General features: G+C 68.0%; 46 protein-coding genes and 1 pseudogene. 25 read left to right on the forward strand and 22 right to left on the reverse strand.

The window, feature by feature from the left end; all coding sequences use genetic code 11:
* Together ACYQ2W_RS09585 and ACYQ2W_RS09590 are read right to left on the reverse strand one after the other, a co-directional pair.
* Nucleotides 1-408 (reverse strand): nucleotidyltransferase domain-containing protein (locus ACYQ2W_RS09585; RefSeq protein WP_459865670.1); only part of this gene is annotated, 408 nt, incomplete at its 3' end.
* A complete protein-coding gene (locus ACYQ2W_RS09590) occupies nucleotides 408-635 on the reverse strand; it encodes a hypothetical protein (protein ID WP_459865672.1) in 228 nt (75 codons plus the stop codon). The genes ACYQ2W_RS09590 and ACYQ2W_RS09585, both read right to left, overlap by 1 nt.
* 193 nt (nucleotides 636-828) lie before the next feature.
* Here ACYQ2W_RS09590 and ACYQ2W_RS09595 point away from each other — a divergent pair, with 193 nt between their 5' ends.
* The 3 genes from ACYQ2W_RS09595 (at nucleotide 829) to ACYQ2W_RS09605 (ending at nucleotide 2,095) form a co-directional block, all read left to right on the forward strand.
* A complete protein-coding gene (locus ACYQ2W_RS09595; RefSeq protein ID WP_459865673.1) occupies nucleotides 829-1,140 on the forward strand; it encodes a HigA family addiction module antitoxin in 312 nt (103 codons plus the stop codon).
* 149 nt (nucleotides 1,141-1,289) lie between these two features.
* Entirely contained in the window at nucleotides 1,290-1,469 is a 180-nt protein-coding gene (locus tag ACYQ2W_RS09600; RefSeq protein ID WP_459865675.1) for a hypothetical protein, read from the forward strand.
* Between the two features lie 2 nt (nucleotides 1,470-1,471).
* A complete protein-coding gene (locus ACYQ2W_RS09605; protein ID WP_459865677.1) occupies nucleotides 1,472-2,095 on the forward strand; it encodes a hypothetical protein in 624 nt (207 codons plus the stop codon).
* A 10-nt stretch (nucleotides 2,096-2,105) separates the two neighbouring features.
* Here ACYQ2W_RS09605 and ACYQ2W_RS09610 read toward each other — a convergent pair whose 3' ends face one another.
* The gene (locus ACYQ2W_RS09610) at nucleotides 2,106-2,816 is read right to left on the reverse strand and encodes a hypothetical protein (RefSeq protein ID WP_459865679.1); all 711 of its coding nucleotides are present in this window, start codon (nucleotides 2,814-2,816) and stop codon (nucleotides 2,106-2,108) included.
* Between the two features lie 467 nt (nucleotides 2,817-3,283).
* On the opposite strand from ACYQ2W_RS09610, the gene ACYQ2W_RS09615 reads away from it, so the two are divergent.
* From ACYQ2W_RS09615 to ACYQ2W_RS09635, 5 genes are all read left to right on the forward strand, one after another.
* Nucleotides 3,284-5,173, forward strand: coding sequence for an ATP-binding cassette domain-containing protein (locus ACYQ2W_RS09615; protein ID WP_459865681.1), 1,890 nt, complete (start codon nucleotides 3,284-3,286; stop codon nucleotides 5,171-5,173).
* A 139-nt stretch (nucleotides 5,174-5,312) separates the two neighbouring features.
* Nucleotides 5,313-6,155 (forward strand): hypothetical protein, encoded by an 843-nt coding sequence (locus tag ACYQ2W_RS09620; RefSeq protein WP_459865683.1) that lies wholly within the window; start codon nucleotides 5,313-5,315, stop codon nucleotides 6,153-6,155.
* Nucleotides 6,156-6,233: 78 nt separating this feature from the next.
* Nucleotides 6,234-6,815 (forward strand): Uma2 family endonuclease, encoded by a 582-nt coding sequence (locus ACYQ2W_RS09625; RefSeq protein ID WP_459865685.1) that lies wholly within the window; start codon nucleotides 6,234-6,236, stop codon nucleotides 6,813-6,815.
* Between the two features lie 446 nt (nucleotides 6,816-7,261).
* A complete protein-coding gene (locus ACYQ2W_RS09630) occupies nucleotides 7,262-7,561 on the forward strand; it encodes a hypothetical protein (RefSeq protein WP_459865687.1) in 300 nt (99 codons plus the stop codon).
* On the forward strand, nucleotides 7,562-8,566 hold the full coding sequence (locus tag ACYQ2W_RS09635) for an SAM-dependent methyltransferase (protein WP_459865689.1): 1,005 nt from the start codon (nucleotides 7,562-7,564) through the stop codon (nucleotides 8,564-8,566).
* 54 nt (nucleotides 8,567-8,620) lie between these two features.
* Here ACYQ2W_RS09635 and ACYQ2W_RS09640 read toward each other — a convergent pair whose 3' ends face one another.
* The 3 genes from ACYQ2W_RS09640 to ACYQ2W_RS09650 all read right to left on the reverse strand — a co-directional run bounded on the left by ACYQ2W_RS09640 (nucleotide 8,621) and on the right by ACYQ2W_RS09650 (nucleotide 13,133).
* A complete protein-coding gene (locus ACYQ2W_RS09640) occupies nucleotides 8,621-8,965 on the reverse strand; it encodes a histidine triad nucleotide-binding protein (protein WP_459865691.1) in 345 nt (114 codons plus the stop codon).
* 340 nt (nucleotides 8,966-9,305) lie between these two features.
* On the reverse strand, nucleotides 9,306-11,615 hold the full coding sequence (locus tag ACYQ2W_RS09645; RefSeq protein WP_459865693.1) for a Tex family protein: 2,310 nt from the start codon (nucleotides 11,613-11,615) through the stop codon (nucleotides 9,306-9,308).
* 159 nt (nucleotides 11,616-11,774) lie between these two features.
* Nucleotides 11,775-13,133 (reverse strand): PilZ domain-containing protein, encoded by a 1,359-nt coding sequence (locus tag ACYQ2W_RS09650; RefSeq protein WP_459865695.1) that lies wholly within the window; start codon nucleotides 13,131-13,133, stop codon nucleotides 11,775-11,777.
* Nucleotides 13,134-13,444: 311 nt separating this feature from the next.
* Here ACYQ2W_RS09650 and ACYQ2W_RS09655 point away from each other — a divergent pair, with 311 nt between their 5' ends.
* From ACYQ2W_RS09655 to vapC, 3 genes are all read left to right on the forward strand, one after another.
* Nucleotides 13,445-13,933, forward strand: coding sequence for a chemotaxis protein CheX (locus tag ACYQ2W_RS09655; RefSeq protein WP_459865697.1), 489 nt, complete (start codon nucleotides 13,445-13,447; stop codon nucleotides 13,931-13,933).
* Nucleotides 13,934-14,073: 140 nt separating this feature from the next.
* Nucleotides 14,074-14,277 carry a type II toxin-antitoxin system VapB family antitoxin gene (locus ACYQ2W_RS09660; protein WP_459865699.1) on the forward strand — a complete coding sequence of 68 codons (204 nt, stop codon included), beginning with the start codon at nucleotides 14,074-14,076 and terminating at the stop codon, nucleotides 14,275-14,277.
* Nucleotides 14,274-14,684, forward strand: a complete 411-nt coding sequence (gene vapC / locus ACYQ2W_RS09665; RefSeq protein ID WP_459865701.1) for a type II toxin-antitoxin system VapC family toxin — start codon at nucleotides 14,274-14,276, stop codon at nucleotides 14,682-14,684. The genes ACYQ2W_RS09660 and vapC overlap by 4 nt, the downstream gene beginning before the upstream one ends.
* 86 nt (nucleotides 14,685-14,770) lie before the next feature.
* Here the strand turns inward: vapC and ACYQ2W_RS09670 are convergent, their stop codons facing one another.
* From ACYQ2W_RS09670 to ACYQ2W_RS09700, 7 genes are all read right to left on the reverse strand, one after another.
* Entirely contained in the window at nucleotides 14,771-15,943 is a 1,173-nt protein-coding gene (locus ACYQ2W_RS09670) for an ABC transporter permease (RefSeq protein WP_459865703.1), read from the reverse strand.
* Nucleotides 15,934-16,680, reverse strand: coding sequence for an ABC transporter ATP-binding protein (locus tag ACYQ2W_RS09675; protein WP_459865705.1), 747 nt, complete (start codon nucleotides 16,678-16,680; stop codon nucleotides 15,934-15,936). The genes ACYQ2W_RS09670 and ACYQ2W_RS09675 overlap by 10 nt, the downstream gene beginning before the upstream one ends.
* 16 nt (nucleotides 16,681-16,696) lie before the next feature.
* Entirely contained in the window at nucleotides 16,697-18,655 is a 1,959-nt protein-coding gene (locus ACYQ2W_RS09680; RefSeq protein ID WP_459865707.1) for an efflux RND transporter periplasmic adaptor subunit, read from the reverse strand.
* Nucleotides 18,652-20,067 carry a TolC family protein gene (locus ACYQ2W_RS09685; protein WP_459865709.1) on the reverse strand — a complete coding sequence of 472 codons (1,416 nt, stop codon included), beginning with the start codon at nucleotides 20,065-20,067 and terminating at the stop codon, nucleotides 18,652-18,654. The genes ACYQ2W_RS09680 and ACYQ2W_RS09685 overlap by 4 nt, the downstream gene beginning before the upstream one ends.
* Nucleotides 20,068-20,327: 260 nt before the next feature.
* Nucleotides 20,328-20,615 carry a hypothetical protein gene (locus ACYQ2W_RS09690; protein ID WP_459865711.1) on the reverse strand — a complete coding sequence of 96 codons (288 nt, stop codon included), beginning with the start codon at nucleotides 20,613-20,615 and terminating at the stop codon, nucleotides 20,328-20,330.
* Nucleotides 20,616-20,823: 208 nt separating this feature from the next.
* Nucleotides 20,824-23,019 (reverse strand): ATP-binding protein, encoded by a 2,196-nt coding sequence (locus tag ACYQ2W_RS09695; RefSeq protein WP_459865713.1) that lies wholly within the window; start codon nucleotides 23,017-23,019, stop codon nucleotides 20,824-20,826.
* Between the two features lie 545 nt (nucleotides 23,020-23,564).
* Entirely contained in the window at nucleotides 23,565-24,773 is a 1,209-nt protein-coding gene (locus ACYQ2W_RS09700) for a YeeE/YedE family protein (RefSeq protein WP_459865715.1), read from the reverse strand.
* Nucleotides 24,774-25,081: 308 nt separating this feature from the next.
* Between ACYQ2W_RS09700 and ACYQ2W_RS09705 the strand changes: the two genes are divergently transcribed.
* Both ACYQ2W_RS09705 and ACYQ2W_RS09710 read left to right on the forward strand, forming a co-directional pair.
* On the forward strand, nucleotides 25,082-27,430 hold the full coding sequence (locus tag ACYQ2W_RS09705; protein ID WP_459865717.1) for a sensor histidine kinase: 2,349 nt from the start codon (nucleotides 25,082-25,084) through the stop codon (nucleotides 27,428-27,430).
* 236 nt (nucleotides 27,431-27,666) lie between these two features.
* A complete protein-coding gene (locus ACYQ2W_RS09710) occupies nucleotides 27,667-28,281 on the forward strand; it encodes a response regulator transcription factor (RefSeq protein ID WP_459865718.1) in 615 nt (204 codons plus the stop codon).
* 436 nt (nucleotides 28,282-28,717) lie between these two features.
* On the opposite strand, the gene ACYQ2W_RS09715 is transcribed toward ACYQ2W_RS09710, so the two are convergent.
* Complete coding sequence (locus tag ACYQ2W_RS09715; protein WP_459865720.1) at nucleotides 28,718-29,302, reverse strand: Uma2 family endonuclease; 585 nt, start codon at nucleotides 29,300-29,302, stop codon at nucleotides 28,718-28,720.
* A gap of 241 nt (nucleotides 29,303-29,543) precedes the next feature.
* Between ACYQ2W_RS09715 and ACYQ2W_RS09720 the strand changes: the two genes are divergently transcribed.
* The 6 genes from ACYQ2W_RS09720 to ACYQ2W_RS09745 all read left to right on the forward strand — a co-directional run bounded on the left by ACYQ2W_RS09720 (nucleotide 29,544) and on the right by ACYQ2W_RS09745 (nucleotide 40,625).
* Nucleotides 29,544-31,778 (forward strand): response regulator, encoded by a 2,235-nt coding sequence (locus ACYQ2W_RS09720; RefSeq protein WP_459865722.1) that lies wholly within the window; start codon nucleotides 29,544-29,546, stop codon nucleotides 31,776-31,778.
* A 258-nt stretch (nucleotides 31,779-32,036) separates the two neighbouring features.
* The gene (locus ACYQ2W_RS09725; RefSeq protein ID WP_459865724.1) at nucleotides 32,037-33,068 is read left to right on the forward strand and encodes a hypothetical protein; all 1,032 of its coding nucleotides are present in this window, start codon (nucleotides 32,037-32,039) and stop codon (nucleotides 33,066-33,068) included.
* Nucleotides 33,069-33,096: 28 nt separating this feature from the next.
* Nucleotides 33,097-37,248 carry a response regulator gene (locus ACYQ2W_RS09730; protein WP_459865726.1) on the forward strand — a complete coding sequence of 1,384 codons (4,152 nt, stop codon included), beginning with the start codon at nucleotides 33,097-33,099 and terminating at the stop codon, nucleotides 37,246-37,248.
* Between the two features lie 66 nt (nucleotides 37,249-37,314).
* A complete protein-coding gene (locus tag ACYQ2W_RS09735) occupies nucleotides 37,315-37,716 on the forward strand; it encodes a GxxExxY protein (protein WP_459865728.1) in 402 nt (133 codons plus the stop codon).
* A gap of 19 nt (nucleotides 37,717-37,735) precedes the next feature.
* Nucleotides 37,736-39,415, forward strand: a complete 1,680-nt coding sequence (locus ACYQ2W_RS09740) for a CheR family methyltransferase (protein WP_459865730.1) — start codon at nucleotides 37,736-37,738, stop codon at nucleotides 39,413-39,415.
* Nucleotides 39,416-39,452: 37 nt separating this feature from the next.
* Nucleotides 39,453-40,625: a sensor histidine kinase gene (locus tag ACYQ2W_RS09745; RefSeq protein WP_459865732.1), complete on the forward strand. Its 1,173-nt coding sequence runs from the start codon at nucleotides 39,453-39,455 to the stop codon at nucleotides 40,623-40,625.
* A gap of 347 nt (nucleotides 40,626-40,972) precedes the next feature.
* On the opposite strand, the gene ACYQ2W_RS09750 is transcribed toward ACYQ2W_RS09745, so the two are convergent.
* A complete protein-coding gene (locus ACYQ2W_RS09750; RefSeq protein WP_459865734.1) occupies nucleotides 40,973-41,356 on the reverse strand; it encodes a response regulator in 384 nt (127 codons plus the stop codon).
* A gap of 473 nt (nucleotides 41,357-41,829) precedes the next feature.
* On the opposite strand from ACYQ2W_RS09750, the gene ilvB reads away from it, so the two are divergent.
* Both ilvB and ilvN read left to right on the forward strand, forming a co-directional pair.
* On the forward strand, nucleotides 41,830-43,500 hold the full coding sequence (ilvB, locus tag ACYQ2W_RS09755; protein WP_459865736.1) for an acetolactate synthase large subunit: 1,671 nt from the start codon (nucleotides 41,830-41,832) through the stop codon (nucleotides 43,498-43,500).
* Complete coding sequence (ilvN, locus tag ACYQ2W_RS09760) at nucleotides 43,497-43,796, forward strand: acetolactate synthase small subunit (RefSeq protein WP_459865738.1); 300 nt, start codon at nucleotides 43,497-43,499, stop codon at nucleotides 43,794-43,796. Before ilvB ends, ilvN begins: the two co-directional genes overlap by 4 nt.
* A gap of 13 nt (nucleotides 43,797-43,809) precedes the next feature.
* Here ilvN and ACYQ2W_RS09765 read toward each other — a convergent pair whose 3' ends face one another.
* From ACYQ2W_RS09765 to ACYQ2W_RS09780, 4 genes and pseudogenes are all read right to left on the reverse strand, one after another.
* Nucleotides 43,810-44,007: a hypothetical protein gene (locus tag ACYQ2W_RS09765; protein WP_459865758.1), complete on the reverse strand. Its 198-nt coding sequence runs from the start codon at nucleotides 44,005-44,007 to the stop codon at nucleotides 43,810-43,812.
* A gap of 89 nt (nucleotides 44,008-44,096) precedes the next feature.
* Nucleotides 44,097-44,420: pseudogene (locus tag ACYQ2W_RS09770) on the reverse strand (extracellular solute-binding protein); the annotation flags it as partial.
* Nucleotides 44,417-44,638, reverse strand: coding sequence for a hypothetical protein (locus ACYQ2W_RS09775; RefSeq protein WP_459865740.1), 222 nt, complete (start codon nucleotides 44,636-44,638; stop codon nucleotides 44,417-44,419). The pseudogene ACYQ2W_RS09770 and the gene ACYQ2W_RS09775, both read right to left, overlap by 4 nt.
* Nucleotides 44,639-44,679: 41 nt before the next feature.
* Nucleotides 44,680-45,111 (reverse strand): TonB-dependent receptor domain-containing protein, encoded by a 432-nt coding sequence (locus tag ACYQ2W_RS09780; RefSeq protein WP_459865742.1) that lies wholly within the window; start codon nucleotides 45,109-45,111, stop codon nucleotides 44,680-44,682.
* Between the two features lie 188 nt (nucleotides 45,112-45,299).
* Here ACYQ2W_RS09780 and ACYQ2W_RS09785 point away from each other — a divergent pair, with 188 nt between their 5' ends.
* Entirely contained in the window at nucleotides 45,300-45,932 is a 633-nt protein-coding gene (locus ACYQ2W_RS09785; protein WP_459865744.1) for a hypothetical protein, read from the forward strand.
* A 262-nt stretch (nucleotides 45,933-46,194) separates the two neighbouring features.
* Here the strand turns inward: ACYQ2W_RS09785 and ACYQ2W_RS09790 are convergent, their stop codons facing one another.
* Nucleotides 46,195-46,623 carry a TOBE domain-containing protein gene (locus ACYQ2W_RS09790; RefSeq protein ID WP_459865746.1) on the reverse strand — a complete coding sequence of 143 codons (429 nt, stop codon included), beginning with the start codon at nucleotides 46,621-46,623 and terminating at the stop codon, nucleotides 46,195-46,197.
* Between the two features lie 189 nt (nucleotides 46,624-46,812).
* Between ACYQ2W_RS09790 and ACYQ2W_RS09795 the strand changes: the two genes are divergently transcribed.
* Entirely contained in the window at nucleotides 46,813-47,640 is an 828-nt protein-coding gene (locus ACYQ2W_RS09795) for a TOBE domain-containing protein (RefSeq protein ID WP_459865748.1), read from the forward strand.
* Nucleotides 47,641-47,677: 37 nt separating this feature from the next.
* Entirely contained in the window at nucleotides 47,678-48,523 is an 846-nt protein-coding gene (gene modD, locus ACYQ2W_RS09800; protein ID WP_459865750.1) for a ModD protein, read from the forward strand.
* On the opposite strand, the gene ACYQ2W_RS09805 is transcribed toward modD, so the two are convergent.
* Both ACYQ2W_RS09805 and ACYQ2W_RS09810 read right to left on the reverse strand, forming a co-directional pair.
* Nucleotides 48,520-48,945 carry a TOBE domain-containing protein gene (locus tag ACYQ2W_RS09805; RefSeq protein ID WP_459865756.1) on the reverse strand — a complete coding sequence of 142 codons (426 nt, stop codon included), beginning with the start codon at nucleotides 48,943-48,945 and terminating at the stop codon, nucleotides 48,520-48,522. The two genes, modD and ACYQ2W_RS09805, sit on opposite strands and share 4 nt — an antisense overlap.
* A 14-nt stretch (nucleotides 48,946-48,959) precedes the next feature.
* Nucleotides 48,960-49,784 (reverse strand): TOBE domain-containing protein, encoded by an 825-nt coding sequence (locus ACYQ2W_RS09810; RefSeq protein ID WP_459865752.1) that lies wholly within the window; start codon nucleotides 49,782-49,784, stop codon nucleotides 48,960-48,962.
* A gap of 263 nt (nucleotides 49,785-50,047) precedes the next feature.
* On the opposite strand from ACYQ2W_RS09810, the gene ACYQ2W_RS09815 reads away from it, so the two are divergent.
* Complete coding sequence (locus ACYQ2W_RS09815) at nucleotides 50,048-51,169, forward strand: 6-phosphofructokinase (protein ID WP_459865754.1); 1,122 nt, start codon at nucleotides 50,048-50,050, stop codon at nucleotides 51,167-51,169.
* Nucleotides 51,170-51,268: the final 99 nt, after the last annotated feature.

Consider the following 51,268-nt stretch of genomic DNA (forward strand, 5'->3'; position numbering starts at 1 on the left):
GCCCTGGGCCAGCCGCTCTTCGGGGTTCATCGCCTTGGGCGTGGCGAGGATGGTGTGGCCCGAGTCGTAGAGGGAGATCCCCTCCTCGACGATGTCGGCGAAGAAGTAGTGGCCGTGGCGGATCTCGGCGTTGACCTCCTTCAGGGTGTGGGTCAGCAGGGTGACCGGGATGCGGCCGGCGATGCGGTCCAGCTCCTGTTCGAGCCGGGTCCACAGGTAGCCGTAGGCGCGGCCGAGGAAGTGGCCCTCGTCGACCACCACCAGCAGGTCGTAGTCGGAGAAGTAGAGATTGATCGGGTCCTCGACCCAGTCGCCGCGGGCTCGGGAGCCTGTCGGGCTATGGATGAATCGGCCGCGAAAGCGGGATGACGGCCCCGGTTTTCCGAAAATCCTCGTCAAATAGCTCACTATTCTCCTCCCATTTTCGAAAAACCGGGGCCGCCCTCCCGCTCCCGCGACTCGATCCCCCATTGCCCGGCAGGCTCCTGGCTGCCGAAGAGCACCAGGCGGTCGAGGGGCACGCTCTGGCAGATGCACTCGGTGATCCGGCGCAACTGGTGGCGCTTGGCCTCGGGGAGATGGTCGAGGGAGGTCTTGAGGTGGAGATGGCTGGGGTCGCGGTCCGGTTGGGTCATCGCGGCGGCCTCCGCGCCGGGGGGCGCTGGCGGGGTGGAGGGCATGTTGTTATATACATTGTCGGTACGATAACATAGGCGGTGACGGGTGGGTAGGTTGCGAGTGGGGGCGATGAAGGCCCCGCCGACTTGATTTTCAACCGCAGATTTACGCAGATGAACCCAGATTTGCACAGGCTTTTGAGAGACGATCATGATCCTCACCAAGCACAAACCGGTCAGCGTCGGTCAAATGCTCACCGAGGAGTTCCTCACGCCCCTCTCCCTCACCCGGGGAAAACTCGCCGAAGCGATGGGGGCGAGCCGCCGCACGGTCAACGAGCTCTGTACCGGCAAGCGGATGATCACCGCCGACACCGCCCTGATGCTTGCCCGGGCATTCGGCAACAGCGCCGAGTTCTGGCTCATTCTCCAACGCCGCAACGACCTGTGGGAGGCGATGCACGACCCGAAACGACGCGCGCGCATCGAGCGGGCGAAGCCCGTTCCGGGAAGGGCCGCTTGAAACCACGATCGACGCGGCCTTTTCCGCTGGGCTACCGCTGCCCACGCGGTCACTACCCCCCTTCTACGTAGGCTGTCGTCGATGCGCGTGTCGACACCGCCCCGCACATTCTGGACCACCGTCCTTCCTACCTTCTTTGAGCCATCCCCGTGACCAAGACCCAACGCACCGACAAGAAACTGAACAACTACCTCGCCGGCTTCGACAAGGAGGGGTTGACCGCGCTGATCCTGGAACTGGCCAAGGAGCTGCCGGAGGTCCGGCAGGCGCTGAACGACCGCCTGCTGTTCACGGACGGGGGATCGCCCGGCGTTTGCTGGAGCAGTTGATCGTGATCCGGGGAAGTGCCGGCGATTGGGCACAGGTAGCCGCCCTTCAGGCAGATGAGTTCTTCCGGCATCCTTCGCTCCAGGGCTACCAGGAGATGAAGCGGGTGGCCGGGAAGGCGGGAGTCGTGGAGCCGGTTCGTGTCGCACTGCTCGACCATCTGGCGAAGGGCCACGACACCCGCGATGAGGAGCGATGGCCCCTGCCAGCCCCGCTGGTAAGCCTCGGCGACGTGTCGCTGACGCCGGCACGGGCGCCGGCTGCGGAGATCCTGATCGATATCGCCATTGCCGAACGACGGGTAGACGACGTGCTGCACTGGCACCGGGTTTGGAAGAACTCCAACGCCTATCGTTCCCGGCGTTCGCCGGAGGTCGACGGGGCGGTTGCCAACGCCGTGGAGAATCACTACCCCGACGAGGCGATCACCATCTGGAAGGGGATCGCCGCCAGCCTGATCGCGGAGACCAAACCGACCTCGTATCGCTCGGCCCGCGCCTATCTGGAGCGTATCAAGGCGCGGTTGAGCGGGTTGAAACGGGAGCAGGAGTGGTCGAGCTACCTGGCGGCGCTGAAGCGCGAACACCAGCGGAAACGGCGCTTGATGGAGGAGTTGCGGGGGCTTTGAGCAGGGCACCCTACTCCTCTTCCCGGCGGCCGTTGGTCGCCGAGGCGACGAACAGCAGGATCAGCACGAAGCCGACGGCGATCAGCGCGAAGGCGGCCCAGCCGAGCGTTTGGTAGCGGGCGCGGGAGTCGGCCTCGATGCGGGCGTGGATGACGCCGGCCTCCTGGCGCAGCCGGTCGGCGAGGCCGTCGATCTCCACCAGCAGCGAGCGGTCGACGCCGCGCACATGGTCGTCCACCCGGTGGTGGCTGCGCGGGTCGGCGGGATCGAGCAGCTTCAGTCCCTCGCGGTAGATCCGGCCCAGCTCGCGGTGATGTTCGAGCAGCCGGTCGATGTCGCCGTTGCCGACGCCGAGGGCTGCGGACAGCCGCTGCGCCTCCTTGAGGCTCTGGTCGGTGCGCCGCTCCTGCTCCTCGAAGGAAGCGAAGTAGTGGTCGTAGTCGGCCGGTTCGTCGCCGCGCAGCAGCACGTTCTTCCACTCCTGAACCTGGGTCTTGAAGTGGATCTGGGCGAGCCGGGTGGCGTCGAGGGCCTGGCGCAGGGTCTCCAGGGTACGCAGGTCGTCGAAGTGGGCGGCGTTGGTGTAGTAGTGGGAGAAGACGCCGAGCACGCCGTTGGCGACCAGCACCGCCAGCAGCAGGCCCGCCTCGGCGAGCAGCCGGCGCCGCTTCGGCGAGTCGCCGAGGACCCGCATCCGGTTGATCCCAATGCCCCTAACCATCGATTTTTTCCTCCCTGAATCCTGCGGTGCCGGGCCTGCGTCCGCGCACCGCAGGATTCAGGGAGGAAAAAATCGACATTGGGGAAGGCATGCTGGGGGTACTCCTCGGCTTGGGTGCAAACGTCATAAAGTTGTAATAGACCTGAAATGCTTCAATTTCGTTACACCCCCCCCTGTGGGAGGGGCGCTCGATAATCGAAACTACCCCTGGTTACCACGCTCCGCGTGGTAACCTCGGCCTCAGCATTCGCTATCGACGCTCCGCGTCGGCGCCGTTGGATTCACTGCCGTGCCCTCACAAGGACGCAGAGCGTCCAAGGTGGCGGGTTACCACGCGGAGCGTGGTAACCAGGAGGGACAGCGGTAACAAGGCCTCACGATCGAATTTTCCCCGCCCGCAGAATGGCTTGGGCCACAGGCCCCAAGCCATTCTGCGGGCGGGGAAAATTCGATAGACTGCGCGCCCTATGATCCACTTCAGCGACGCCGCCCTGCACCGGGGCACCAAGACCCTCTTCGAAGAGGTGACCCTGACCCTCCACGCCGGCCAGAAGGTGGCCGTGGTCGGCGCCAACGGCGTCGGCAAGTCGAGCCTCTTCTCGCTGCTGCGCGGCGAGCTCTCCGTCGACCGCGGCGAGTGCACCCTTCCCCCCAACACGGTGATCGCCCACGTCGCCCAGGAGACCCCGGGGGTGGAGCGGCCGGCGATCGACTACGTGATGGACGGCGACAGCGAGCTGCGCGAGGTGGAACGGCAACTGGCCGCGACCGACGACGGCACCCGCCAAGCGGAACTGCACGGCCGCCTGGAGGCGATCGGCGGCTACACCGCCCGCTCCCGCGCCGCCCGTCTGATGCACGGCCTCGGCTTCGTTCCGGGCAGCGAGGAGCGGCCGGTGGCTTCCTTCTCCGGCGGCTGGCGGATGCGTCTCAACCTGGCCCAGGCGCTGATGTGCCGCTCCGACCTGCTGCTCCTCGACGAGCCCACCAACCACCTCGACCTCGATGCGGTGCTGTGGCTGGAGGAGTGGCTGCGCGGCTACCCCGGCACCCTGCTCTTGATCTCCCACGACCGCGACTTCATCGACCGGGTGGCCCACCACATCGCCCACCTGGAGCGCCGGCGGCTCACCCTCTACGCCGGCAACTACTCCGACTTCGAGGTCCGCCGCGCCGAGCTGCTCGCCCAGCAGCAGTCGGCCTTCGAACGCCAGCAGCGCGAGGTGGCACACATCCGCTCCTACGTCGACCGCTTCCGCGCCAAGGCGACCAAGGCGCGCCAGGCGCAGAGCCGGTTGAAGGCGCTGGCGCGGATGGAGCTGATCGCCCCGGCGCACGTCGACTCGCCGTTCCACTTCGCCTTCCGTTCGCCGGAGAAGAGCCCCCACCCACTGCTCCAGTTGGAAAAGGCCGACGGCGGCTACGGCGAGACGGTGATCTTCCGCGGCGCCGAACTCAACCTCGCCCCCGGCGACCGGGTCGGCCTGCTCGGCCCCAACGGCGCCGGCAAGTCGACCCTGATCAAGTTGCTCGCCGGTGAGTTGCAACCGCTGGCGGGCCGCTGCGCCCCCTCCCCCGACCTGAAGATCGGCTACTTCGCCCAGCACCAGTTGGAGCAGCTCGACCCCGCGGCCAGCCCGCTCCTTCACCTGCAACGGCTCGACCCCAAGGCGAGCGAGCAGGCGCTGCGCGACTTCATCGGCGGTTTCGGCTTCCGCGGCGACGACGCGCTGGCCGCGGTGGCCCCCTTCTCCGGCGGCGAGAAGTCGCGCCTCGCCCTGGCACTGATCGTCTACCAGCGCCCCAACCTGCTGCTCCTCGACGAGCCCACCAACCACCTCGACCTGGAGATGCGCCACGCGCTCACCGTGGCGTTGCAGGGGTACGAAGGGGCGATGGTGGTGGTCTCCCACGACCGGGCGCTGCTGCGCACGGTGGCCGACCGGCTGGTGCTGGTCGGCGACGGCGCGGTCGCCCCCTTCGACGGCGACCTGGAGGAGTACCGCCAGTGGCTGGAGGGGCGGCGCCGGCAGGAGGACGCGCCGCCCGCCGGCGAGGAGATCAACGCCGAACACAGCGCTGCCGCGCGCAAGGAGCGCAAACGGGCGGAGGCGGAGCGGCGCAAACAGCTGGCGCCGCTGCGCCGGGAGTTCGAGCGGCTGGAGAAGCGGATGGAGAAGCTGGCCGCCGAGAAGGCGGCGATGGACGAGCGGCTGGCCGACCCCGCGCTCTACGAGGCGGCCAACAAGGAGACCCTCAAGGGGCTGCTGTTGGAGCAGGCACGCCTCGACGGCGAACTGGCCGAGACCGAGGAGGCGTGGCTCGCCGCCGGCGAGGAGTTGGAAGCGGCGGATTGACTTGGCTGCTGAGGGGGTAACGGCGTAGGCCGAACTTCGCGTCATTCGATGGGGTAGAATCCCTTCGCAACGGAAGAGTCGCGGTACGACGGTTGCGCCCCCTCGCACACCATTTTCCAAAGCTGAACAGGAGATGACGATGCGGTGGATTCCCATTTTCTTTTTGTTGGTACTCGGCGGCTGCGTTGCCGAACCGACTTCCTACTCCTCGACCACGCCGCTTGAAAACTCCCAGCGCGCCACTCAGCGTGGCGACATGACGGCCGCCTATCGACTGCTGGAAGGCGATCTGATTCATTCCAACGCGGGTCGGGTACGCTCCGCCACGCGGTGGATACAGGACCATCCACAGATCTACGCCGCGGCGAAGGAGACGTTCTCGCCGGAGGCATTGGCGAGTTCGATGCGCGTTCTCGGGCCGCGAACTGCTCTGGAGAGGCAAGAGCACCGCCTGTCGATGTTCCATGTGGTGGCCACCGACGACGACTACTCCCAAGCGAGAAACAACGTCTCCTCGATCTTGAAACCGGCCGCCGCTGCGGAAGAGCAGCGTTTGGCCAAGCTGCTGACCAAGATGGAAGAAGCAGAGAGGCACCGTGTCGAAAACGCTGAGGCCGGCCGTATTATCGACGCACAGGTGCAAAACCTGTCGACCTCCGCTACCCACGGCGGTGCGGCACTGGGCCAAGCCATAGGATCCGCTGCGTATGTGGACAATGCGTATTCCGGGAACTGGCGCACCTGGAATTACAGCGCAAAAAATCATCTCGCCACGGCGGTGGTCGGCGGCGTCATCGGATCGATGGCCGACTCCCCGGCCACCACCCTCTGGCGCGTGCAATACACGATTCGGATGAACAGCGGCGAAACACGCACGGTGGTCAACACGGGGAGCACCTCGTTCCACCAATCCGTTGGCGTATGTGTTGCGGTGATTGGAGACGACCTCGAGACCGTCAACGAATCTCGGTGCGGAAAATAGGGAAATCCCGGACCTCGACACACCCACCCGGATTCATTCGTCCACCGGTTGCTATACTGCCGACAGAGCATCGCTGGAGTGATCGAACGCCGCTGGACCTACGCCGACTACCTTCGTTGGCCCGACGATGAGCGCTGGGAGCTGATCGAGGGGGTCGCCTATGCCATGAGCCCGGCACCGACCCGCACCCATCAGCGGCTCTCCATGGAACTCTCCGCCCAGATCCACGCCCGTGTGAGCGGTAGCAACTGCGAGGTCTATGCCGCCCCCTTCGACGTCCGCCTCGCCCCGCGGGAGGCGAGCGACGAGGAGATCACCACCGTCGTCCAACCGGACCTCAGCATCTACTGCGACGCGTCGATCCTCGACGAACGGGGTGCCAAGGGCTCGCCCACGCTGGTCATCGAGATCCTCTCTCCCTCCAACAGCCCCCACGACACCATCCTCAAGCGCCGCCTCTACGAAACCAACGGGGTGCCGGAGTATTGGATCGTCGACCCGCCGAACGACCGCATCTACGTCTTCGTGCTGAAAGAGGGCCGCTACCTCGAAGGCGAGCCCTACGACCGCGACCGCACCCTGCGCGCCAGCGCCGTCCCGGCGATCGAAATCGATCTCGCCCGTCTCTTCCCGGAACGCCCTCCGGTCCCCCACCCCTGACCGCTCCCCCCGTAGGGGGCAGGAGCCTGTCCGAAACCACCGAAATTGGATGGAAGGCCCGGAGGTCGCTCACGGGTGGTGCCGAATTTGAGGTCTGGCGGGTTACGGCACGCCCAAACGATGGAAGAAGGTTGCGCGCCATCGTGAGGCCTCTTCACCGCCGTCCCATCTTTGATTCCTGGTTACCACGCTCCGCGTGGTAACCCGCCACCTTGGACGCTCTGCGTCCTTGTCAGGGCACGGCGGTGGAATCCAGCGGCGCCGACGCGGAGCGTCGATACCGAATGCCGCGGTGGCGTGAAGGCCGAGGTTACCACGCGGAGCGTGGTAACCAGGGGGGGGCTTCGATCATCGATGAGGTGTTGCGCGCCCAACCCGCCCTGCGCCCCCCCACTGAAGCACCAGAAATGCTGCGGTTTTTCAACGCCTTCGGTTAAAGTAGCGGGATGAGCGAGGAGTACCGATTCACATCCGCGGCGGCCGCCCTGGAGACCTTCCGGCGGGGTGCGCGCAACGCCCGTTGGCATGCCGCGGCGGAGTATCTGATGCGCAATGCCAGCAACGACACGCAGATGCTGCTCGACTACGCCATCGAGCGCACCCGCGGCGAGCAGGCGCCCCCACCGAAACGTATGCGCGGCCCGCGCCGCGCCTGGCTGGTCGCCGCGGTGATCGGCGGCGCCGCACTGGTCATCGCCTTCCTCTGGCTCGCCGCCATCCTCCTCTCCGAACTGAAGTGCGCCTGAATGGGGCCGGCGGAGCTGCTCGCCCGGCTGCTCGGCCCGATCCTCAATCCGCAGGCGCCGGCGGAGACCGTCGCCCGCGCGGTGGCGGGGCTGAAGGGGCTGTTCGTCGAGCTTGCCGGTGAGACCTCCGCCGGCGGCAACCGGGCGCTGGAGAGCGGCCTGGCGATCTCCTCCCGCGACGCCGCCGCGTGCCTCGATGACATCCCGCGCACCGTCGCCTTCCTGCGCGGCGTCGACGCCGCCATCCAGGAGGCGCTGCTGCGCTTCGACCAGCGGCCGCTGCGCCTGCTCTACGCCGGCTGCGGCCCCTTCGCCCCGCTGGTACTGCCGCTCACCGTGCGCCACCCCGCCGAGCGGCTGCGCATCACCCTGATCGACGTCCATCGCGACAACCTCGCCTCGGTGGTACGCATCGCCCACGCCCTCGGCACCACCGCCGCGCTGCTGCGCGCCGCCGCCGAGGACGCCGCCGGCTACCGCGTCGCCGACGACGAGCGCCCCCACCTGATCGTCTCCGAGACCATGCAGCGGGCGCTGATCAGCGAACCGCAGGTGGCGATCGCCCGCAACCTGGTGCCGCAGTTGATGCCCGGGGGCTTGATGGTGCCGGAGCGGATCGCGGTCAACGCCGCGCTCACCGACTACCGCGGCGAGTTTCGCGACCACCGGCCCTTCGTGCCACTGCGCACTCCCCTGGGCGAGGCGTTCTGCGTCGATCTGGAGAGCATGGGGGCGGAGAAGCGGGTGCTGGAGACGGTGGACAAACGGGGGGAGCGGCTGATCCCCGGCGGCGAGGTGAACCTGCCCCAGGAGATCCCCGAAGGGACGATACTGATCCTCGCCACCGAGATCACCACCTTCGGCCCCCATCGGATTGCGGAGTATCGTTCGGGGCTGACCGAGCCGATGATCTATCCGGAACAGGGGTTGGTGCGCCCCGGAGGACGGCTGCGCTTCCGCTACCGCCTGAGCCGGCTGCCCGAGATCGAGGCGGTGGCACCATAGCGGACGACGCGGGGCGGATCCCCGCAACCGGCCAGTGCGCGATCCACAGAAGCGTCAGCCCGGCGGCCAGGTCATCCGGCGCCCGCCGAGGAGATGGAGGTGGAGGTGGTAGACCTCCTGACCGCCGTCGGCGTTGCAGTTGAAGGTGGTGCGATAGCCGGTCTCGGCGAGCCCCTCGTCGGCGGCCACCTGCTTGGCCACCAGGTACATCCGGCCGATCAACTCGGCATCCTCCGCCTCCAGGTCGTTGAGGGTGGGGATGTGGCGCTTGGGGATGATCAGGACGTGGGTGGGGGCCTGGGGGTTGATGTCGCGGAAGGCGAGGATGTCGTCATCCTCGTAGACCACCTCGGGCTGGATCTCGCGGGTGACCATCTTGCAGAAGATGCAGTCGGCCATGGGGATTCCTCTGTCGCTGGTTGGGGAAGCCGGAGGGTAGCAAAGAAGGCCGCGCGCGTCAGGGTCAGGTGACGGGGGACAGAGGTCCCCTGGTTACCACGCTCCGCGTGGTAACCGAACTCCGCGTGGTAACCGAACTCCGCGTGGTAACCGAACTCCGCGTGGTAACCGCGGCCTCCACGCCGGCAGCGGCCTCCCCCTTGGACGCTCCGCGTCGGCAACCATAACCACCGGAACGACGACACCCGAAGCCCGGACGCAGAGCGTCCAAGGTATCCGGTTACGACGCGGAGCGTCGTAACCAGGGTGCGGTGGGGTGGGGTGGGATCGCTTCGCCCGATTAGCGCTTCAACCGCGCAAACGCATCCGCCATGGCGCTGTTGGCCGGCGGCGCCTCGTTGCGGCGCTCTTGCGGCTTGGGTCCGCGCGCGCCCTTCGCCGGACGCTCGCGCCGCTCGCCGCCACCGGCGTGCTCCTTGGCGCTGTCGGTCAGGCGCATGGTCAGCGCCACCCGCTTGCGCTGGAGGTCCACCTCCAGCACCTTCACCTTGACCACGTCGCCGGCCTTCACCACCTCGCGGGGGTCCTTGACGAACTTGTCGGACATCGCCGAGATGTGCACCAGACCGTCCTGATGGACGCCGATGTCGACGAAGGCGCCGAAGTTGGTGACGTTGGTCACCACCCCTTCGAGGATCATCTCGGGCTTGAGGTCCTTCAGGTTCTCCACGCCCTCCTGGAACTCGGCGGTCTTGAACTCCGGGCGCGGGTCGCGGCCCGGCTTCTCCAGCTCCTTGAGGATGTCGTTGACCGTCGGCAGGCCGAAGCGCTCGTCGGTGTAGTCGTTGGCCGGCAGTCGGCGGAGGAACTTCTCGTCACCGATCAGCGCCTTGATCGGCTTGCCGGTGGCCGCGAGGATCCGTTCCACCACCGGATAGGCCTCGGGGTGGACGGCGGAGGCGTCGAGGGGGTTGTCGCCGTCGACGATGCGCAGGAAACCGGCGGCCTGCTCGAAGGTCTTGTCGCCGAGCCGCGGCACCTTGAGCAGCGCCTTGCGATTGTCGAAACGGCCGTGCTGGTCGCGGTGGGCGACGATGTTGTCGGCGAGCGTGCGCGAGAGGCCGGAGACCTTGGCCAGCAGCGCGCCGGAGGCGGTGTTGACGTCGACGCCGACGGCGTTGACGCAGTCCTCCACCACCGCGTCGAGGGAGCGCGCCAACTGGGTCTGGTTGACGTCGTGCTGGTACTGGCCGACGCCGATCGCCTTCGGTTCGATCTTCACCAGCTCGGCCAGCGGATCCTGCAGCCGGCGGGCGATGGAGACCGCGCCGCGCAAGGAGACGTCGACGTCGGGGAACTCGCGGGCGGCCAGCTCGGAGGCCGAGTAGACCGAGGCGCCCGCCTCGCTGACCATGATCTTGGTCAGCTTCAGCTCGGGGTGGCGCTTGATCAGCTCCAAGGCCAGCTTGTCGGTCTCCCGCGAGGCGGTGCCGTTGCCGATGGCGATCAGCTCGATCCGGTGGGCGGCGGCGATCTTGGCCAGGGTGTGGATCGAATCGTCCCAGCGGTTCTTCGGCGCGTGGGGGTAGATGGTGTCGGTGGCCACCAGCTTGCCGGTGGCGTCGATCGCCGCCACCTTCACCCCGGTGCGCAGGCCGGGGTCGAGACCGAGGGTGGGACGACCGCCGGCCGGCGCGGCGAGCAGCAGGTCGTGGAGGTTCTTGGCGAAGACCTTGATCGCCTCCTCCTCGGCCGCCTCGCGCAGGCGGTTCTTCAGCTCCAGGTCGAGGTGGGTGAAGATCTTCACCTTCCACGCCCAGCGCACCGTATCGAGCAGCCACTTGTCCGCCGGACGCCCCTCGTCGCGCACCCCGAAGCGCTTGGCGATGCGCCCTTCGCAGGGGGTGCGCTGGCCGGCGGGGGTCTCCTCGTCGACCAGCAGGGTGAGGTTGATGAAGCCCTCGCGGCGGCCACGGAAGAGCGCCAGCGCGCGGTGCGAGGGGATCTTCTCCAGCGGCTCGTTGAAGTCGAAGTAGTCGGAGAACTTCGCCCCCTCCGCCTCCTTGCCCTCGGCCACCTTCGATTCCAGCTTGCCCTCGCTCCACACGTAATCGCGCAGCTCGCCGATCAGCGTGGCGTCCTCGGCGAACTCCTCCATCAGGATCTGGCGGGCGCCATCGAGGGCCGCCTTGGCGTCGGCCACCCCCTTGTCGGCGTCGATGTAGCTGGCGGCCACCGCCTCCGGGTCCTGATTCGGGTCTTCGAGCAGACCGTGGGCCAGCGGCTCCAGGCCCGCCTCGCGGGCGATCTGCGCCTTGGTGCGCCGCTTCGGCATGTAGGGACGGTAGAGGTCCTCCAGGCGGGTCTTGGTGTCGGCCGCCAGGATCTGCCCCTTCAGCTCGTCGCTGAGCTTGCCCTGCTCCTCGATCGACTTGAGCACCACCTCGCGCCGCTCTTCCAGCTCGCGCAGATAGGTGAGCCGCTCCTCCAGGGTGCGCAGCTGGGTGTCGTCGAGACCGCCGGTCACCTCCTTGCGGTAGCGGGCGATGAACGGGACGGTGGCCCCCTCGTCAAGCAGGGCGACGGCGGCGGCCACCTGTTTCTCGGCGACGGCAAGCTCTTCGGCGATGCGCTGGGCGATGGACGACATGGACGGCCCTCTGGTAGTCGGAAAGGCGCGCGATTCTACCAGAGGGGGGAGTCCGATGTCGGGTGAGGCATGACGGCCCGGAGAACAGTGCGAGCGAAAAGGCTGCTATTGACCTCATGCCCTTCATGGTAAAAAAACGCCCAATCAGGCATCCAGCCCTCAACGGGGCGCGGTGAGACGTTTCAGCTCCTCGTTGCAGCGCTGGTAGCGCTCGGTGTTGCGGGGGTTGGGGTTGGCGGAGAGGTTGTCCGAAAGTTGCTGGCACTCGCGCTGCTTGGCCAGCCACTCGGCGGTGGCCTCCCACACCAGGTCGGTCTCCCCCCGGTCGGGCTGCGAATAGTAGATCCCCGCGCTGATCGCCATCATCACCACCACCAGCACCGCGCCGGTGACCCAGCGTACCCACGGCCGCTCCCGCGGCAGCATCGGGATGTGGACCTCCTCGTGGGTGGAGGCCTGCACCTGGCGGATCACCTCCGCCTGACGATTGGTGACGTACTCCGAGAGCAGCGACTCCACGTTGGGCGGGTTGCGCAGCACCAGACCCACCCGGAAGGAGTTCCTGCGCTCGGAGATGCGCGCGACCTCGCCGCGGGTCACCACCCGCTCGCCACCCGCCAGGTGGGGCAGCTCCATCTCCAGGTGGACCCAGTCCTTCACCTTCAACTCGCCGGGGTCGTCCAGGGAGAGCGCCATGCCATTCAGCGAGATGTCGATCACCAGCCCTTCGTAGCGCTCGTTGCGCAACTTCAACTCCACCGGGATCGGCTGACGGGGCTGCACCCGCAGCTCGGCGCGGGTAGCGGCGTTGTGGGTGGAGTAGTGGAGCCCCGAGACGGTGATCTCGCGGCGCTTGTCGTCCACCTCCACCACCCGCCCGAGCACCGGCTTCTCCAGAAACGGCGCGTGGATCAGCACCTCTTCGTGGAACTCGAAGATGGTCTCCCTGGAGTTGCCCAGGTGGAACGCGGCGCGGCCGTCGGTCGCCGCCAGGAAGAGGCCTTCGTGGTTCAGCGGCACCCCCTGATAGAGGGTCTCCAGGCGCACCATCTGGTCGCTGTGCTGGTCGAGCAGGGTGAGGATCCGCCCCTCGTCCTCGTCGATGGCGCCGGCCGCCGGCGACTCCTCCAGGGTGTCGAGGAGCGCCAGGCAGGCGGTCATGATGCCGGTGAGCACCCGCACCGGGGCCACCGCGTTGCCGGTCTTCATGGCGTAGTCGACGAAGTCGTGGGTCATCACCGAGAAGACCTTGGTGAGCACCACCGAGATGCTCACCCCGTGCTCCTCCATCTCCTCCAGCTTCTCCTCCAGCTCCTTCAGCGAGCCGACGCGCTGCGCCTCGACGGTGAACAGCCGGTCGTAGATCTCCACCGCCCCCTGGCGCAGGAAGTGGACCTGCGCCTCCACCACCTCCGGATTGAGGATCTTGCAGACCTTGAGGAAGACCTCGGCGAAGCGCGCCCGATAGGCGTCGAAGAACTTCCGGTGCTGTCCCAGCAATCCCACCCGTTCACGCATCGGCGTGCCCTCCTGGACGGTTCCGGGTCGCCGGCCTCGATTGTGACAACAGTTCCAGCATTTCGATTTTCGTTGTTGTTTTTCATAAGCTTATATGATCTTCCGAGAAAGTGTGCAAGAAACGGCGGAAAATCGCTCCCCGCCTCCGCCGGAGGATCGGCGGCCGCCTCAGGGGAACGGTGAGAAATGCAGGATCGATATATGAGGGTCGTCATCCCGCGTTCGCGGCCGATTCATCCGTATCCCGAGAGGCTGCCGGGCGACACGAACCCTGTGTTACAGTGGGGTTTCCGTTTTGTGGAGAGTCCTGCATGAGCGCGAAAAAGACGCAACCCAAGGCCCAGGCATTCGTCCAACCCGCCGTCGAGGCCCTGGTCCGGATTCTCCACACCATGGCCGCCACCGAGGTCACCGCAGGCCCCCCCGCCGTCAAGGAGAACCCCCGCGCCAAGGGGAGCGTCACCGGCATCATCCCGCTACGCTCCAGCGAGTACCGCGGCTCGCTCGCCGTCACCTTCAGCAAGCCGGCGATCCTCGCCATCTACCGGCGGATGGTCCACGAGGAGCGCGAGAGCCTCGACGAGGAGGTGGCCAACCTGGCCGGCGAGATCACCAACATGGTGGCCGGCGGTGCCAACCGGGAGTACTCGGAACAGGGCCACGGGTTCGAGATGGCCACCCCGTTCCTGCTCCTCGGCCAGAACCACGCCGTCCACCACGACCTCAAGGGGACGACCCTGCTGATCCCGTTCGACAGCGACGTCGGCGGGATCTTCATCGAGCTCTGCTTCACCGACTGATTCCCTACCCTCGCCCGCGGCCCGCTCCTGGTGGAGCGGGCCGCGGGCGAGGGTAGGGAATCAGTCGATGTGAGGGGTTGAGCAAGCGGCGCTTCGCCCCTATGATGTGTATTGCAATACGCCTTCATCGGATACTCACCATGCGCACCAATATCGTCCTCGACGATGAACTGGTCGACGAGGCATTCAAGTTCAGTTCCGCCACCACCAAACGGGAATTGATCGATTGCGCCCTGAAGGAGTTCGTCGCGACCCACAAGCGCAAGAATCTGCTCGACCTCTACGGCAGCAACGGGATCCGCGAGGAGTACGATCACAAGGCGTTGCGGGAAGGGCGCGATTGAAAGAGTGGCTGATCGATACCTCCGTCTGGATCGCCTTTCTCCGCGCCGAGGAGAATCCCCAGGTCGAACGCCTGAAACAGCTGATCGAACAGGGAGCCACCGTCGGGATCTCCCCACTCATCTACATGGAGATCCTCCAGGGCGCGCGGTCCACCCACCACTTCGAGACCTACCGCGACTACTTCGGCAGCCAACCCTTCTTTGACGTCGCCGATCCCGTACGATCGATGGCCGATGCCGCCGCCATCTATTTCCGCTGCCGCAAGGCCGGCATCACCATCCGCAGCACCGTCGACTGTTTGATCGCCCAGGTCGCCATCGACAATGGCCTTATCCTGCTGCACAACGACCGCGACTTCTCCCACATCGCACGCATCGTTCCCGAGCTGAACCACACCACCGGCTAGGAGCCTGTCCGCCGGCACCACCGACAAACCGGGATTCGACGCCGTCGGCGGGCACCGCCCGCCCTATCTCCTTTCACGCGCCGCAATCAACCGGAGCGCAGGGCGGTGATCGGGTCGAGGCGGGAGGCCTGTACCGCGGGGTAGAAGCCGAAGAAGATCCCCACCGAGGCGGAGACGCCGAAACCGACCAGCGCCGCGCCGGGGGTGAAGAAGAACTCCCAGCCGTTCCAGTGGGCGGCGATGCGTGCCGCGGCCACCCCCACCGCCACCCCCAGCAGACCGCCGATCAGCGCCAGGATCAGCGCCTCCACCAGGAACTGGCGGCGCACGTCGCGCCGCGTCGCCCCCACCGCCATGCGCAGACCGATCTCCTTGCGCCGCTCGGAGACCGACACCAGCATGATGTTCATCACCCCCACCCCGCCGACGATCAGCGCGATGGCGCCGACCGCCCCGAGCAGCAGGGTGAACAGTTGCTGCTGCTGGCGCATGTTGGCGATCAACTGCTCGGGGCTCGTCACCCGGGCCTGGATCCGCCGGAAGCGCCGGTCGAACCACGCCGTGATCTCGCCCGCCAGTTGCAGTTGGTCCACCCCGTCGCCCACCCGCGCGGCGATGGTGGTGATCCCCCCCTTGCCGAGCAGCCGCCCGGCGGTGGAGAGCGGCATCACCACTGCCGAGTTGAGGTCCACCGTGCCGATCCCCCCGCCGGTGCGGGCGAGCAGACCGATCACCGTGCACACCGTCTTGCCGATGCGCAGATCGTCGCCGGGGGCCAGCGGCCGGCCGGCGTCGCGATACTGCGCGGCGAGCCCCGCCCCCACCACACAGAAGCGGCGATAACGATCGAGCGGCGAGAGGAAACGCCCCGCCGTCAGCTCCAGCTTGAACAGCGGCTGCAGCGCCTCGGTGGTGCCCAGGCGGACGACGAACTGCATCCGCTCGCCGATCTTGGTCTTGCCCGCCCCCTCGATCTGCGGCGCCATCTCGACCAGTTGCGGAAAGGCGGCGGTGAAGGCCGCCAGATCGCCGAGGTCGAAGATCGCATCGGAGTCGGTACTGAGGACGTTGATCGCGATGCGGTCGGTGCCGAGGGCGAGAAAGCTCTTCAGCGACTCGTGCTGGACGATCCGCCCGATGCTCACCATGGCGATCACCGAAGCACTGCCGATGACGATGCCGATCAGCGCCAGCAGCGCCCGCTGCTTGCTGGCGAGCAGGTTGCGCAGCGCCTCCAGGACGTTGACGATCAGCCCCATCGGCCCGCCTCCCCCTCCTCCACCAGCACCCCGTCGCGCATCACCACCCGGCGGGTGCAGCGCGCCGCCACCTCCGGATCGTGGGTGATCACCACCACGCACACCCCCTGCTCGCGGTTGAGGCGCACGAAGAGCTCCATGATCTCCTCGCCGACCTGGCGGTCGAGGGCGCCGGTGGGCTCGTCGGCGAGGATCAGCGCCGGCTCGCCGACCAGCGCGCGGGCGATCGCCACCCGCTGCTGCTGGCCGCCGGAGAGCTCGTCGGGGCGGTGGTGGCCGCGCTCGGCCATCCCCACCGCCTCCAGCAGCGGCTCGGCCCGAGCAGCCGCCTGGCGCCGGGAGAGACCGCGGTAGAGCAGCGGCATGCCGATATTGTCGCGGGCATCGAGCCTTGGGAGCAGGTTGAACTGCTGAAAGACGAAGCCGATCCGGCGGTTGCGGATCGCCGCCGCCTCCGGCTCGCTCAGGGTCGAGACGTCCCGCCCGGCGAAGCGGTAGCACCCGCCGCTGGGGCGATCGAGCAGGCCGAGGATGTTCATCAGGGTCGACTTGCCGGAACCTGAGGCGCCCATGATCGAGACCAGCTCGCCGGCGGCGATGGCCAACGACACCCCGCGCAGCACCTCCAGCTCCACCGAACCGACGCGGAAGCGCTTGCGGATGTCGTCCAGTTCGATCAGCGGCGCTTCACCCGCCGCCGATCTCCCCGCAACCCCTACGCTCTCGTTCGGATTCATCGCTCCGCGGCCCCCGTCACATGCCAGGAATCGAGCGCGGCACCATCGGTGGTTCGCCACCGGGCAGCGGTGCCGGCATCGACGAAGGCCTCTTCGCCGGCGCGGCGAACTTCACCGGCGCCGTGGGCGGTGCGGAGATCGCCTCCGCCACCCCCGCCGGCCCCCCCTGCACCACCACCCGCGCCCCGGCGGTGAGCCCCGAGAGGATCTCCACCTCCCCCGCGGGGGTGGTCAAGCCGGTCTCCACCGGCTGCCTGCGCGGCCCCTGCGCGCCCTCGTCGAGGATCGACACGAAGTGGCCGTCGCCCGTCCCGCCCACCGCGCCGATCGGCACCAGCAGGGCCCGCGACCGGTCGTAGACCAGCACCTCCAGCTCCGCCGACATGCCGACCCGGATGCGCTCGCGCTGCGCGTCGTCGAGCCGCTCCACCTGCACGTCGATCTCGAAGGTGGGCACCCCGCCGCCGAAGCCCTGCTCGCTCGCCTGGGAGGAGACCCGCGCCACCGTGCCGCGCAGTTCGATGCCGGGGAAGGCGTCGCCGCGCACCAGCACGGTCTGGCCGACGCGCATCCGGCCGATCTCGATCTCGTCCACCGCCACCTTCACCGAGACCCCCTCCAGATCGCCGATGGAGAGGGCCACCGCCCCCTCCTGCACCGCGCTGCCCACCTCGATCCGTTTCTCCTCCGCATCCCGCCCGCTCGGCTGGAGCACCACCCCGGTCACCGGCGCGCGCACCGCGGCGCCGTCGAGCTTGCGCTGCAACTCGTTCATCTGGTACTCGGCGTTCTCCAGCTTGAGCCGCGCCACCGTCTGCTGCTCCTCGCCGCCCTGGGCGAGGGTGTGTTCCAGGTCGTCGTCCGCCGCCCGGTACTCCATCCGGGCGGTGGCCAGTTGCTCGCGCTGGGACTGGTACTCGGCGGCGGCGACGATCCCCAGATCGAGCAGCCGCTTGGTCTCCTCCGCCTTCTGCCTGAGCGAGGCGACGTTGAGCTTGGCGCGGGTCAACGCCCGGCGGGCGCGCACCACCTCGGCGCCATGTTCCCAGTTCTCCAGCTTGCGCAGCTCCTCCAGGGCGTTGATGTAGGCGGCCCGCGCCTCGCGGTGTTTCACCCGCGTCTCCTCGACGCCGACGGAGAACAGCGGCTGGCCGCGCCGCACCTGCTCGCCGTAGCGGAAGTGGCGTTCGGCGACGTGGCCGTCCAGCGGGCTGACCACGTTGACCACCTGCAGCGGGGCGATGAAGCCGGTGAGCTTGATGCTCGAGCGGAACGGCCGCGGTTCGACGGTGACCACGGTGGAGGGGAAGGCCTTCATCTGCGTCACCGGCGCGCGGCTGCCGCCGAGGCGCGGCAACTCGATGTCGCCGCCCGGCCAGCCCCCGTCCAACCACTGATAACCGCCGAAGCCCGCCGCCAGCAGCACCACGAAAGCGGCCGCCAGCCCCCGCACCACCCGCTCGCGCTGCCCCGCCGCCTGCAGCGCGGCGTTGGCCTGCTCCACCTCCAGCACCGCCTCGGCCAGCTTGTGGTTGTTCTCGCGCAGCTCGTCGGCCAGGCTGCGCTCCGCGTCGCGCAGCCTTTCGAGCTCGCTGACGTCGCGAAACACCGCGATCACCCCTCGGGTGGCCTGCGACTCGTCCTTGAGGAACGAGGTGGAGAGCGCCAGCGGCAGCGAGCTGCCGTCCTCGCGGTGGTAGCGCACCACCCGGTTGTGGGTGGTGTCGGCCTCGTAGACCGCGTCGATCACCGCCTGGGCGAAGGCGTCGTTGCGTTCGTCGAGCAGGAACAGGGTGCCGAAGGGCTGGCCGAGGGCCGCCTCGCGGGCCATCCCCAGCAGCCGGGCGGCGGCCGGATTGAAGTCGAGCACCGCGCCGTCGAGACCGACGGTGACGATCCCCTCGTCGATATTGCCGATGATGTGGCTGTGCAGCGCCGCGTGTTCGGGGGCGGGCTGGCGGTCGGTCGCGCTCACTGGGCGGGCTCCAGTTCGATCTTCCAGGTATCGAGGGTGGTGCCGAGGGTGGCGTCGAGGGAGGTCAGGGCGTTGAGGTAGCTGATCACCGCCGACAGCTCGCCGTTCTGGGCGCTGACCAGGTCGTTCTCGAACTGCACCACCTGGAAGTTCGACGAGCGTCCGGCCTGCAGCTTGGCCCGCTCGATCTCCAGCTTCTTCTCGGAGAGCGCCAGCGAGCGGCGGGCGAGGTCGACCTGGCGGCGACGGATGTTGACGTCGCGCACCCCGTTGAGCACCTCCCGCCCGATCCGCTCGCGCAGGTCGACCAGCGAGGTCTCCGCCTTCTCCACCGCGATCCGCGCGCGCAGCGGCGAGAGGTCCTGCGACCTGTCGAAGAACGGCACCTCCAGGTTGAGCCCCACCGTCCAATCGTCGCCGCTGCCCGCGCCGCGGGTGTCGGCGTAGCGGCCGGTGAGGTCGAGCTGCGGCCGGCGGCCGTCGTCGGCGAGCAGCCGGTCGAGGCGCCGGTTCTCCAGGTTGAGCAGCGCCTGGCGGTAGTCGGGCCGCCGCTCCAGGGCGCGCTCGCTCAGCCGGTCGTAGTCGAGGCTCACCTCCGGCACGTCGAGCGGCTCGACCGGGTCCACCGCGGTGTACCGGTCGAGCGCCAGTAGCCCGAGCAGGGTGAGGCGGGCGCGGTCCACGGCGTTCTCGGCGGAGGCGAGGCTCACCTCGCGGGCGGCCACGTCGGCCTCCGCCTGGACCAGTTCCTGGCGCGCCATGCGCCCGTTGTCGATCAGGATGCGGTTGATCTCCACCAGCTTGCGCGAGCGCTCCAGAGAGCGGCGGCCGATCTCCAGCTCCGCCTGCGCCTGGAGCAGCGAGCGGTAGGCCTGGACCACCGAATCGACGGTGCCGGCCAGGGTCGAGCGCAGTGACTCGACGTTGATCCGCTCCTCGTTGCGCGCCTGCACGACTGGCGCGGTGGCCACCGTCGTCCCGGCCCCCTGCAACAGCGGCTGGGTCACCGTAACGGTGCGGACGGCGGAGGAGTCGTTGCCGGCGTCGTCGCGGTTCAGGCTCTCGGCCCAGGAGAGGGTCAGCTCGGCACCGGTGGGCACCTTCCAGTTGAGGGTGGGGGTGACGGTCAGGCGGTCGCTACGCGTGCCGTCGCCAGCGGTGCGGGAGGCGCTGCCGGTGAGCCGGCCGGTGGGGGTGAAGGTGTCCTCGGCCACCGCCAGGGCGAACTTCTCCACCACCCGGTCGCGATAGGCGTTGGCCACGTCGCGGTTCTGGCGGATCGCCAGCACCACCGCCTCGGTCAGCGACAGCGCCAGCGGCGGCGGCTCGGCGGCCGCCGCGAGTGCCGGGGCCAGCCACAGCAGCAGTGACGCGAAGCGCTTCAGGAAGAGAGGGAGAGGAAGGGCCCGCATGCAGGAGTGGTCCGGCTCGAATCGTTGCGGCCTATGGTACACAACCCGGGCGCGGCCGCCGACCCGCCGAGGAACAACGATTCGCCGTAGGATGGGCAAAAGCGGAGCGTGCCCATCAAACGAAAGCGGTGATTTTCACGATGGCAGCACCGTTCCGATCGGCACGCTCCGCTTTGCCCATCCTACGGGCCGCGGGAAGGCAGGTACGACGCGCACCGCTCTCGGGCCAGACGCCTCCTGCCATCGGCACACCCGGCCCGCTATTCGGTCGTGGCGTAGTGCACCGCCACCTGATCGCCGTACATGTAGACCCGCTGCACCGCGTAGTGGCTGTTGCCGTAACAGCTGGGGACGTCGTAGGTGATGGTGAACTCGGGATCGGGAATGTTGCCGGTCATCCCCTGGGCGTCGAGGTCGGTGCGGATGCAGGAGTACTGGTCGGCGACCGCCTCGGGGGTCCAGCGGCCGAAGGTGAAGAGCGCGGTGGCGGCGGCGAAGCCGGCAAGGAAGAGCATGGCGGGAGATTTCTTGAGGGAGGAGAGTTTCATGTTGCGGTGCTCCTGAGTGGATGGTTCGCCTGACGGGTAAGTCTCGCTTCGAAACGCCCCGATCACAATCCGAGAATAACACCTCCTGCTCGACGCTTCCGGGCAATGGATCACAACTCCTCTCGCCCCCACCCCCCCATGCTGATTTTACCCACCCGCTGAAGCCGGCCGCCCCGCAGGGGCCGGCCGGCTTCAGCGGGTGGGAAAATCAGTGAAGGTGACGGGCGAGGGCCTCGAGGAGGACCCGCTTCTTGATCGGCTTGGTCAGGTGGTCGTCGCAGCCCGCCTCGCGGCTCTCGTCGTGGTCCTGGGCGAAGGCGTGGGCGGTCAGCGCCAGGATCGGGGTGTGCGGCAACCCCTGCTCGCGCTCCCAACGGCGGATCTCGCGGGTCGCCCCGTAGCCGTCGAGCAGCGGCATCTGGATATCCATCAGCACCAGGTCGTAGCCGCCGCGAACGAACCGCTCCACCGCCTGGCGACCGTCGGCCGCCCAATCGACGGAGTAGGGAGTGGCGTGGAGGAACGCCTCCACCAGCAGCCGGTTGTCCTCGCTGTCCTCGGCGAGCAGGATGCGCCCGCCACCGCCCGTCTCCGCGGCGGCGGCCCGCGGCACCGTCTCCGCCACCGGCGAGGCCGCCGCCTCCAGCGGCAGTTGCACGGTGAAGATGCTCCCCTCCCCCGGCCGGCTCTCCACCGAGAGGCTGCCCCCCATCAGTTCGGTGAGCCGCCGGGCGATCGCCAGCCCCAGGCCGGTGCCGCCGTGGCGGCGGGTGATCGAAGGGTCGGCCTGGCTGAAGGCGTCGAAGATCCGCTCCAGCTTCTCCTCCGGGATGCCGGGACCGGTGTCGCTCACCGTCGCCCGCACCCACCACAGGCCGTGGGCCTCCTTCCACTCCACCGGCGCCACCTCCAGCGCCACCTCCCCCTCCTCGGTGAACTTGACCGCGTTGCCCACCAGGTTGATCAGGATCTGACGTAGCCGCGAGGCGTCCCCCTTCACCCAGCGGGGGAGATCGGGGGCCAGCTCGCCGCGCACCGTCAGCTCCTTGTTGTGGGCATGCACGCCGAGCATCTCGACCACCCACTCCACCTGCTCGTGGAGGTCGAAGGGGCTCTGCTCCATCTCCAGTTGCCCCGCCTCGATGCGCGACAGGTCGAGGATGTCGCTGATGATCCCGAGCAGCGTGTCGCCGGCCCGCTCCAGGGTGTCGAGGTAGCGGCTCTGGGTGCGGTCCAGGGGGGTCTCGCGGAGCAGCTCGCCCATGCCCAGGATGGAGTTCATGGGGGTGCGGATCTCGTGGCTCATGGCGGCGAGGAACAGGCTCTTGGCGCGGTTGGCGCGATCCGCCTCCTCCTTGGCGGTGAGCAGCGCCTCCTGGGTGCGGGTCAGCTCGGCGGTGCGCCGCTCCACCAACGCCTCCAGGTTGTCGCGGTAGTGGCGCACCTCCTCCTCCGCCCGCCGCCGCTCGGCCAGCTCGCGGCGCAGTTCGGCGATGCGCGCGCGCACCTGCCGCTGGAGGGCGCGGTTCCAGCCCAGCACCAGCACGATGATGCCGATCAGCGCCACGCCGCCCCAGCCGACCCAGCGCCACAGCCGCGGGTCGATCCTCTCCTCGCTGCCCAGGCGGATCCAGCGGGCGATGATCGCCTGGCGCTCGGCGGGGGTGATCCTCGCCAGCCCCTTCTCCAGGATCGCAGTGAGCTGCGGCCAGTCCTTGCGGGCGGCGAAGGCGAGGCGGTAGACGTAGCCGCTCTCGCCGGCCACCCGCAGGTTGGTGATCCCCTCCTCGCCGATGTAGTGGGAGGCGGTGGCGAGGTTGGCGACCATCGCATCGACCATCCCCAGGGAGACCTTGCGCAGACCGCTGCGCATGTCGGGCACCACGTCGAGGCGGATGCCGGGGTTGTGTTGGCTCAGGTAGTCGTGGGCGGCGTAGCCGGAGATCACCGCCACCCGCATCCCCTTCATCTGCTCCAGGGTGAGCGACGCCTGGACGTCGTTGCGCACCAGGATCACCGCCGGCACCTCGATGTAGGGGGCGGTGAAGGCCATGTACTCGGCCCGTTGGGGGGTGGGTGCGGCGGCGCCGAACATGTCCACCTGGCGCGCCTTGGCCTGGCTCAGCACCTCGTCCCAGCTCGCCAGCCGGACGATCTCGAACTGGAGCCCGCTCTTCAGCTCCACCAGCTCGATGAAGTCGGCGGCGATGCCCCGATAACGGCCGTCGGCGTCGAAGAACTCCACCGGTGGGAAGTCGGGATCGGGGGCGACCCGCACCACCGGATGGTCGGTGAGCCAGCGGCGCTCATCGAGGGTGAGACCGCCAACCCCCTGGCCGAGGGCGGTGAGGGCGAACGACCAGAGGGCGACGGCGAGAAACGGAGGGACGAGATAGCGGGGCATGCCGGCCAAACGTGAAGGAACGATTCTTCACACAAGGGTAGCGCCGACGTGACGGAAGGGCTATCGAAATCGTGACATCGAGGGGGCGGGGTGAGACAGGCGGGCGTGGTTGGAGGAAGGGTAACCCGCGGCGAAACGGCCGAATGCCATTGGAAGTAGGTCGCCGCTACCGCGGCGACGTGAACGAAGGCACCGCCGCCCGCCCCCGGGGAAGTGCGCTCCGAACGGCAACCTGCGCTCGGCAAGGCCCCCGCAACCCGCACTCCGCTGCCCCCGTTTCGTCGCGGCGGTAGCCGCGACCTACGTCACCAGGGCTGAGGTAGGGTGTGCCGAGGGACGAGGCGCACCGCCTTGCCGGTTGGCACCCACGGCAACTTCATCAACAACGGCGGCTCCGTTCACCACGGCGCCCGCGGGGCGCCCTATAGGATGCATACGGAGCGCCGCAAGGCGCCCCAACATCGCTTCCCACACACTGATTTTTCCGCCCCCGTGCCTTTGGACCGCCCCAACGGGGCAGGTCCAAAGGCACGGGGGCGGAAAAATCAGAAGGGTTCGTGCCTGCGCATGCCGGCCGGCAACAGCCTGAAGTCCACCAATCCGGTGATCAGCGCGCTGACGAAGCTCGCCTCCTCCTCGTAGGCCATCTTGTAGAACTGCACCTTCATGGTGATGGCGCTGCCGAAGACGATGGAGACGAAGGTGAGCAGCGAGCCCAGCGCCAGGGTCGAGGCGCCGGTGATCCCCTGGCCGATGGTGCAGCCCATGGCGAGCACGCCGCCAATCCCCATCAGCACCGCGCCGACGAAGTGGTTGAGGAAGTCGCCCAGCGAGTTGAACCACTCGAAGCGCAGGCTGCGGCTGACCAGCGACCAGAAGAAGGAGCCGGCGATCACCCCGGCGACCGCGGCGACGCCGAAGGTGACGTACTGCATCTTCGGGCTGAACGCCAGGCGCAGGCTCTCGCCGATCGGGTTGATGAAGGTGAACGACTGGGTCGCCACGCCGAGCGGCGGCTGGTCCATGAAGTCCGCCGCCTCGCTCCACGCCACGCCCAGCGGCCCGCCGGTGACGTACCAGGCGGCGAGCACGCTGAGCCCCACCACCGTGCCGCCGAGGACGTGCTCCCAGTTGCCGCGGAAATCGCGCGACTTGAAGATGAAGGCGAGCAGCAGCGCGGCGACGATGCCACCGACCACGGTGCGCACCAGGCCGACGTTCTCCGCGCCGCTGAGGCCGGCGACGATGCCGCCCAGGTCCTGGCCGACGCTGAAGTTGATCGGCGCGGCGGTGACCCAGCCGTGGAACAGGGTGCTGTAGAGGGTGGCGTCGGTCTCGCTGTTGAACGGGTTCATCATGTAGTAGGCGCACACCGCGATCACCGCCAGCACCACCAGCGACTTGGCGTTGCCGCCGCCGATGCGGATCAGGGTCTTGTTGCCGCAGCCGGAACCGAGCGTCATGCCAACGCCGAACATCACCCCACCGACCAGATAGCGGATCCAGGTGAAGTTGCCGGCGCGGTAGGGCGGCAGGGTGGAGGCGACGCTGAACGCCGAGGTGGCCTCCAGCGCCACCACCCCGATCATCGCCACGGTCAGGGCGAACAGCCAGGCGCGGAAGCGGCCGCTATCGCCCATGTTGACCAGGTCGGAGACCGCGCCCATGGTGCAGAAATTGGTCTTGTTGACGACCGCCCCCATGACGAAGGCGATCCCGAAGCCCCACAACAGGACCTGCTGGGTAATTTCCATCGAATCCTCCAAAAACAGAACGTAACGATTCAGCACGGCTGAATTCATCAGGGCTGACCGCCCCAAAGGCGTTCATTTAACCGCAGATTTCGCAGATTGACGCAGATTCAGAAAACATAAATCTGCGTCAATCTGCGAAATCTGCGGTTCATTCCCCTGGTATCGGGCCGAACGCTGGACAGCCTCGGCGGGCCGCTGGCAAGCGCGCTATTGTGGGATATTCCCATCCGACCTAGTATTCGGAACTACCCGAACCCTGCCCCGGCCCATCCCCAGCCCAGCCCGCCAGAGTCCCTTCCGTCACCGCGATGAGCCCCCCCTGCACCCCGCCCATCCCCATCGCCCACTTCCGCCAGTGGCTGCGCGGCAGCCTCACCAACCGCATCACCTTCGCCGCCCTGACCCTCTCGGCCAGCGTCACCCTGCTGATCCTCGGCCTCTCCTTCGGCGTCACCCGCACCCTGGTGGAGACCAACATCGAGGACGCCCTGGCCGGCCAGGCGCGGCTCGCCGCCCACCGCATCGAGGCGGTGCTCAACGGCATGGTGCAGGACATCGACGGACTGGCCGACAACGCGCTGATGGTCAACGCGGTCGATGACCCGCGCTGGCGCGAGACCTACCTGCTGCCCTTCCTGCGCGACCACCGCCTCACCCCCCACACCTACTACGCCCTGCACCTGATCGGCGCCGGCGGCGAGGTGCTCGCCGGCAACGGCCCCGGCGACCCGGCCACCTATTCCGACACCGCCTGGGGCGAGCGGGTGCTCAAGGACGGCAAGCCCTATGCCGGGGTCGCCCACCGGCCCCCCAACGCCCTGCTGGTGGTGGCGATCCCGGTGCGCCGCGAGGGGGAGGCGAAGCCGGTGGGGATGGTGGTGGGCGAGACCTCGCTGAGCGAGCTCTTCTACAACGAGGCGGCCTTCTCCGAGCGCAAGCGGATCATCCTGCGCGAACGGCACCGGCCGCTGATCAGCTGGGACGAGGTGGGGCTCGACGACGCCGCGGTGCTCGCCGTCGCCCAGCCGCTCCGGCTCGATCCGCCGCTGGAGGGGCTCGGCCTGACCATCGAGGTGGGCGATGACCGCGCCCGCCTGCTCGCCCCCCTGGGCTGGCTCAGCTGGGCCTTCGCCGCGGTGCTGGTGGTCACCCTGCTGATCGCCCTGTGGTGGTCGCGGGTGGTCTCCCGGCGGCTGGCCCGGCCGATCTGCGCGCTCAGCCGGATCGCCACCCGGGTGAGCCGCGGCGGCCTGGAGGAGAGCGGCGAGATCCAGGTGCGCGCCGAGGGCGAGGACGAGGTGGCGAGCCTCGCCGGCGCCTTCGACCTGATGCTGGAGAAGCTGCGCGACTCCCACCACAAGCTGGAGCTGCGGGTCGACGAGCGCACCCGCGAGCTCAACGAGGCGAAGGAGAAGATCGAGCACGACTTCCACATCCAGCAGGCGATCTCCCAGATCCTGCGTGCGTCCCTTGAGCAGACCACCATCGACGAGAAGCTCGAACACGCCCTCGAGGTGATCTTCTCGGTGCCGTGGTTCAACGTCCACAAGGCCGGCTCGATCTTCCTGCGCGACGAGAACGAACCGGACACCCTGGTGATGCACGTCGAGCGTGGCCTCGCCGAACCGCTGCTCGAGAGCTGCGCCCGGCTGCCCTTCGGCAAGTGCCTGTGCGGCCGCGCCGCCGCCCGCCGCGAGGTGGTCTACAGCGACGGCATCGACCACGAGCACGAGATCGCCTTCGACGGCATGGAGAACCACGGCCACATCTGCCTGCCGATCCAGGTCGGCGGCAAGGTGCTCGGGGTGGTCAACCTCTACGTGGAGGCGGGGCTGGCCCGTCCCGACCACGAGATCGAGTTCCTCAACGCCATCGCCAACGCGCTCGCCTCCACCCTGGAACGCCAGCGCGCCGAGGACCAGGAGCGCCGCCTCGGCACCCAGCTCGCGCACATGGCGCGCCTCTCCACCATGGGCGAGATCGCCACCACCCTCTCCCACGAGCTGAACCAGCCGCTGGCCACCATCGTCAACTTCGCCGGCGGCTCCCTGCGGCGCATCGACAACCGCGCCTTCGACGCCGACAGCCAGCGTTTCGCCCTGACCAAGATCTCCGAGCAGGCGAAGCTCGCCGGCGAGATCATCCGCCGGGTACGCGCCTTCGTGCGCAAGGGGGAGGTGCCCTACAGCCACACCGCCATCGACATCAACGAGGTGGTGGAGAAGGCGGTCGAGCTGGTCGAGTTCCAGGCCCGCCGCGGCGAGACCGTCCTCGAACTCCACCTCGACCCGGCGCTGGAGCCGGTCCCCGCCGACCGGGTGCAGATCCAGCAGATCCTGGTCAACCTGATCCTCAACGCGGTGGAGGCGATGGGGGAGCTGCCGGTGGAGGAGCGGCGCATCCGCATCCGCACCCTGTACGAGGTGGGCGAGCAGGCCCACGTGCTGGTCCACGACAACGGCAACCCGCCCGCCGATCTCGAACTGGAGCGGCTGTTCGACCCCTTCTACACCACCAAGGCGAGCGGCATGGGGATGGGGCTGGCGATCTGCGCCACCATCATCGAAGCCCACCAGGGGCGGATCTGGGCCAGTCGCGACGGCGCGCGCGGCCTCACCTTCCATTTCACCCTGCCGTGCGCCAGGGGGCGCGGCTGATTGGCCGCCGGCGGGGCGACCACCGGAAGGATGGATATCGGGTAGGGTGTGCCGACGATCGGAGGCGCACCGGCCGGAACGCGGTGCGCCTCGTCCCTCTGCGCACCGTACCCACGTTCCCGCAGCCCGCAGCAACGGGTTGCCCCGTATGACACCCACGTTAAAATGCGGCAAAAGATTACAACTGGCGACCCGCCTCCCGGGGACCGCTCCATATAAAGAAGGGGAAGGAAGAGATGCAGTTCGAACCCACCGTCTACGTCGTCGACGACAATGCCGAATTACGCGAATCCCTGCGCTGGCTGCTGGAGTCGGTGGGCACCCGGGTCGAGACCTACGACAGCGCCCAGTCCTTCCTCGACGCCTACGACACCCGCAACCCCGGCTGCCTGATCCTCGACATCCGCATGCCCGGCATGAGCGGCCTGGAGCTGCAGGAGAAGCTGAGCAAGCTGACCAGCGACCTGCACATCGTCTTCCTCACCGGGCACGCCAGCGTACCGATCGCGGTGCGCGCCATGCGCGACGGCGCGGTGGACTTCTTCGAGAAGCCGGTGGACGAGCAGATGCTGCTCGACCGGGTGCAGGGGGTGCTCAAGACCATCGGCGAGCAGCAGAGCAAGAAGATGGATCGCGCCATGCTCGAGGCGCGTCTGGAGCTGCTCACCCCGCGCGAGCGACAGGTGATGGACGAGGTGATCCAGGGCAAGCGGACCAAGGCGATCGCCGCGGATCTGGGCGTGAGCACCCGCACCATCGAGGCCCACCGCGCCAAGATCATGGAGAAGATGCGCGCCGGCTCCGTGGGCGAGCTGATCTCGATGGTGATGGAGCTGCGGATCGAGCAGTGAGGAGCGGTGACAGGTGAGAGGTGAGAAGGCGTGGCGGTAATCCCAACCGTCAACCCTGCTCCGTAGCGATCCCTGTACCCCACATGAAAGAACGTAGGTCACCGCTACCGTGCCGACGTGAACGAAGGCAGCGGGCAGAAAGAGATGACGACCACGCCGAACGGAACGTCCCATTCGGGAAGTCCGGTGGGAACGCGGTAACGACGGTGCCCTCGTTCTTAGGGCCCGCGAAAGAATAACTTCCTGTTTTGGGACGCCGATCTACTCCGCCCGGCGGCGTTGCGCAAAGGGTTGCATACAACGAGTATGCGCCCCTTTGCGCGCCTTGCCGGACGGGCATCCCGACGCCCCAAAACAGGAAGTTATTCTTTCGCGAGCCCTAAGGGCCGCTCCTACAGACCACCACTCCCGTTTGAACAGGGCGGGTCGCATCCACCTATGTGACGTCGCGGAACTCGACGTCCTCGTAAAGGTTCTCTATGGGGAAACGCAGGTCGAGACTCGCCAGCTCGACCGTCTCACCGGCCACCGACGGATAGAGCACCCAGCGCCCCTCCGCGTCGCGGCGGTAGAGTTCAACGGAAAGTTCGTCGGGATCGACGATCAGGTACTCGCATAGCTCCGGAAGCTTGCGGTAGGCGGCGAACTTGCGGCCGCGGTCGTAGCCGGCGGTGGAGTCGGAGAGCACCTCGGCGACCAGCACCGGGGCCTGCTTGAAGTAGTCCCGCTCGGCGCTCCGATCATCCGGGTGGCAGGTGACCATCACATCGGGATAGAAGAAAGCGTCGGCCGCCTCCACCCGTAGTTTCATGTCCGCCATGTAGACCCGGCAGGGGCCGCCGCGGGTGTGATTGCGCAGGAGCACGAACAGGTTGCCCACCACCGTGACGTGGGCATCCCTCGCCCCCACCATGGCGAAGACCTCGCCATCGAAGTACTCGTGACGGATCTCGTTGCCGCGCTCCCACTCCAGATAGGCCTCGGCATCGAATCGAGGTCGAAGTCGTGGGGCGGGTGTCATCGGGCCTCCTCCGGATCGGATTTTCCTCCACCCGACAATCATAATTCATGGCGACTCGACACGCCCACTGTCGCCCCCAACACGCCCAAGGTGTGGATAACTTCTCCGTCGTCCAACCCGCGCTCCAAACTATTCGCCCTCTCTGCGTAAAACCATCCACAAGCGAAGCGCCACCGCCCTACGCGCAACTCCGTATAATCGATTGTTTATCCCACAGCCCCCCCGGACACATCACCCCCACATGCTCGCCCATCTGCTCCACCACCCGCCGCTGCGCACCCTGGCGATCGCCGCCGTGGTCGCCGCGGTGGCGGTCCCGGCCCACCTCTTTCTCTTCGTCTATCCCGCCTTCTTCGACGAATTGCTCGCCGAGGTGACCTCCAGCGCGGAGAAGACTGCCAACCACATCGCCAACCAGTACCTGGCCGACTACATCGCCCAGCCGCCGGACACCCCGTTCCCCGCGGAGCGCGGGGCGGTAATCGAGGAGCACCGGCGGGACTTCGGCGCCTACAAGGTGAAGTTCTTCACCGCCGACGGCCGCGTGCTCCACTCCTCCGACCCGACGGAGATCGGTACCCGCAACGAGCGGACCTACTTCCGCAACCAGGTGGCTCTGGGCCACACCTACACCAAGGTGGTGACCAAGGAGCGGATGAGCCTGGAGGGAGAGACGATGGACCGTGACGTGGTGGAGACCTACATCCCGCTGATGCGCGACGGCCGCTTCCGCGGCGCCTTCGAACTCTACTACGACATCACCGGGCGCAAGGCGCGGCTCGACGCCCTGCTCAGCCGCGCCTCCCTGCTGTTGATCACGGCCACCGCCGCCCTGCTCGGCGCGGTCCTCTGGCTGCTATTGCGCATCGCCGGCGAATTCGAGCAGCGCTCCCGGGCGGAGGCCCGCCTGGAGGAGGCGCGCCGCGAGGCGGAGGCGGCCAATCGGGCAAAAAGCGAATTCCTCGCCACCATGAGCCACGAGATCCGTACCCCGATGAACGCCATCATCGGCATGGCCGAACTGCTCGCGGAGACCGAACTCACCGCGGAACAGCGCAAATACACCGACATCTTCCGCAGCGCCGGCGACTCGCTGCTCGCCCTGATCAACGACATCCTCGACCTCTCCAAGGTGGAGGCGGGGCAGCTGGAGCTGGACTACACCCCCTTCGAGCTGAACGAGCTGACCGACGGGGTGCTCGACGTGGTGGCGGTGCGCGCCCGCGACAAGGGGCTGGAGCTGCTCTCGCGGATCGCCCCCGACGTCCCGCCTCACCTCGGCGGCGACCCGGCACGGCTGCGCCAGGTGCTCTTCAACCTGCTCGGCAACGCGGTCAAGTTCACCCACAAGGGCCATGTCCTGCTGGAGGTGGAGCGCGCCCCGGACGACCCGCGGATGCTCCGCTTCAGCGTCACCGATACCGGCATCGGCATCCCCGAGGAGTGCCGCGAGCGGATCTTCGAGACCTTCTCCCAGGGCGGCATGGGAATCACCCGCGTGTATGGCGGCACCGGCCTGGGGCTGGCCATCTGCCGCCGTCTGGTGGAGCTGATGGGCGGACGCTTCGAGCTGGAGAGCCGTCCCGGAGCGGGCAGCACCTTCCGCTTCACCACCCCCTTCAATCCGGTCGACGACGCCCCCGCCAGGATGCCGGTGGAGTTGTCGGGACTGCCGGTGCTGCTGGTCAGCGGCAGCCCGCTGTCGCGGATGATCCAGGAGGAGATGCTCAACGCCGCCGGCGCCGCGGTGGACCACTTCCAGGACATCCGCCACCTCTACCAGCACCTCCAGGCGCAGGCCGGCGCCGGACGCCGGCTGCCGCTGGTGCTGCTCGACTGCCCGCGGCGCAGCGACGAGGGGTTCGAACTGATCGAAAAACTGCGCGCCCACCCGCAGCTGCGTGAAATCCCGGCGGTGATGCTCAGCCACCACCACGTGGCCGGCGACTTCTCCCGCGCCGACGAACTGGGGCTGCGCTACCTACTCAAGCCGGTGAAGCGCCGCGAGCTGTTCCGCGGCATCGCCTCGGCACTGCACATGAACCGGCCCGAAACGCGGCTCCCGCCGCCGTCGGCGAGCGCGGCGGAAAGGCCGCTGGAGATCCTGCTGGTGGACGACTCCAACGACAACCGGCTGCTGATCCGCTCCTACCTGAAGCGCACCCCGCACCGGCTGGAGATGGCCGAGGACGGCCAGCAGGCGGTGGAGCTGGCCACCGACGGCAAACGCTTCGACCTGATCCTGATGGACATCCAGATGCCGCGCCTGGACGGCTACGACGCCACCCGCCGGATCCGCGACTGGGAGCACCGCCAGCGCCTCCCCGAGACCCCGATCCTGGCGCTCACCGCCTACGCCCTCACCGAGGACCGCGAGCGCTCCCTGAAGGCGGGGTGCAGCGGCCACCTGAGCAAGCCGATCAAGAAGCAGGTGCTGCTCGATACCATCGCGCAGTACGGCAGCCCGCCCCTTTGAAGCGGGACGGCCGTAGACGCGAACGGGGGCACCATTCTTTCCGCATTTCCGCCAATCTGTCCGACCAAGCTACCCGACTGGCAAGCACATCCCAGCCGTAACCCCGCTGCTTTCGCTCACGTCGGCGCGGTGGCGCCGACCTACGGTGAACACACCGTCCCATTTCCCGTTATCCTAGGGGGAAATACAGAACAACAACGAAGGACCGCCCTCCCCCCGCGACGCTCCTTCGGTCCCCCCACTCCGAATGGAGGCTCCATGATCCGCCGCACCCTGTTGCTGATTCCCTTCTGCCTGGCGGCGTTCGGCCCGCTCGCGCTCCACGCCGCCGAGCCGCTCGATCTCCTATACGACGCGCCCACCGGTACCGCTACCCCGGACGCCACCACCACCAGCACGAGCACGAGCACGAGCAGCCCCACCGACACCGCCAACCCCACCGCCCCGGTGGCGATCACCCTCGACGACGTCTACGCCCAGGCCCGGCGGGTGGAGCTGGAGGTGCAGCAGCTGACCGAGTTCGAGGACGTGCCGACCATGGAGGTGGCCGAGCCGGTGCGCGCCGACCTGCTCCCGCGCCACGTCTGGCAGAAGGGCTACGCGATCCTCATCGAGCTGCAGGTGTTCCGCCGCCGGCACGACCTGCCGGTGGGCACGGTGCGCTCGGTGGAGCCGCTGCGCAGCCTCGACCCGGCGCTGCTCTTCGAGCAGACCCAGTACATCCTCACCGACCTGGCGATCCTCAAGGCGCGTCTCGGCGTGACGCGGGCGGCGCCTCCCCCGCCGCCCGCCGTCAACAAACGCCCGATCGACGTCTACAACCTCTACAGTCAGGTCGCCCTCGACCTGCAGGCCCTCAACCGTGATGAGATCGGCGCCTCCTACGTCTTCGCCGAGGTGATGCGCATCTTCGAGGACGTCAACGCCCTGCTCTACCGCCTCGGCCTGGAGGACACCACCTTCCCGCCGGAGAAGCGCGTCGACGTGACCCCGGCCCAGTCGCTGGCGGCCACCTTCGAGCTGCTCGCCGAGGTGCAGCGGCTGCAGCGCGACGCCGGCATCCCGCGCACCGACTTCTCGGCCTTCCGCAACCGCGACGAGGCGCGCTCGACCGACGTCTTCAACCTGGTCGGCATGGTGCTGGCCGAGCTCCAGCCGCTGAAGGCCCACCTGGAGCTGAGGCGCGAGATCACCCCACCGGCGGAGTACTACGAGGGCAAGACCCCCGCCGACGTCGATCAACTGCTGATCTGGATCACCCGCAAACTGCGCCTGATCCGCTCCCTTTGAGATGACCACCGAAGAGGCCCCTTCCCCCATGGCATCGACGCGCCCACTCCGTGAAACGCTCAGACTCACCCGGCTCGGCATCCGCACCAAATTCTCGATCCTCTTCTATCTGGTCACCCTGATCTCCCTGTCGGTGATCGGCTGGTACGGCTACAGCAACGCCAGCCAGGCCTACCGCGAACGGGGCGCGGCGCTGGCCGGCGACCAGGTGAAGGAGGTGGGGCGCAAGATCGAGCAGTTCCTCTCCCAGGTGCCCGACGACCTGCACTTTCTCAGCGAATACTATGCGATGGAGCGCTACCTTTACTGGCAGGACCTGGGCCACCAGCGCAAGCGCGACTACTGGCAGACGGTGACCCGCGACACCTTCCGCGACTTCCTCGCCTCCCGCGACTACTACTACAAGGCGCGCTATCTCGATGCCGAGGGGGTGGAGCGGATCAAGGCGCGGGCCGACCGCAACACCGGCGAGGTGCGCTTCGAAGCCGGCACCGACCTGCTGGAACAGCGCAACAAGGGCTATTTCAGCCGCGCCTTCGCCCTCCAGCGGGGCGAGATCTACGTCTCGCCGCTCGGCCTGAACAACGAGCACGGGCGCATCGAGAAGCCCTACACCCCGGTACTGCGCTACGCCCAGCCGGTGATCGGCGCCAACGACGTGCACTACGGCGTGGTGGTGATCAACGTCTTCGCCGACGCCTTCCTCAAGTTCATCCGCGACGCCATGGAGGGGAGCGAGGTGCGCGGTTTCTATCTCATCGACCGGAACGGCGAATACCTCTTCCACCCCAACCCCGACCACACCTTCGGCCACCTGCTCGGCCATGCGGTCAACTTCAACACCGAGTTCCCCGCCCTCGCCCCGCGCATCGAGCACGACTCCACCGAGACCCTGTTCGAGTCGGGGCTGATCGTCAGCCACCGCCGCATCTACCCCAACCCCGCCGACCACAGCCAGTACTGGACCCTGGTGGGGATGGTCGACGAGGCCACCGCGCTGTCCAACCTGCGCAGCTTCGAATACGTCTTCGCCATCCTGGTGGCGGCGGTGCTGGTGCTGGTGCTGGTCGCCTCGCGCTACTACGTCGGCAATCTGGTGCGCCCGCTGCTCTTCGTCACCCGTCAGCTCGAACGGCTCAGCCGCGGCGAGGTGGTACGCGAGACCATCACCTACCTGCCCCAGGACGAGATCCGCCGCATGCTCGACTCCACCGACCGCCTGCTGGTCAACGTGGAGAGCCAGGCGGCGCGCGCCGACGCCATCGCCGAGGGGGACTTCGCCGGCGGGGTGGAGCTGCTCTCGGAGAACGACCGCCTCGGCAACGCACTCAACAACATGACCCGCATGCTGCGCGAGAACCGCGAACGCACCGAGCGGGAGAACTGGCTGAAGGACGGCATCGGCCAGCTCAACCGGGCCCTCTCCGGTGAACTGGGGCCCCGTGAGCTGGCCGACCGGGCGATCGGCGTGCTCGGCCGCTACCTGGAGGCGGGGCGCGGGGTGTGCTACGTCTACCTGCCCGAGGAGGAGCGCCTCGATCTGCTCGGCTCCTACATGTACACCGAGCGCGACACCCTCGGGAACCACTTCCGCCTCGGCGAGGGGGCGGTGGGCCAGGTGGCCCTGGAGCGCCACCCGATCGCCCTCAACGACATCCGGCGCGACGCCCCGCCGGTGACCACCGGCACCCTGAGCACCCCGCCGCTCTGCACCTACACCTTCCCGCTGCTGCGCGACGAAGAGCTCCTCGGGGTGATGGAGCTGGCCGCCTTCGCCACCTTCGACGAGGAGGCCCGCACGCTCCTCGAGGCCGCCGCCGAGGCCGTCGCCGCCTTCCTCTACGCCGCGCTCCAGCGCGAGCGTATCCAGGGCCTGCTGACCACCGCCGAGGAGGCGACCCGCGAGGCCCAGGAGCGCAGCACCAAGCTGCGCGAGGCCAACGCCCGGATGGAGCAGCAGCAGCAGCGCCTCCAGCAGCAGACCGAGGAGCTGCAACAGGCCAACGCCCAGATGGAGGAGCAGCAGCAGCAGCTCCAGCAGCAGACCGAGGAGCTGCAGCAGGCCAACGCCCAGATGGAGGAGCAGCAGCAGCAGCTGAAACAGCAGGCCAACGAGCTGGAGACCCGCAACCGCGACCTGATGCGCTCCCGCGGCGAGCTGGATCAGCGCGCCCGCGAACTGGAACTGGCCAGCAAGTACAAGTCCGAATTCCTCGCCAACATGTCCCACGAGCTGCGCACGCCGCTCAACTCGATCATCCTCCTCTCCAAGATGCTGGCGATGAACGACTCGAACCACCTCGACGAGGAGGAGGCGAAGCGCGCCCAGGTGATCCACCACGCCGGCGAGGAGCTGCTGCGGCTGATCAACGACATCCTCGACCTCTCCAAGATCGAGGCGGGCAAGATGGAGCTGCACCCGCTGCCCATCGCATCAACCGACCTGATGCGCGAGCTCAATGATCTGTTCGGCGACGCCGCCCGCGACAAGGGGCTCGACTTCCAGGTGGAGGATACCCTGCGCGGCGAATTCGTCAGCGACCGCGACAAGGTGGCCCAGGTGGTGCGCAACCTGCTCTCCAACGCCTTCAAGTTCACCAAGGAGGGGAGCGTCACCGTGCGCGTGGAGAGGAGCGACCACCCGCAGTTGCCGATCCGTATCGCCGTGCGCGACACCGGTATCGGCATCCCCGAGGAGAAGCAGCGGGCGATCTTCGACGCCTTCCAGCAGGTGGACGGCTCGATCTCCCGCCAGTACGGCGGCACCGGCCTGGGGCTGTCGATCAGCCTGCGCTTCGCCCAGTTGCTCGGCGGCACCATCGAGCTGAAGAGCCGGCCGGGCGAGGGGAGCGAATTCGCCATCCTGCTGCCGCTGACGTCCCCCGATCGCGGCGACGGGGAGGAGCGTGGCACGGCGGGCCTCGCGCCCCCCCGCCGCGAGGCGCCGCGCGCCCCGCTGGCGACCGGCGCCCCCGGCACGGGCGGCGGCGAGGTCCATGACGACCGCGCCAACCTCAAGTCCTCCGACCCGGTGGTGCTGGTGATCGACGACGAACCCGCCTTCGGCGAGGCGGTGGCGGCGATGAACCGCAAGCTCGGCTACAAGACCCTGGTGGCGCTGAGCGGCGAGGAGGGGCTGCGCATGGCCAAGACCTACCGGCCGCGCGGCATCCTCCTCGACCTGGGACTGCCCGACCGCGACGGCACCGAGGTGCTGCGCGAGCTGAAGGCGACCCGCGAACTGCGGCGCATCCCGGTCTACATCGTCTCCGCCCGCGACAAGGACGCCGGACTGCTGAAGAGCGGCATCGTCGGCTACCTCACCAAGCCGGTGGACGACCGCCAGCTGGCCGAGGCGGAGGCGGAGATCCTCGCCCGGGTCGGCGAGGAGGGGCGCTCGATCCTGGTGGTCGAGGGTGATGCCCTGCGCGCCGACCAGGTGGCTGAGCTGATCCGCGTCGACGGGGTGCGGGTCGAGGGGACCCGCGACGGCGATTCGGCGCTGGCGCGGGTCGGCGAGGGCGGCTGCGACCTGGTCATCGTCGACCTGGAGCGCCGCACGGACACCATCTGCCGCGACTTCTGCCCGGCACTGCGCGAGCGCTACCCCGACGTGCCGTTGATGCTTTTCGGCGGACACGAGCTGAGCGGCGAGGAGGAGGCGCGGCTACGCGCCTTCACCGACAGCATCATCGTCAAGACCCCCCATGCGGAGGAGCGCATGCTCGACAACATCGAGCGCTTCCTCAAGGGGATGCCGGACGAGGGGGAGGCCCCCACCGCGATGGAGGCGGGACGTCACCTCGACGGCCGGCGCATCCTGGTGGTGGACGACGACCCGCGCAACCTGTTCGTCATCACCTCGGCGCTGGAGAGCCAGGGCGCGACGGTGCTCAACGCGCTGAACGGGCGCAAGGCGCTGGAGCAATTGAAGAGCGAGGCGGTGGACCTGATCTTCATGGACATCATGATGCCGGAGATGGACGGCTACGAGGCGATTCGCGCGATCAAGGCCGACCCGCGGCTGAAGCCGCTGCCGGTGGTCGCGCTCACCGCCAAGGCGCTGAAGGACGACCGCGACAAGGCGCTCAGCGCGGGGGCCGACGACTACCTGGCCAAGCCGGTGGACTTCGAGGTGCTGATCAACATGGCCCGCGTCTGGTGCGAGGAGCGTGGCTGATACTGCGGGGATGGAAGAAATGGACAGGATTAACAGGATTTTTCAGGATTTACAGGTTGGTAGGTAATGCTTGTAGCAGATCAGGAGCTCACGAAGGGGATCATCTCTTGCGCCTATACCGTCCATAACACGCTGGGCGCCGGTTTTCTCGAACGCGTATACGAGAACGCGCTGGCGCTGGAAATCCGAGCACAAGGGCTTCGAGTCGAACAGCAGGTTCCCCTCGCAGTGCGGTACCGAGATGAGGTGGTAGGCGAATATTTTGCCGATCTTCTGCTGGAAGAGATGATCATCTGCGAACTGAAAGCCGCTGAAGCGTTATCGAAGAACCATGAGGTCCAATTGGTAAATTATCTCGTAGCGACCGGGATGGACACTGGTCTTCTCATCAACTTTGGCGAAAGCGTCACGATCCGCAGGCAATTCAGAAAATACAAGAAACCTGTAAATCCTGAAAAATCCTGTTAATCCTGTCCATTTCTTCAACATGAGCGTCACCTACAACGACAACGCCGGAATCCGCCGCATCGAGGTCCTCGGCCTGCTCGACCAGGAGGAGGAGCGCTCGGCGCTGGCCGAGGCGGTGCATCCGAGCGGCTGGGTGCGCTGCGAGGTCTCCTTCTACGACGCGCGCACCCTGCCGGCGGCGGCGGTCGACGCGCTCGCCGGCGTGCTATGGAGCGGGCGGGCGCTGAAGATCCACGCCTACCACACCTACCTCGCCCACTTCCTGCTGCGCCTCGGGCTGCCCGCGGTCACCGTCCCCAGCCACTCGATGCGCGACGCCCAGGCGGCAACCCGCGCGGTGGTGCTCGGCGGCTCCGCGGAGAGCCTGGACAAGATCATCCACATCGTCGAGCGGCTGCCGCTGTCCGACGCCACGGTATTCATCGTCCAGCACGTCCTGGAGGACGAGGAGAACCACCTCGACCGGCTGCTGCGCAGCCGCACCGACTATACCGTGGTGATGCCCCACCACCTGATGGAGATCCAGCCCGCCACCATCTACATCGCCCCGCCGGGGCACCACCTGAAGGTGGCCCACGGCCGCGTCTATCTCACCCGCGACCGCAAGGTGCAGTACGCCCGCCCGTCGCTCGACGTGCTATTCGAGAGCGTCGCCCATGAATACGGCGAACACGCCATGGCGGTACTGCTGTGCGGCTTCGGCCAGGACGGCGTGAAAGGCATGGCGACCCTCAAGGCGAAGGGCGCCACGGTGATCGTCGAGGAGAGCAGCGACTGCGTCGACGCCCACGTGCTCCCCGACCACGGCCGCGCCAGCGGCCACTACGACCACGCCTTCCACCGCCAGGAGATCGCCGCCTTCCTCGCCGCCGCCCTGGTGGGCCGCGAGCGGCAGCCCTCCTCCACGCTCGTCGACCTGCTGCTGGAGGCGCTCTACGTGCGCTACGGCTACGACTTCCGCGGCTATCAACGGGGCACCGTGGAGCGTCGTCTCGACAAGCTGGCGCGGCTGCGCGGCAACCACGACTTCTTCGAGCTGGTACGCGAACTGCTGGCCGAACCGGAGAGCTTCGAGCGTCTGTTCCTGGAGCTGTCGATCAACGTCACCGCCTTCTTCCGCCACCCGCATCAATTCCGGCTGCTGCGCGAACGGGTGCTGCCCTACCTCGACAGCTTCCCGCGGGTGAAGATCTGGTCGGCGGGCTGCTCCACCGGCGAGGAGGTCTACTCCCTGGCGGTGCTGCTCGACGAGCTGGGGATGCTGGAGAAGAGCCAGATCTTCGCCACCGACATCAACCGCTACGTGCTGGAGGAAGCCAAGGGGGGCCTCTTCCCGCGGGAGAAGCTGGACGAGGATCGCGCCAACTACCGGGAGGGTGGCGGTGAGACCAACGACGTGTTTCTCCACGACAACGGCCTCTACCTGGAGATCGAGCCGCGCTACCGCCGGCACATCCTCTTCCATCACCACTCGCTGGCCCAGGACGGGGTGTTCAACGAGTTCCAGCTGATCCTCTGCCGCAACGTGATGATCTACTTCCACCCGCGCCTGCAGCGGCGGGTCACCGAGCTCTTCGCCAAGTCGCTCCACCGCGACGGTTTTCTCATGCTCGGCCCCAGCGATGCACTGCCCCACGACGAAGGTGAACGCTACTTCACCCCCTATGCGGAACGTGAGAAGGTATACCGATGGAAATGAAGACCAAAAATAACAAAGGTTCTGGAGGAGAGCGGCGGTGAGCACCTTCGATATCCTCATCGTCGACGACAATCCGAACAACCTGTTCACCCTGCACACCCTGCTCGGGCGCCTGGGCGAGTGCCGGGTGTTCGAGGCCGACTCGGGCGAGGCGGCGCTGGCCGCCACCGTCGAACACACCGTCCACCTGATCCTGCTCGACGTGCAGATGCCCGGCATGGACGGTTTCGAGACCGCCCGCATGCTGAAGATGACCGGACGCACCCGCGACATCCCGATCGTCTTCGTCACCGCGGTCTTCAAGGCCGACGAATTCGTCCAGCAGGGCTACGAACTGGGTGCGGTGGACTACCTGACCAAACCGATCGACGACAATCTGCTGCTCAACCGGGTCCATCTCTACCGCCGGCTGTGGGAGCGCGAGCAGCGGCTGCGCGAGACCCTGGAGGAGCTGCGCCACAAGGAGGCCATGCTCATCCACCAGTCGCGCATGGCCGCCATCGGCGAGATGATCGGCGCCATCGCCCACCAGTGGCGCCAACCGCTGAACACCCTCTCGATCGCCCTGCAGGAGCTGCAGGACGCCCATGAATTCGGCGAACTGGACCGTACCCACCTGGACGAGACGGTGGCCGAAGGCATGAAGCAGATCGACCACATGTCGCGGACCATCGACGACTTCCGCAACTTCTTCAAGCCGGACAAGGCAAAGGAGCCGTTCAACCCGCGCGAGGTGGTGGAGGAGGCGCTCAAGCTGGTGATGGCCCAGCTCGACTGGCACCGCATCGAGAGCGAGCTGGCGTGCGACTGCGTCGGCGGCGAAGCGCGCCTGTGCGGCCACCGCTACGTCGGCTACCCCGGCGAACTGAAACAGGTGCTGCTCAACATCATCGGCAACGCCAAGGACGCCATCATCCAGCGTGAGGACCGCGAAGCGGGTTTTCCCGGCAGGATCCGCATCGGCCTTGCCCTCTCAGGGGAGCAGGACGGGGCGTGCCGCATCACCGTGGAGGACAACGGCGGCGGCATCCCCACCGAGCACCTCAACCGCATCTTCGAGCCCTACTTCACCACCAAGGAGGAGGGCAAGGGGACCGGCATCGGCCTCTATATGGCCAAGGTGATCGTGGAGGAGCACATGCATGGCCGGATCACCGCCGAGAACACCGACGATGGCGCGCGCTTCACCGTCCAGTTCGGCGCCGGCTGAACCGCCGGACCCTGTCGCGCTACCGACCTAGGAGCCTGTCGGGCTTAGGGGGATCGAGCTGCGGGAGTGGGAGAGCGGCCCAAATTTTTCGAAAATTCGAGGAGAATAGCGAGCTATTTAACGAGGATTTTCGGAAAAGTGGGGCCGCTCTCCCGCTTTCGCAGCCGATTCATCCTAAGTCCGACAGGCTCCTAGGCTGAGTTCGACTTTTCCGGGTCAAAGGTGAAAGGACCTTGGTTCGATGCCATCCGATTCTTCGACATCGCGCCAATCGGGAGACGCGAAGCCGGAGTGGCACCGCGCCTCTATCCTTTGACCTTTGACCTTTCGCCTTTGACCTGAAAGAACTACGCCCGCGTCGCCAGGACCTCGGCGATCTTCTCCAGCAGGGTACGGATATTGAGCGGCTTGTAGACATAACCGTCGGCCAGATCGGTGTGGTGCCCCGAATCGGAAAAGGCGGTGACCACGATGATCGGGATGTCGAGCTGCGGCCGGCGGCGGGCCTCGGCGATCATCTCCAGCCCGTCCATTACCGGCATCTGCAGATCGGTGACGATCACCTGGGGCCGCTCGCGCTCCGCCACCTCCAGCCCCTCCCGCCCGTTGCGGGCGTAGTGGACCTCCTTCACCCGACGACGCAGCGGCCGCTCCAGCAGACGCCACATATCCTCATCGTCGTCCACGTAGAGCAGGCTCAGATCGCCAAAGCTGGGTGATGGTTCGGTCACGACGGGTCTCGAAACGTCCATGGAGCCTCCAGTATACGCGAGCTTCCAGGCAAAGATGGGCCGACGCGGGGTGGCGGTGGCCGACTGCGTTGCCCGCGCTCTAGCCTCCCGGGCTGCCTCCCACAAACAACCTATTGACAGCCGGCGCGAACGGCCCTTATGTTGTCACTTGTGGGAGCGGCCCTCGGGGCCGTTCCCACAGGAGAGCGAGCTGCCGCTCTTCAGTGCTCTATAGCCGACTCGGACAGCCGCGAACCCCATCCCCCAGGTGTGACATGAACCTTTCCGCCATCCTCCCGCCCGCCGTCGTCGTACACCCCGTCGTCATCGTAGGCGTACGCGCCTGCGCACCGTAGCGGGTAGGAGCCGAGCGAATCCGAAACCCCCGTCCGGTGCGAACCGGCGGGGGTTTTCTCTTTTCCACGTCCCCGCCGTTTCCACCGGACGATCACCCCAACCAGGAGATCGATCCGATGATCCAACGAACCGGCGCCGAACTGACCATCGACCTGCTCTCGCGCCAGGGCATCACCCAGCTCGCCGGCATCCCCGGCGGCGCCAACCTGCCGCTCTACGACGCGCTGAGCCGCGGTCCGATCCGCCACGTCCTCGCCCGTCACGAACAGGGCGCGGGCTTCATCGCCCAGGGCATGGCCCGCGCCAGCGGCCGGCCGGCGGTCTGCTTCGCCACCTCCGGGCCGGGGGCGACCAACCTGCTCACCGCGCTGGCCGACGCCTACCTCGATTCGATCCCGCTGGTCTGCATCACCGGTCAGGTGCCGCAGGCGCTGATCGGCACCGACGCCTTCCAGGAGGTCGACATCTACGGCATGAGCCTGCCGGTGACCAAGCACAACTTCCTGGTGCGCGACGCCGCGGAGCTGCTGAAGGTGATCCCGGAGGCATTCCGCATCGCCGCCTCGGGCCGCCCCGGGCCGGTGCTGGTGGACATCCCGAAGGACGTGCAGCAGGCGACGATCGAGTTTGCCGAATGGCCCGAGCCGGGCGGCGCGGAGGCGCCACGGGCGGCACCGCTGGAGGCGGTCGAGCGGGCGGCCGCGGCGATCCAGGCGGCACGCCGGCCGATCCTCTACCTCGGCGGCGGGGTGATCCACGCCGGCGCGAGCGCGCTCGCCCGGCAGCTCGCCGAGCGCGCCGACCTGCCGACGGTGACCACCCTGATGGCCCTCGGCGCCCTGCCCACCGACCACCCGCTGGCCCTCGGCATGCTCGGCATGCACGGCGAGGCGGCCACCAACCACACGCTGCAACGGAGCGACCTGCTGATCGCGGTGGGCGCCCGCTTCGACGACCGCGCCACCGGCCGGCTGGCGGCGTTCTGCCCCGCGGCGCAGGTGATCCACCTGGATATCGACGCCAGCGAGATCCACAAGCTGCGCCGCGCCGAGATCCCGCTGCGCGGCGACGTCGCGCGGAGCCTGGAACGGCTATTGGAACGTCTTGAGCCGGCCAGGCGCGGGGCGTGGCACGAGGAAATCGCCGCGCTCCGGCACGCCCACCCCGCTCCTGCGGTGGGCGACGACCTGCGCCGTCCTCACGACCTGATCCGCACGGTGGGCCGCCTGCTCGGCCCCGAGGCGCTGGTCGCCACCGACGTCGGCCAGCACCAGATGTGGACCGCCCAGGCCTATCCCTTCCGCCGGCCGCGCCAATGGCTCACCTCCGGGGGCCTCGGCACCATGGGCTTCGGCCTGCCGGCGGCGATCGGCGCAGCGCTGGCCGAACCGCAGCGGCCGGTGGTCTGCTTCAGCGGCGACGGCAGCCTGCTGATGAACCTGCAGGAGCTGGCCACCGCCCGCGAACAGGGGCTCAACCTCAAGCTGGTGCTGCTCAACAACGGCGCGCTGGGGCTGGTGCGCCAGCAGCAGGATCTGTTCTACGGCGGCAACCGCTTCGCCTCCGACCTCAGCGCGAGCCCCGACTTCTGCGCCATCGCCCGCGGCTTCGGTTGGGCGACCCTCGACCTGGCGGAGGCGGACTACGACCCGCGCGAGCTGGCCGAGGCGCTGGCCGCACCGGGGCCGACGCTGATCCACGTCCCCGTCGACGGCGAGGCGCGGGTCTACCCGATGGTGCCGCCGGGCGGCGCCAACCACCAGATGCTGACCGGAGCCGAACGATGAGCGCGCACGACACCACCGATCCGCAGCCGGCGATCCTGGAGCTGACCGTCAACAACCACCCCGGCGTGATGTCCCACGTCTGCGGCCTCTTCTCGCGCCGCGCCTTCAACGTCGACGGCATCCTCTGCCTGCCACTGCCCGACCCCGCGCGCAGCCGGGTCTGGCTGAGGGTGCCGGCAGGGGAGCGGCTGGAGCAGATCGAGAGCCAATTGCTCAAGCTACACGACGTGAATACGCTACGCCGCCATCCGCCGGACCACGCGGTGTTCGACCATCTGGAGGCGTTTTTCAGGTAACCGACCGACGCCGTCACAGCGAGCGGAGAAAGGCGAGCAGCGCCTGCCGGTCGCCGGTGGCCATCGACCGCACCGCCTCGCGGGGGACGGCGGCCTCGCCCTCGCCGGCCACCCCGGGCACGCCCTGCTCGTTGAGCTGGTTGCCGTAGGCGGGGTGGGGCCGCGGGCCGCCGTGGGGCCCCGGGCCCGGCACGCTGAGCCGCACCAGCATCGAGCGCAGCGCCTCGCCCGGCCCGTCCGGGGCGTGGCCGCGGCCGTTGCCGGGGTGGCAACCGGCAGCTTGCGGATCGCCGGATGGAAGAGCAGCCGCTGCCCCTCGGCCGAGAGCAGGAAGGCGACGAACGCCGCGGCCGCCGGGCGCCGCGGGGTGGCCGCGGTGATAGCGACGTGGGCGGGGTTGAAGGCGGTGCGGCGGGGGTAGATGAAGCGGCCGGCGGCGCCGCTGGCGACGGCGGAGGCGGCGAAGAAGTCCATGGTCAGCCCCACCGCCGCCCGCCCCTCGCTCACCTCGTCGGTGACGAACTGGCCGCGGCTGGCGATCAGCCGGCTGTTGGCGGCCACCCGCCGCCAGGTGGCCCAGCCGGCCTGCCACCCCGCATGCTGGAGCAACTGGTCGATCATCATCGGCGCGTAGCCCACCTGCGACGGCACCGGTCGTGGGGCATCCGCCAGAGGATCTGCAGGCGGATCTCCGGGTGGCGCCGTTCGAAGGCCTCCTCGAAGCGGGAAACCACCGCCTCGGGGTAGCTGGTCATCACGGTAAGCCGCTCGGCGGCGGGCGTGCCGGCGGCGCCGGCGAGGGCGAGCAGTGCCGCCGCCAGTATTGAGGTCAGGCGTTTCATGTCGGTCCCCCCGTTCAGAAGCGGTAGCTGAGATTGGCGTATCAGGTGCGGCCCGGCTCCGGGTAGCCCTCCTGGTAGGCGTAATCGACGTCGCCCGGGTTCTCGACCCCGAGCCGCGCGGTGAGGCCGCGCTGGAATGCGTAATCCGCGCGCAGCCCGACCAGGGTGAAGGCGTCCGCCCGGCGGCGTCCGTCGGGATAGACGGAGGGGGTGAGGTCCACCTGCTGGATCAGGTCCTTGATGTCGCTGTAGAAGAGCGCCGCGTCGAGGCGGGCGCTGCGGCCGAAGCGGTGGGTCCAGCCCCCTTCCAGCGTGGTGGCGCGCTCCGCCTCCAGGTCGGGGTTGGGGATCGCCGAACCGAGGCGGTAGGAGTAGCGATCCTTGATGCTCGGGAAACGGGTCTTGCGCGAGAGGGTGAGGCGCGCGTCGTCGTCGGGCCCCATCTCGGTGAAGTAGCCGAACGGAAGCAGCAAAGGAAAGCGGCAGCCAGAGGGGATATTTGTAGGAAAACAGACAGGCATTGACGCCCCTCCCTCGCGCCCTCCGTTCTTGAACAACCGATCAACCTTGACTATGCCTGGGGGGACATAACCGGACGCCCCGCATGGAGATGGAACAGATCGGAGCCGGGGCGCCCTTGTCCAACAAGGAGGAGTTCATCATGTCGATCGAAACCCAGATCAACCTGCAGCAGGACGGCACCCTGGAGATCGCCGCCAATCCACTTGAACAGAGCGCGGAGCGAGGCAGCGTCAGCGGGTACTGGCGAGGGGACGGCAACTTCCACAGCACGAAGGTCGAACCCCACTTCTACCTCACCGGAGCATCCACGGTGACCGTCACCACCTCCACCACCGGCAAGGTCGACGTCACCCTCAACCTCTACAACGACAGCACCGGCCACGGCGGCCCGAGCCTGCCCCAGAGTGGCGGCAGCACCCACCTGGGGCCCGGCCAGTGGCGCCTCTATTTCACCGGTTCCATCTCCACCTACCCAAAGCCGGCGGGGATCGACGTGCGGGTGAGCTTCTCTGGACGAGAGGACGAGCGAGGAGCCGAGGAGCCTGCCGAGGAGCCTGCCGAGGAGCCTGCCGAGGAGGCGGTCATCGAGGAGGAGCGCGGCCCGCGCTTCACCGCCCGGGCCGTCGGCAGCAGCCGTCCGCAAGCGATCCGCATCGCCCACCGGCGCGCCGACCAGCACGCCGCCGGGCGCCCCTACCGGGTGGTGGAGGAACGGGTCCGCGCCCAAGCCAACCAGTGGGTCTGCATCCTGACCTGTGAGCTGATCCCGTAGGCGTAACGCACCGGCATGCAAAAGGGCGGAGAGATCCGCCCTTTTTCGGTTCAATGGTCGTGAATCGGCCACCACGCTCGAACGCCCCCCCACCGACAGGGGACAACGGCGGCCACATCAGAAGAGGTGTAATTTTCCGCGCTTCGTTGTATCGTTTATTATATAGCGAAGCCTGGAAACCCAATGGCGCGAACCCGCAAGACACCCCGGGAGACAACAACCCGCCCCTCGGACCGGGAGGTCCGGGAGGACGGAAGAGGGCTCAGGCCGGCACGCCGAGCATCACTTGGCTCGCCTTGAACAGCGCGGTGACCGCCACCCCGTCGGCGAGGCCCAGCTCGACCGCCGCTTCGTTGGTCACCACCGCGCCGACCACCGCACCGCCGGGCAGGGTGACCGAGACCCGGGTATTGATCGCGCCGGGAACCACATTGGAGACCTTGCCGGTGAGTTCGTTGCGCGCGGTGAAGCGGTACTCCGGGGTGCCGGTGGCGAGGAACACCGAGGGGGCCTTGACCAGCGCCACCACCGCCTTGCCGGGGGCGAGGCCGAGACGCTGAACGCTCTGGTCGGTGACCGTGGCCACCACCTTGTCACCGCCCTCGGTGGTCAGCTCCACCTCGGCGCTGATCGGCCCCTCCTTGAGGGCGGTAATGGTCCCTTTGAACTGATTGCGTGCACTGATTTTCATGATCGTTCTCCTGTATAGGGGATGGACGTGTGTCTTCGGCGCGGCGCGAGGCTCGCCTTCCGGCCGAGCGGCCTCCGACCCGGTGATTGTTCTCCACCACGCTATATACACAACACCACAACGACCGATATGAACGGCCCCCGCACGCCCAATACGAACCGGCCCGAACCGACCGAAAGGAGCTGTCCGATGCCCGCCTTCCCCACCATCCACGGCCGTCTCACCCTCGACACCGCGGTGGGCAACTTCCTCGGCGACACCCGCATCCGTCTGCTTGAGGCGATCGACAAGCACGGCTCGATCGCCCGCGCGGCGAAGGCGGTCCCCCTCTCCTACAAGGCGGCGTGGGACGCGGTGGACACCATGAACAGCCTCTCGCCCCACCCGTTGGTGTTGCGCACCACCGGCGGCCGGCACGGCGGCGGCACCGAGCTGACCCCCTACTGCCGTCGGCTGATCGCCTTCTACCGCGCCCTGGAGCAGGAGTATCAGGGGGCCGTCGAGCGTGCCTCCGAGCTGCTCAATGCCGGCCATGAGGGGAACACCGACGTCACCGGCTTCCGCCGCATGCTGGCGCGGCTGACCACCCGATCCAGTGCGCGCAACCAGTTCGCCGGGCCGGTGGAATCGATCCGCCGCGACGCGGTGAACTGCGAGGTGCGCATCCGTCTGGAGGAGGCGCTGGTGATCACCGCGCTGATCACCACCGAGTCGGCCGAGCACCTCGGCCTGCGGGTCGGGCGGGAAGTCCACGCCTTCGTCAAGTCCTCCTCGGTGGTGCTGTTGTCCGGCGAGCAGGGCTGCCGTCTGTCGACCCGCAACGGCTTCGACGGGGCGGTGGTGCGCGTCCACCGCGGACCGGTCAACGCCGAGGTGGCCGTCGCGCTGCCCGGTGAGCGGCATGTGCTGACCGCGCTGCTGGATCTGGAGAGTCTGCACCGGATGGAAATCGCGGAGGGGGCTCCGGTGCAGGCGGTATTCAAGGCTTCCAGTGTGATCCTCACCGCGGCCCCATGACGGAAACCCTTCACCCATTGCCATCGGAGAATCCCGGATGCCCCCTACCGAAAGCGCCCTGAGCGACCGCGAACTGGAGCGCCTGCTGCACGAAGACGCCCCCTACGGCGACCTGACCACCAGCGCCCTGACGATCGGTGAACGCCTGGGGCGCATCACCTTCCACGTCCGCGACCCGATGGTGATCTGCGGCGTCGAGGAGGCGACCCGCCTGTTCACCCTGGCCGGCGCCGTCGCCGAGCGGCACGCGAGCAGCGGCGAGCGAGCCGCGTCCGGCACACCGCTGCTCAGCGCCCGCGGCCCCGCGTCGGGGCTGTTCCGGGTCTGGAAGGTGGCGCAGGCACTGATCGAGTCCGCCTCCGGGGTGGCCAGCGCGGCGCGGGAGATCGTCGAACGGGCGGAGGGCAAGGTGGTGGCCTGTACCCGCAAGCACTTCCCCGGGATCAAACCGATGATGGTGAAGGCGGTGCGGGCCGGCGGTGCGACGATGCACCGCCTGGGACTCTCCGAGAGCGTGATGGTCACCGCTGAACACCGCGCCTTTCTCGACGCCGGCGAATTGAGCGGCTACACCGCGACGCTACGCCACGCCCAACCGGAGAAACGGTGCCTGGTCGAGGTGGATACCGCCGAGGCGGCGCTGGCGCTGATCGGTGAGGGCTGCGAGGCGATCCAACTGGAAAAGTTGCGGCCCGAGCAGGTGGCCGTGGTGGTAGCGGCCGCGCGCGCCCGAGCGCAGGCCACGGTGGTCGCCGCGGCGGGCGGAATCCACGCCGGCAACGCCGCCGACTACGCCGCCGCGGGTGCCGACGTGCTGGTCACCTCCGCCCCCTACTTCGCCAAGCCGCGGGACGTCCAGGTGCGTTTCGAGCGGCTCGGCTAACCCGAGACGGCGAGGATCACACTGGAGGCCTTGACCAGCGCGCAGACCCGCACGCCCGGCGCCAGACCGAGGTTGCGGATGCTCTCGTTGGTGACGATCGCCACCACCTCGTCGCCGCCCGGCAGAGCGATCGCCACCTCGCCGTTGACCGCCCCCTCGCGGGCCGCGGTGATCTCGCCGCAGAGGCGGTTGCGCGCCGAGGTGGCGGCCTCGCCGCCCACCTGGAGGGTGATCGCCGAGACCTTCACCAGGGCGGTGACCGCGTCCCCCACGGTCAGTTGCAGGCGGTCGACGCTACCGTTGGTGATGGTGGAGACGATCTCGCCGCCGGCATCGAGCACCAGCCGCACCTCGGCATTGACCGCCCCCTTGAACACCGCCGCGACGCGGCCGGGAAATTGGTTGCGCGCGCTGTTTTGCATCACCCGATGACTCCTCACTCGGTGGTCGCCAGGATGATCTCGGTGGCCTTCACCAGCACCCCGGCCGGCGCCCCCTCCCGGAGGCCGAGGGCGCGGATGCTCTCGTTGGTGATCCCGGCGGTGATCACCTTGCCGCCGTCGAGGCGGATCCGCACCACGCCGTTGACCGCCCCCTCGCGGCACTCCTCGACCACCCCTTGGAGGCGGTTGCGGGCGCTGTAGCGAACCCCCGTCTCCTCTTCGCCGGTGACCAGCACCGAGGACTCCTTGATCATCGCGTAGGCCTCGTCCCCCTCCTTCAGCCCGAGGCATTCGACACTCTCGTTGCTGACGATGGCGGTGAGCCGGTCGCCGCCGGCCAGGTCGATCTCCACCTCGGCGTTGACCGCCCCGGTGACCAGCCGGGTGACCCGCCCGCGGTACTGGTTGCGCGCGGTGGTCTTCAGCGAGAAGCGGCGGAGCATCGAATGGAAGTCGTCGAACTCCTGCACCCCGGCCGCCAGACTGTGGAGGAACTGGCGGTACTCCGCCTCGATCCGCCGGTAGAGCTCGACGGTGCGGTGGCCATGCTCGGTGAGGAGGGTGCCGCCGCCGTGGCGGCCGCCGGTGGTACGCGTCACCAGCGGCACCTCGGAGAGGTTGTTCATGGCGTCCACCGCGTCCCACGCCGCCTTGTAGCTCATGTTGATGGCGCGCGCCGCCGCCGAGATCGAACCGTGGACGGCGATCGCCTCCAGCAGCTCGATGCGCCCGCGGCCGAGGAAGGCGCGCCCGCCCTTGTCGAGCCAGAAGCCGCCGTCGATCTCTTTGGTCGGTGAGGAGTTCGCCTTGCGCGCCATGAAAATCACCCTGCAGATTGTGGTAGCGCCCGGTAGCGTACAACGGGCGTGCATTCAGCGCCTGCGGAAACGGTACTTGAGCACCATGACGGTCAGCACCAACACCAGGGTGATGCCGTGGGCGGGCGATCGACGGCGCAAGTCTATCCAGACGCCTCTGCGGCGGCTACCGCGACGACCGGCTACCGTCGCCCCTGTCCCCAATCGCGCCGGCAATCCGGGTTACACTCCCCCTCCCGACCCGTAACCCGGAGCCTGCGTCCATGTCCCAGAAGATCGGTATCCTCACCTCCGGCGGCGACAGCCCCGGCCTCAACGCGGCGATCCGCGGCGTCGGGAAGAGCGCGCGCGGCGCCTACGGGATGGAGGTGATCGGCTTCCGCGACGGCTTCCGCGGGCTGGTCGAGGACCGCACCGTGACCCTCGGCGGCGGCGCGCTCTCCGGCATCCTCACCCTCGGCGGGACGATCCTCGGCACCAGCCGCGACAAGCCGCACAAGATGCCGGTGGGGGGCGAGGTGCGCGACATGACCGACGCCATCGTCGAGACCTACCGACGCCATCAGCTCGACGCACTGGTCTGCCTCGGCGGCGGCGGCACCCAGAAGAACGCCCTGCAGCTCCACCAGAAGGGACTGCGCGTGCTCACCCTGCCGAAGACCATCGACAACGACGTGGCGATGACCGACACCACCTTCGGCTTCGATACCGCGCTGGGCATCGCCACCGACGCCATCGACCGGCTGCACAGCACCGCCCACAGCCACCACCGGATCATCGTCGTCGAGGTGATGGGCCACCGCGCCGGCTGGCTCACCCTGGGGGCGGGGATCGCCGGCGGCGCCGACGTGATCCTGATCCCCGAGATCCCCTACTCGGTGCAGACCGTGGCCGACGCGATCCAGGAGCGGGTACGCAGCGGCAAGCCGTTCAGCATCGTGGCGGTGGCCGAGGGCGCCGTCACCCGCGACGAACACACCGCCATGGCCGCCGCGCTGCAGCGCCGGGAGACCGCATCGAGCAAGGAGGAGCGGAAGAAGGCGAAGGCGTGGATCCAGCGGCTGGAGGAGGAGAGCACCGACCACACCCTGCGTCTCGCCCATCAACTGGAGAGTCTCACCGACCTGGAGGCGCGGGTCACCATCCTCGGCCACCTGCAGCGCGGCGGCACCCCGTCGGCCGCCGACCGGCTGCTCTCCACCCGCCTCGGCACCGCCTGCGCGGACCTCATCGAACAGGGGGTCGGCGGGGTGATGGTGGCCGCCCGCGGCGAGGGGGTGGAGGCGGTGCCATTGGAGGAGGTGGCCGGCCAGAAGAAGCTGGTCCCCGCCGACCACCCGTGGATCGACAGCGCCCGCCGGGTCGGCACCAGCTTCGGCGACTAGGAGGCTGTCGGACTATGGGGGATCGAGTCGCGGGAGGGCAGGAGGGCGGCCCCAATTTTTCGAAAATTCGAGGAGAATAGTGAGCTATTTGACGAGGAT

The sequence above is a fragment of the Endothiovibrio diazotrophicus genome (genome assembly GCF_054657215.1).

What these genes read in the sequence shown, in the direction of transcription:
- ACYQ2W_RS09685 (WP_459865709.1), bottom strand. Translation starts at nt 20,067, where the DNA reads ATGCGGGCCCTTCCTCTCCCTCTCTTCCTGAAGCGCTTCGCGTCACTG.
- ilvN (WP_459865738.1), top strand. Translation starts at nt 43,497, where the DNA reads ATGAGCGCGCACGACACCACCGATCCGCAGCCGGCGATCCTGGAGCTG.
- ACYQ2W_RS09795 (WP_459865748.1), top strand. Translation starts at nt 46,813, where the DNA reads ATGCCCGCCTTCCCCACCATCCACGGCCGTCTCACCCTCGACACCGCG.
- ACYQ2W_RS09645 (WP_459865693.1), bottom strand. Translation starts at nt 11,615, where the DNA reads ATGTCGTCCATCGCCCAGCGCATCGCCGAAGAGCTTGCCGTCGCCGAG.
- ACYQ2W_RS09670 (WP_459865703.1), bottom strand. Translation starts at nt 15,943, where the DNA reads ATGGGGCTGATCGTCAACGTCCTGGAGGCGCTGCGCAACCTGCTCGCC.
- ACYQ2W_RS09635 (WP_459865689.1), top strand. Translation starts at nt 7,562, where the DNA reads ATGGGGCCGGCGGAGCTGCTCGCCCGGCTGCTCGGCCCGATCCTCAAT.
- ACYQ2W_RS09590 (WP_459865672.1), bottom strand. Translation starts at nt 635, where the DNA reads ATGACCCAACCGGACCGCGACCCCAGCCATCTCCACCTCAAGACCTCC.
- ACYQ2W_RS09710 (WP_459865718.1), top strand. Translation starts at nt 27,667, where the DNA reads ATGCAGTTCGAACCCACCGTCTACGTCGTCGACGACAATGCCGAATTA.
- ACYQ2W_RS09765 (WP_459865758.1), bottom strand. Translation starts at nt 44,007, where the DNA reads ATGCTGGTGCGGCTCAGCGTGCCGGGCCCGGGGCCCCACGGCGGCCCG.
- ACYQ2W_RS09620 (WP_459865683.1), top strand. Translation starts at nt 5,313, where the DNA reads ATGCGGTGGATTCCCATTTTCTTTTTGTTGGTACTCGGCGGCTGCGTT.
- ACYQ2W_RS09615 (WP_459865681.1), top strand. Translation starts at nt 3,284, where the DNA reads ATGATCCACTTCAGCGACGCCGCCCTGCACCGGGGCACCAAGACCCTC.
- ACYQ2W_RS09690 (WP_459865711.1), bottom strand. Translation starts at nt 20,615, where the DNA reads ATGAAACTCTCCTCCCTCAAGAAATCTCCCGCCATGCTCTTCCTTGCC.
- ACYQ2W_RS09790 (WP_459865746.1), bottom strand. Translation starts at nt 46,623, where the DNA reads ATGAAAATCAGTGCACGCAATCAGTTCAAAGGGACCATTACCGCCCTC.
- ACYQ2W_RS09720 (WP_459865722.1), top strand. Translation starts at nt 29,544, where the DNA reads ATGCTCGCCCATCTGCTCCACCACCCGCCGCTGCGCACCCTGGCGATC.
- ACYQ2W_RS09630 (WP_459865687.1), top strand. Translation starts at nt 7,262, where the DNA reads ATGAGCGAGGAGTACCGATTCACATCCGCGGCGGCCGCCCTGGAGACC.
- ACYQ2W_RS09815 (WP_459865754.1), top strand. Translation starts at nt 50,048, where the DNA reads ATGTCCCAGAAGATCGGTATCCTCACCTCCGGCGGCGACAGCCCCGGC.
- ACYQ2W_RS09805 (WP_459865756.1), bottom strand. Translation starts at nt 48,945, where the DNA reads ATGCAAAACAGCGCGCGCAACCAATTTCCCGGCCGCGTCGCGGCGGTG.
- ACYQ2W_RS09640 (WP_459865691.1), bottom strand. Translation starts at nt 8,965, where the DNA reads ATGGCCGACTGCATCTTCTGCAAGATGGTCACCCGCGAGATCCAGCCC.
- ACYQ2W_RS09730 (WP_459865726.1), top strand. Translation starts at nt 33,097, where the DNA reads ATGGCATCGACGCGCCCACTCCGTGAAACGCTCAGACTCACCCGGCTC.
- ACYQ2W_RS09705 (WP_459865717.1), top strand. Translation starts at nt 25,082, where the DNA reads ATGAGCCCCCCCTGCACCCCGCCCATCCCCATCGCCCACTTCCGCCAG.
- ACYQ2W_RS09675 (WP_459865705.1), bottom strand. Translation starts at nt 16,680, where the DNA reads ATGAATCCGAACGAGAGCGTAGGGGTTGCGGGGAGATCGGCGGCGGGT.
- ACYQ2W_RS09700 (WP_459865715.1), bottom strand. Translation starts at nt 24,773, where the DNA reads ATGGAAATTACCCAGCAGGTCCTGTTGTGGGGCTTCGGGATCGCCTTC.
- ACYQ2W_RS09725 (WP_459865724.1), top strand. Translation starts at nt 32,037, where the DNA reads ATGATCCGCCGCACCCTGTTGCTGATTCCCTTCTGCCTGGCGGCGTTC.
- ACYQ2W_RS09610 (WP_459865679.1), bottom strand. Translation starts at nt 2,816, where the DNA reads ATGGTTAGGGGCATTGGGATCAACCGGATGCGGGTCCTCGGCGACTCG.
- ACYQ2W_RS09660 (WP_459865699.1), top strand. Translation starts at nt 14,074, where the DNA reads ATGCGCACCAATATCGTCCTCGACGATGAACTGGTCGACGAGGCATTC.
- ACYQ2W_RS09785 (WP_459865744.1), top strand. Translation starts at nt 45,300, where the DNA reads ATGTCGATCGAAACCCAGATCAACCTGCAGCAGGACGGCACCCTGGAG.
- ACYQ2W_RS09810 (WP_459865752.1), bottom strand. Translation starts at nt 49,784, where the DNA reads ATGGCGCGCAAGGCGAACTCCTCACCGACCAAAGAGATCGACGGCGGC.
- ACYQ2W_RS09775 (WP_459865740.1), bottom strand. Translation starts at nt 44,638, where the DNA reads ATGAAACGCCTGACCTCAATACTGGCGGCGGCACTGCTCGCCCTCGCC.
- ACYQ2W_RS09735 (WP_459865728.1), top strand. Translation starts at nt 37,315, where the DNA reads ATGCTTGTAGCAGATCAGGAGCTCACGAAGGGGATCATCTCTTGCGCC.
- ACYQ2W_RS09695 (WP_459865713.1), bottom strand. Translation starts at nt 23,019, where the DNA reads ATGCCCCGCTATCTCGTCCCTCCGTTTCTCGCCGTCGCCCTCTGGTCG.
- modD (WP_459865750.1), top strand. Translation starts at nt 47,678, where the DNA reads ATGCCCCCTACCGAAAGCGCCCTGAGCGACCGCGAACTGGAGCGCCTG.
- ACYQ2W_RS09655 (WP_459865697.1), top strand. Translation starts at nt 13,445, where the DNA reads ATGAGCGCGAAAAAGACGCAACCCAAGGCCCAGGCATTCGTCCAACCC.
- ACYQ2W_RS09650 (WP_459865695.1), bottom strand. Translation starts at nt 13,133, where the DNA reads ATGCGTGAACGGGTGGGATTGCTGGGACAGCACCGGAAGTTCTTCGAC.
- ACYQ2W_RS09595 (WP_459865673.1), top strand. Translation starts at nt 829, where the DNA reads ATGATCCTCACCAAGCACAAACCGGTCAGCGTCGGTCAAATGCTCACC.
- ACYQ2W_RS09715 (WP_459865720.1), bottom strand. Translation starts at nt 29,302, where the DNA reads ATGACACCCGCCCCACGACTTCGACCTCGATTCGATGCCGAGGCCTAT.
- ilvB (WP_459865736.1), top strand. Translation starts at nt 41,830, where the DNA reads ATGATCCAACGAACCGGCGCCGAACTGACCATCGACCTGCTCTCGCGC.
- ACYQ2W_RS09740 (WP_459865730.1), top strand. Translation starts at nt 37,736, where the DNA reads ATGAGCGTCACCTACAACGACAACGCCGGAATCCGCCGCATCGAGGTC.